This is a genomic window from Legionella yabuuchiae, from assembly GCF_900640115.1.
GTDB classification, from domain to species: domain Bacteria; phylum Pseudomonadota; class Gammaproteobacteria; order Legionellales; family Legionellaceae; genus Legionella_A; species Legionella_A yabuuchiae.
Genome location: NZ_CAAAIW010000025.1, coordinates 1 through 47,623 on the forward strand (window position 1 = coordinate 1; position 47,623 = coordinate 47,623).

Below are 47,623 nucleotides of genomic sequence, written 5' to 3' on the forward strand. Positions count from 1 at the left end.
CTAACAGGTGTTATTATTGGGTGACGCAAGAATTTGACCTCTTGCGTTGGGTATACCGGAAAGAGTAGAGAAATTTACAGAAGAAAAGTTGCTTTATCGTTTAAGAGATCATGTTGAATTTGTTTGTATCTTTTTTCCAATGTAATCTGAGTCATATCAATTGCGATACCAACGATTGCAAAAACCTGATTCAATTCATCTTTAACCTGATAGATTCTCGAAAATATATTTTTTACTGCACCATCTGGTCTCTTGATGCGGAATTCAGCAGAAGCCTTTTCCTTTCCTTGCTGCATTCCTACAAAAAAAGCTTCGTAGGCCATTTTCTTATCTTCAGGAATAATGGCATCAAACCAATCGTTTGGATTTTTATATAGTGATTCGCTAGTTTTCCCCCAAATTTTCTCATAGGCTGGGCTGACATAGAGCACTTTGTTTAAATCAGGTGTATTTGTATAAAAGACAATTTCTATGTTCTCTGCAAATTGGTGAAATATTAATTCATTTTGTATGATTTCAGATTGAGCTGTTTTAAGTTCTTTTTCTTTACGATTAAGAATTATTGCGATTAGAGCAACCATAATTCCAATTATTGCAAAAAGTGTTGTGTGCCTCAGAACCCGCATACCAACTGGATCAATTAATCTGCTATTTTCTAAGAGAAATCCTATTTGAATTAATAAGGCTGGAATAACAATTGAGATTGGTATTACCCAGAGCATTAATAAAAAAGTCCTATTTCTCCTAAGTATGGTGCCAACGATGCCTGACTTTATATTTGTTAGTAAAATACTGATGCTGATTAATATAAATAAAAACATGCTTTGCATAGACATTGTTGTATATCGAGCAAAAGCAGATGCAGGATCTGCGCCATATAGATAATTAAATGCAGAAATAAGGGTTATTAATATAATGAACCAGGTAAAAATCTGGATCAGCCAAATTGATTTTGATTTTTTTAATATCAATACAAATGAAGCCCCGACAAGCAAGAAAGCAATTGCAACAGTCAATGCCATTTGTCCCGCGTTGAATGGGTTTTGGTTAAATAAACCAATAACTTTTAACATTAATGGATTACTCAAGCCGCTTATTAGCAATATGAAAATTGTCAGGGTATAGGAGATAACATCAGTAATAAATCCACGGTTTTTACTAGCTATAAACAACAGTACGAGTCCAGAAAAAACAAAACAAACGGCTGAACTTATACTTATATTGAACCAGAAGGATGGAAAATTGGTTAGCAAGTTGAAATTAAATAATGAATTAATAAACGATGACAGTGCTACCAAAATGGTAACAATTGCAGATGCTGTAATTATAAAACAACTGTTTTTTTGGAGCGTAATACTATTGCTTTCCATGCATCATAGTCCTTTTCTTTATTATAAATAATAGCATTAATGGTTGATTTTTGCTCAGTTAGCATATTGGCCAGCGAATTGGTATTTTTGTATTTTTTTATTACACAAGGAATGCAGGATGCCATTGCAACAGGTATCAGATATCACGACCGAAGTTATTGATCATCATGGCTTGGTAGCAGCGGTTAGTCGAGATTTAGGTATTGCTGAAAAGATTAACCGCTGCTACCAAGCCATGATGATTGTTTGAACTACACCATTAACGCTGGACTTTAAAAAGTCAAAAAATCCTGCCTTTTTCTTCTCCATTTCAACATCTCTTTAAATCAGCGATATTTAAACGTTTTTCTGTTAGTGATCTCTGTACATGACAAAAAACCTGTCATGCCCGCGCAGGCGGGCAACCATTTCTGGTTTGGCACAGAAGTAACTTAAGATAACTCGCTGCCATAGAATGAAAATCATATAATCTCGATCGTCAACAGGAGGTTATATACCCGTAATCTTTCAAAATGCGTGTTTTTAGGCGCCTTTATTTTTTGTCCTGCCGCATTTTAAAAAGCGAGTAATGGCTCATTCCCTTGCGAGTTTTTTAAAATGCGGCAGGGCGAAAAAGAAAAAGCATAAATCACGCATTTTGAAAGATTACGGGTATATAGAGTGTATCAGCGAGTTGAAGGATCGTTTAAATATGTATTTTGGCTGGAACAAGGCGAGAATGACATGTTTTGTAACTATGTTGCTTGCATTGCTTGCTTCGCGTACAGTTAATTTAAACCAATTGGCTTGTGTTGTATTCAGTGACGCCCTTCAAGCGTCAAGGCACCGTAGAATACAACGATTTTTTTCCGAATTTCCTTTGGATTACCATCAAATAGCAGGATTTATTTTTAAATTGTTTTTTGTGAGTGGCTGGTAGCAGCGGATTATCTTATGGAAAAATAACGATGATCCGGCAGGAAGTAATTTTTTTTAGCAACCAACCAGGATGGACAATGGAAGAACAGCAATATTAGGTTTACCTATTATCCAGTAAAAAATATGGAACTCTATATACCGGCATAACAAGTAACCTTGTGCAACGCATTTGGCAACACAAGGAAGGCTTGGCTGAAGGATTCACTAAAAAGTACAACGTTCATCATTTGGTTTATTATGAAATTCATTCTGATGTCTACGAAGCAATAACCAGAGAAAAACGCATCAAGAAGTGGAACCGACAATGGAAAATAAACCTTATCGAGCAAAACAACCCCCAGTGGCTTGATTTGGGCATCGGATTATTTTGATGGATGGTTGCCCGCCTGCGCGGGCATGACAGGTTTTTTGTCATGTACAGAAGTTAGTGATACGTTTTCCTTGTTTTGTCATGCTTGTACCTTTTATAATGGTTCGATTTTTATATTTGCATGGAGTTATTGTGAGTCTTAATGAAACTCAAGCATCTTTCTCAGCGTCAACTGCTATGCAAGATGGACGTTTGCGGAAAGCTCAGCTTAAGATGATTACGATGCTTCAAGCAATAGATTCTATTTGCGGCAAACATGGTTTTGATTATTGGTTGGAAGGCGGCACACTGTTGGGCGCCATACGCCACCAAGGTTTTATTCCCTGGGATGATGACTTGGATATATCCATGCCACGGGAAAGTTATGAAGCTTTTTTAAATATTGCCCCCCAAGAGCTGCCAAATCATATGTGGCTGCAAACAGCCCAAAGCGATCCCGGTTATTTTAATTTATCTGTACCTTTAAAAATTCGTGATTGCAATAGCCTTTTTATCGAAATGCACGAAACTGGCAATGAGCCCTATCAGAAAGGTATTTTCATCGATGTATTTGTTTATGATAAAATGTCAAATGATCAAAAAATAAGAACGTCCAAAAAATTTTTAGCCAAAAAATTACTTCGTTTATTGCAGCACAAATACAGTAGGAAGAGTTGCGGGCATTATGCAAGTTTGTATCGTTTTTTGTCTCGTTTTTTTTCCAAGTCACAGCTTGAAAAAAAATTAAATGCAATTATTACTGAAGCTCAATCTCTAGAAACTCCATATCTGGGCTATGGTTATGATTGTGTTAACACGAATCTGGTTTGTTATGAAGATATATATCCTTTAAAACGAGCCAATTTTGAAGATAATCAATTTAATATTCCAAATCGTTCTGAAGTCATTTTACAGCAGCTTTATGGGGATTATATGAGTTTACCTCCTCAAGCTTCACGGGTTATGAAACATTGCCGAACGTTAATTCCTGACTTAGGAGTTGAGTTATGAATATTAAACTTGTAATCTTTGATTTAGATGGCGTATTGGTTGACACCCGTGAGCATCACTATGTGGCTTTAAATCGAGCATTAGCGGAAGTTGACGAACGTTTTGTCATATCACCAAAAGCTCATTTACAATTATTTGATGGCTTAAGCACCAAACGCAAGCTTAGTTTATTAAGTGAGACTCTAGGACTAGACCCTAAGCTTCATGCCGACATCTGGGAAAAAAAACAACAGTTAACTTTTCAGGTAATTGATGAACTCATCGCGCCTGATGCAGAAATTAGCAGAGTTTTTAAACAGTTAAAACAGGATAATTTTAAGATTTATGTTTGTTCTAACTCTATTCGTGAGACGGTTAAGCAAATTTTGCTTAAAATGGAATTAATGCAGTATGTAGATTTCTTTATTTCCAATCAGGACGTCAATTCTCCTAAGCCCCATCCTGAAATGTATTGGTTAGCCATGATTAAAGAAAAAGTCTTACCCAAAGAAACCTTAATTGTTGAAGATTCTTATGTTGGCCGCACTGCTGCCATTTCTTCAGGCGCAAATTTATGCGCGGTAAAAAGTCCTGCCGACGTTTCTATTGCCAGAATATATGAGCATATGCAAAAAGAAGTGATTTCGGCAAAATGGACGGATGAAGCGATGAATGTGTTAATTCCCATGGCAGGAGCTGGAAGTCGTTTTATTAATTCAGGCTTTACATTCCCTAAACCTTTAATCTGTATTGGCGAGAAACCAATGATCCAATTGGTGGTAGAAAATTTAAATGTTTCTGCCAATTTTATTTTTGTTGTCCGTCGCGATCATTATAAAACCTATAATCTTGAGTCTATGCTTAAAATCATAGCTCCTGGCTGCAAAATAATCCTCACCGATGGCGTCACAGAAGGAGCCTGTTGCAGTACGCTTCTAGCAGAACAGTATATTGACAATGACTCGCCACTGTTGATTGCAAATTCAGATCAATACATTGAATGGGAAAGCGGTGCTTTTTTTCACGCTATGAACGCCCCTCACATTGACGGTGGCATTCTAACATTTGAAAGTAAGCACCCTAAGTGGAGTTACATTCGACTTGATGAGTATGGTAATGTCTCATTATTACGTGAGAAAGAGGTGATTTCTAATCAAGCAACGGCAGGAATTTATTACTGGACGAGAGGGTGTGATTATGTTCGTTATGCCAAAGAGATGATAGCTAAAAATATACGTGTGAACAATGAATTTTATGTGGCACCGGTCTATAACGAAGCTATTGCTAATGGTTTAAAATTTAAAAGTTATGCTGTTGATAAAATGTGGGGGCTAGGAACCCCTGAGGATTTACAGCATTTTCTAAATTATCACAATATTCAATCTCAACAACCCAATAGAATTTGTCAAACAACATCACCAGTTGAAGTATAAAAATAATTGAAGCCTATTATAAATAGACTTCATGGCTAACGTTTATTAACAAATATCCTATAGATGAGGTTTGGGGAACATTGATGGAATATTTATCTAATATTAATTGGCTAGGCGTGTTTTATGCCTTGGCGTTATTCATCATAGGCTTAATCGTTGCAAAACAAGTAAGTTCAATGGTAGAACGAGCCGTTACTAAGCGTTTCTCACGTCACCAAGCCTTAATCACTAGACGACTAATTTTTTACGCACTACTGTTTTTATTTGTCTTCTCAGCCTTACAGCAATTAGGATTTAAGCTCACGGTGTTATTGGGTGCGGCTGGGGTATTTACGGTTGCATTGAGTTTTGCGTCGCAAACGGCTGCCTCGAATTTAGTCAGTGGTATTTTTTTAATTTTTGAGTGTCCTTTTAAAGTAGGAGATACCATTAAAATTAAAGATCTTCTTGGTACCGTTGATTCCATTGACTTACTTTCCACAAAGATTCAAACGCCAGATAATATGCGAATACGTATACCTAATGAAACGATTGTGAAATCTGAAATTATTAATATGAGTTATTTTAAAACGAGAAGAATTGATATTTTGATTGGTGTTTCTTATAACAGTGATATAGAACATATAAAAAAAGTGCTGCTGCAATTGGCTCATGATAACCCAGAGGTCTTGGAGAATCCTATGCCGCAAGCAGTGATCAATAATTTTGCCGACTCAGCTATTGAAATTAAGTTCATGGCCTGGGCAGACACTAAAAAGTTCGTGAATGTAAGAAACCAATTAAATGATCAAATCAAACAACGATTTGATGAGGAACATATCGAAATACCTTATCCTCAGATTACCCTTCACCGGGCTGAATAATGGATCCCATTACGCAGGGAGCGCTTGGAGCGGCTTGTTCAGAAGCCATATTACACCCTTATGATAAAAAAAATGCCTGGATTGTCGGGGCCGTTGCAGGCATGGCGGCCGATTTGGATTTGTTGATCCGATCGTCTAATGATCCCATGCTCTTTTTAATTTATCACCGCCATTTTACGCACTCCTTGTTGTTTATACCTATAGGAGCCTTAATCGTTGGATTATTTTTTTTGTTGTTTTCTCGTTTTAGAGTGCATTGGCGACTAACGTTTTTGGCATCCTTCATTGGTTACGCAACTCACGCTATTTTGGATGCTTGCACCAGTTATGGAACGTTGTTATTTTGGCCATTTTCTACCCATCGTTACGCTTGGGATTTTATTTCCATTATAGATCCGTTCTTTACGTTTCCTTTAGTATTGGGTGTGGTTTGGACTCATGTTTTTAATGATCGCAAAGGCGTTTTATATGGTTTAGGACTAGCGTTGTTGTTTATACTGTTATCCATATTACAACATCATCGAGCGATAATAGCCTTGGAATCTTATGGCGAAACCCATCATCTCAATATGACAAAAGCGCGTGTCTTTCCGGCGTTAGCCAGTTCAACACACTGGAGAGGAGCGGGGTTTGTTCAGGATAAAATTTTATTGGCGGAAGTAATCACCCCGATTTTTTCAGAGAGTTTAGTGCGATCTGTAAGGCTTTATCCCGCGTTTAAGCGATCGGAGCTTTCGCAAACGATTTATCAATCAGGCCATCAGGCTAGAGATTTTAAAATCTTTGATTGGTTTACAGAGGGGTATTTAATAAAAGCTTATGATGAGCCGCTGGTCGTTGTCGATGCACGTTATATTTACGGGGTGCCTGTGCGCGCTTTATGGGGAATTCGATTTACTCCTGGTGCGCTTCATGTAGAAAGTGTACGTGATATTCAGCTTATGAATGGAGAACAGTTACCATGAGCATTGCGATTCTAGCGACTGGAGATGAACTTATCACAGGTGATACCTTAAACACCAATAGCCATGCTCTAGCTCATCGTCTTGCTACAGATGGTTTAACCCCAGGATTACAACTGACGTGTGGAGATGAAGAGCATGAAATCATGGCATGTCTTGGTTTTTTAACCCAGAGCGCCGATACAGTGATTCTAATAGGGGGGCTAGGACCGACATCGGATGATCGAACGCGTTTTGCGCTGGCTCGCTTTTTACAGCAGGATTTGGTAGAACACGAACAGGCTCTGCAACATATACAAGGTATTCTTTCTCGGGCTAATTTGACGATGAATTCGGGAAACCGTCAGCAAGCTCTTTTCCCGAGCGAAATGAACTTGTTACCAAATCCTTTTGGCACGGCTATGGGGGGAAAGCTCGCAACGCCTCATAAATGCTTTGTTCTTCTCCCCGGCCCTCCTCGAGAGTGCCTGCCAATGTTTGAGCAGTTTGTGTTGCCAGATCTGTTAAAAAACAAGCATAAAGCCAAAACATTACTAAAATGGCGGTTGTTTGGTGTCGCTGAGAGTGAAATTGCTGAACAGCTTGAAAAAGCTATCGCAGGGATTGATTGCGACGTAGGATATCGCTTAGATGTTCCTTATGTTGAATTTAAAATCCGTTGCCACCAAGAGCAGGTAAAAGCAGTCAAGGCGCTCATTGATCCGATGGTTACAGACTATATTATCGCTCCGCCCGAATATCGGGCTTCAGAGCTATTAAGACAACGCATTGTTGAGCTTGGAGATACGATTGAAATTCTAGACGATGCTACCGGTGGATCCCTGCAAATAGCACTTCAGCGTCCTGACAATTATCAAACGTTAACCTTTCACGAACGGGCCTCAAAATTACATTTTTATATTACGGGTTTACAGGAGTATTGGGAGGGGGTATCGACTCCAATCACGCAAGTAACGATTAAGTATCAAAATGATGGCCAGCAGGGCAGTGAAACGCATGAAATCCCTTACCGAAGTCCTTTAGTCTTAGAGTATGCGACAGAATGGTTATGCTTCCGATTGCTTCATCTCATCAATCAGCTGCATTAAGGCGTAACATAACGCTTCTGTACCAGCTTTGGTAACAGCAGAGATAGGAAACACTTTTCCTTGCCAATTTAAGCCAGCGCATATGGAATCGATACGGTTTTTAAGTTCTTCTTTATCGGTGATTGTGTCGATTTTATTTAATACCAACCAGCGGGGCTTGTTTAACAACGCAGGATCAAATGCTTTTAGCTCCGATAAAATGATATTTGCAGATTCTACGGGATCACTTCCGTCTACGGGAGAAACATCAATTACGTGTAATAACACACAGGTTCGAGATAAATGGCGCAAAAACTGATGTCCTAAGCCTGCGCCTTCTGCTGCTCCTTCAATCAGTCCTGGGATATCCGCCATCACAAAACTTTTAAGCGGAGAAACGCGGACAACGCCGAGATTAGGGTGAAGGGTGGTAAAAGGATAATCAGCTACTTTGGGTTTGGCGCTTGACACAGCGCGGATTAGGGTTGATTTGCCAGCATTTGGTAATCCAAGGAGGCCAACATCGGCTAATACCCGTAACTCGAGCCTAAGTTGTCTGAGTTCGCCAGGCGTGCCAGGAGAAGTCTGCCTAGGTGCTCGATTGACACTGCTTTTATACCGAGTATTACCCAGACCATGAAAACCACCTTGAGCGACTAAAATGCGCTCGCCAGGGTGTTTGATATCACCTAAAAGTTCGTCGGATTCCACATCAAAGATCATGGTGCCAACAGGAACTTGAATAATGAGATCGTTGCCTTTTTTACCAGTACAGTTTCCACCCATACCGTTTTCACCATTTTCAGCCTTGTATTGGCGCTGATAACGAAAATCAACCAGGGTATTTAAATCGCGGTTTCCTTCTAAGTAAACGCTACCTCCATCACCGCCATCGCCACCATCGGGCCCGCCGCGAGGAACGTATTTTTCACGTCTAAAACTCAGGCAGCCATTACCGCCCTTGCCGGCTTCAACTTTAATGGTTGCTTCATCTACGAATCGCATGGTTTAGGCTCTTAGACAGGTTATCTTATAGGAGGTTGCATTGCCATAATTCGACAATCGTCAATCTTCGCGCGATCATGTGCTGTTTATAGCCAAGCATATTATGACCGTGCGAAGCGAAGTATAGAATAATTGGTTAGATGCGATTAGCCTTCGTTGGCTTCACCAGCAACAGGGTCAATCATAACGAACTTGCGGTTTTGTGCGCCTTTGGTAGTGAATCGAACCAGACCAGATACTAATGCGAACAGGGTATGATCACGACCTAGCCCTACGCCTTCTCCAGCATGGAATTTCGTTCCTCTTTGACGAACAAGGATTTCGCCTGCATTCACCATTTGACCACCAAAGCGTTTAACCCCAAGATACTTTGGATTCGAGTCGCGGCCGTTACGCGTACTACCGCCTGCTTTTTTATGTGCCATTTCAATGTCCTCTTAAACGGGCAAACCAAAAATTAATAAAATTCGGGCTGCGCTTACTTCTTAATACCAGTTATTTTAACTTGAGTATAGTACTGTCTGTGACCCATTTGTTTCATGTGGTGCTTACGACGACGAAATTTAATAATTTTAACCTTTTTATGGCGGCCATGCTCCATGACTTCAGCTTGAACCTCAGCCTTGTCAACCAAAGGAGTTCCGCAAGTGACTTTATCACCATCGGTTAACATTAACACTTCATTAAATTGTACATTACTTCCAACATCAGCGGTGAGTTGTTCAATTTTTAGTACATCGCCTTCTTTAACGCGATATTGTTTACCGCCTGTTTTAATTACCGCATACATAATTCATTCTCCAACTCGCCAGATTGGCGTTTATGGGTTCAATAAAGGAGCACATTCTATAAAAATACCGTGACGACTTCAAGTTGTATTTAAAATATTGTATACTCCGCGCACTGTTATTTGAGGATTTCCTCAATTAATAGTCTGTAAAGCTCGGGCTTAGCAGAATCTACCCCTTTAGGGGCGTATTCTTTTATTAAAACGTTCGCGTTGAGAAGTGAATAGAGAACACGCCTAACCTGGTCGCAAGGTGTTTTGGGGATATGTTTTTTTTACGGAGACTTATATAATGTCAACAATTATTTTAGAAGCAGAAACCAGAAACGACATAGGGAAAGGTGCGAGCCGCCGCCTACGTCGTGAAGAAAATAAAGTGCCTGCTATCATCTATGGCGGTGATAAAGAGCCACAATCAATTCATTTGTTGCACAATAAAGTGCTTAAGGCCCTTGAAACCGAAAGCATTTTTTCTAGTGTGTTTGAATTAAAAATAGATGGCAAAAAAGAAAAAGTGATTTTAAAAGATTTGCAACGCCATCCTTATAAGCCAATTATTCAGCACATGGATTTACAACGCGTCAGCGCAAAAGACGTACTTGTTAAAATGGTTCCTATCCATTTTATAAACGAAGACAAAGCCAAAGGCGTTAAAGCTGGCGGTTTGGTTTCTCATACGATGAATCAGGTTGAAGTTCGATGCCAAGCAAAAGATCTTCCCGAGTACATTGAAGTTGATTTGGCTGATATGGAAATGGACGATGTAATCCACTTGTCTAACTTAAAACTGCCAAAAGCGGTTCAATTATCGATTGATCCAACCGAGGGTGGGCATGATCATGCTGTGGTTAGTATTCACGAACCACGTGTTGAGAGAGAACCTTCTCCAGAAGAAGAGACTCAAGAAGCTGAAGCAGCTCCTGAGTCTGAGTCTGATGAAGTTCAACCAGCTGGTGAAGAAAGTGAAGCATCAGGCGAAGAAAAACCTGAGTAATGTTCATTGGGTTGAGCGTTGTCGCTCAACCCAAATGTTTATTTAAAAAAATCACAAGTCACTAATTCATGGCCATCAAGCTCATTGTCGGTTTACAAAATCCAGGGGCCTCTTACGCTCAAACCCGCCATAACGCAGGCGGCTGGTTTGCCGAACAATTAGCGAGCGACTATAATCTTACCTTCAAACTTGAAAAAAAATTACATAGTCAATTAGCTCAGCTCGAACTGAATAATAACACCTGTAAAATTCTATTGCCCTTAACATTTATGAATCATAGCGGGTTGCCTATACGAGCCGTTGCACAGTTTTATCGCATCAAACCCGAAGAAATTTTAGTGGCGCATGATGAGTTGGATCTGCCAGCGGGTCGCCTTAAATTAAAAACAGGGGGCGGGCATGGCGGTCATAATGGATTGCGCGATACGATTCAACAATTAGGCAGCAACCATTTTCATCGTTTAAGGGTCGGAATCGGTCATCCTGGCCATAAAGAGCTTGTATTGAACTACGTGTTAGGCAAGCCAAGTTCGAACGAGCGCGAGGCGATTTTCAAAGCAATTGAACGGGCCATTGATGAAATACCAACTCTTTTAACTGGTAATATAGCTAAAGCGATGAATCATCTCAATGTAGGTGATTAAATGCGCGAATTCATTTTTTATAGAGGTTTTTATGGGATTTAAATGCGGTATTGTAGGGCTACCCAATGTTGGTAAATCAACACTGTTTAATGCGCTAACCCAAGCCGGAATTGAGGCGTCTAATTATCCTTTTTGTACAATTGAACCGAATGTGGGTATGGTTACCGTCCCTGATCCTCGTTTAAATGCATTAAGTGAAATCGTAACTCCCCAAAAAACTGTACCTGCGGTGATGCAATTTGTGGATATTGCGGGGCTTGTAAAAGGGGCTTCTAGCGGCGAAGGGCTAGGCAATCAGTTCTTAGCTAATATCCGCGAAACCGATGCCATTGCGCATGTGGTCCGTTGTTTTGATAATTCAGATGTGGTTCATGTTGAAGGGAAAGTGGATCCGATTGATGATATTGAAGTCATCAATACAGAGCTTGCCTTAGCCGATATGGAAACCGTGGAAAAAGCGCTGAATAAGGCTTTAAAGTTAAGTAAAAGTGGCAATAAAGAAGCGCAATTTGAAAAGACAACCTTAGAAAAAATAAAAGCCCATCTTGATGAAGGTTATCCTGTAAGAACATTAGAATTAATGCCCGACGAGGTTAGTGTTTGCCGAAGATTATTTTTATTAACTGCAAAACCCGTACTTTATATCGCAAACGTAGATGATAATGGCTATGAACATAATCCTCATTTAAATCGTGTGAAGGAATTAGCATTGGAAGAGCAGGCCGAAGTGGTGGCTTTGTGCGCCGCCACGGAAGCTGAACTTATCGAACTTGATGAAGAAGAACGCCTCGAATTCATGCACGATCTCGGGTTAAGTGAACCTGGTTTGCATCGAGTGATTCGTGCAGGCTATAAGCTCCTTGGATTACAAACGTATTTCACTGCTGGAGTTAAAGAAGTCAGGGCTTGGACCATCAAACAAGGCGCGACAGCCCCCGAAGCCGCCGGTGTGATTCACACCGATTTTGAAAAAGGATTCATACGTGCTGAAGTCATTGCTTACGATGATTTTATTGCATGTCGAGGCGAACAAGGGGCTAAAGAAGCTGGGAAGCTACGCTTGGAAGGTAAAGAGTACATCGTGAAAGACGGCGATGTTATGCATTTTCGGTTTAATGTTTAACTCACCGAATGTTCGCTTTTCTTCTTTGATAGTTTTAAACGGCTTGCGTTGTTCATAACCTTCTCTCTAAGTGGCCCGATTTATTCGGGCCATCTAGCAAAAAAATCAACCCTTGGGAAACAAAGTATGCATTGAATCATCCTTTGTCCCTTGCTAAAGTGTACTCATTCTTTTTGACCCCTCTAAATCAATGGACCATGCTGCTGAGATAAAACGATTAAGCGTTGGGTTTAAAACCAAGAAAAAAACCATCGTTGCAGTTGAAGACGTGGGGTTTGAGCTTTATCCTGGTGAAACACTCGCATTGCTTGGCGAGTCAGGATGCGGGAAGTCACTGACCTCACTGGCCTTAATGCGTCTTTTACCACTTTATGGTGTTTACGGTAAGCATAGTGAAGTTAATTGCGATGGGGTTAATTTACTAAATCTTCCGGAACAACGCATACGTTCGTTTCGCGGTCGAAAGCTCGCAATGATTTTTCAAGAGCCGATGACCGCGCTCAATCCAGTGCTAACCATCGGTCAGCAATTAACGGAAGCCTTAAGACAGCATCAGTCCTTAAGTAAATCCGAGCTACAAAAACGTGCGGTTGAGTTATTAACAGAAGTTGAAATGCCACTTCCTAAGCAAAGGCTCAAACAATATCCTCATCAACTATCGGGCGGTCAAAAGCAGCGGATTGTCATTGCGATGGCATTAGCGTGTAATCCTGAAATATTAATTGCCGATGAACCAACAACGGCCCTTGATGTAACCATTCAAGCGCAAATTCTTTCCTTATTAAAAAAATTACAAAAACGTCATCAAATGAGTTTGCTGCTCATCACCCATGATTTAACGGTGGTGAAGGCCACCGCCGATCGCGTGTGCGTGATGTATGCAGGTCAAATTGTTGAAACAGCGACGGTAAACGAATTTTTTAAACAGCCGCTGCACCCTTATTCACAAGAATTATTGGTATCCGTGCCTTCCATTGCAAAGCGCGGACAGCGATTGCATACCATTAAAGGATCCGTACCATCTTTAGATGCGATGCCTACGGGCTGTCGTTTTCATCCTCGTTGTGTCCATGTGTTTGAGCCTTGCGCGGATATTGAACCAGCGTTACAACCGATTGAGAAACGATCGGTGCGCTGTCATCTTTATCCAGAACGCACTAGTCCACCAGATTTGCCTGAAAAAAAAGAAACTTGGTCAGAACATAAGAATCATGATGAAACCATTCTTGAAGTTAACAATATGGTCGTTGAATTTGTTTCAGGCAGTGTTTTAAAAGGAAATCGAGTTTTATTTAAAGCAGTTGACGGGGTTTCATTTCAAATCAAAAAGGGCAAAACATTAGCTTTAGTCGGTGAATCGGGCTGTGGAAAAACGACGATTGCTCGAACGATTATGCAGTTGCAGCCTATTACCTCTGGAGAAGTTATTTTTCAGAATCAAAACGCCACGCATCTAAAAGGCCATTTATTGCGTCAGTTTCGTAAAAAAGTACAGATTATTTTTCAAGATCCCTATTCTTCCATGAACCCGAGATGGACTATTGATGAAATCTTAGCGGAAGGCATGCGTGCACAAGGTCTTAGACAACGAGAGATTAAGAAAAAACAGTTAACCTTACTAGAGCAAGTTAATCTTCCTTCCAACTGCTTGTCGCGATACCCTCACCAATTTTCTGGCGGCCAACGACAGCGAATCTGCATCGCAAGAGCTCTGGCAACGGAACCTGAGCTTCTCATTTGCGATGAACCCACCAGCGCGCTTGATATCTCTGTACAAGCTCAAATTATCAATCTTTTGAAGGACTTACAGCATGCGCAAGGATTGTCTTATTTATTTATTACCCACAATATGGCGATTGTTGCTTATCTTGCTGATGACGTGTTTGTGATGAAAGCAGGTAAAAAAGTTGAAGAAGGCCCTTCCCATGAAGTATTTCAAAACCCTAAAGAACCTTATACTCGTAAATTATTGGATAGCGTGTTACCCAATTAGGAATGTCCTAATTTAACCTAGCACAAAAAATGTACAAATGTATTTCATATTTCGTTAAGAATCCCTCTGTATACTTATTAATATGTGTAACAATATCATTTTATGAGCAATTTCCATGGTTACGAAATTAAAAAAGTACCAAATTACGTACGATCAGGTTCCTAAAACATTTGGTCTACCAGAAACTCTTTATCTGAATCCTGCGGTTGATGCTTTACCAGAGAATGAAGCGCTATATTCAGAAGAGCAAAGAACGATGCTTAATAATTTTTTAAGCGTCATAAAAAAAGATTTACCTAGAACCAGTTACGTTGATTTTGGTGGTAAAACCGTGGAGGATCTAAAATCATTCTGGGTGGCAACATCTCCCTATGGATCTAAATTAGCGCCTGGTGTGTACCCTGGTTATACCCAAGGTAATTTCACGGGGGGCATAGTGGGTGAAGTGATTTACAAATATTATCTGAGTATGCCATTAATCAATAATAATCCTGATCTAATTAATGAGTTAAACAAAGTACAAGTAATCTTAAGTTTTTCTTATATCAATGCCGATGGCAAACCGGCTGGATTTTCACTGGTGGCCTTACTTAATGATCTAACGCCGGATAAAAAAGAAAAAGGCTGGATTATTACAACCTTGCAAAATGCAACAGCGGCACCTGAGGATCGCGCAGTCCAGGTCTTTGCAACTGATAATTTTGTGCCGGGCAAGGGGCAATCTGAAATAGTTGTGGATGGGTTTGATTCGTTTTCAAGTGGGCTTCGGCAAGCCATTAATAATGATAAGATATTTCATCTAATTTCAGTCATATTCAATCCTGATGGCTCGATTAATGCAGAAGCGTTACGTGCATTAGAACAGCGAATTCCTACAGGAAAAAATATTGATAATCGTGACTATAAACAAGCTGAGTTAAGATTGCTGTTGGGTTTGGCTGATGAAGATAAACGCGAAACATTATCCGCAAGAATAAACCAAGCGATCGAGAAAGATATTCATTTTTTCAAAGATGAACGGTATGAACGTTATTTAAATACGCTTTTGGAAGCATTAACGACGGATTTACAATCGTCGCCAGTACAACTCCGACAAGCCATGAAAGCGTTTATTAAAGAAACGGCAACGAAAGCCACGAAGGTAGAACTGTTCGCAATGGAAAAACATGTGAGTCTGCAATCAGTTCCTTCATATAAGCAGTTGACCACTCAAATTCCTGACCAAATTAACAAGCTACGTGAGCACTTAAAAGCAATTGAATCACCAACCATCAGCAAGCAAACCTTTTTACGCCGAAACCTAAGTGCTTTAGGTAAAGGGCTATTGGTTGGTCTTTTGGTAGGCATTGGCGTCGCGTTATCACTAACGGGAGTTCTTGCGCCTATAGGTATTGCTATTGCTGCTGCAGCTACAGCGCTTGTTGTTGGCGGCGTTTCTTCTGGAATAATGATCAATCAAAATGAACAACGTTTTGCAGCAGAGAATCGCCGGTATCAAAAGACGATTACGGCTATTAAAGAGAGGGCCCTCTCTCAGCAAGATAACTTGATTCAGAACTGTATTTATGAAATAGAGCAACCATCACAGATGGCCGATGAAGGCGTTGCGAGCACTTTAGGATCAGTAAGTGATTGTACAGAACTCTCTATCGAAGAATTGCCTGGCCTACACACATCTGCTTCAGGCAGTTTTTCATCCACACATTCCAATGAAGTTTTCACTGAATCAACGCCAACTTCTATCGCTTCAAGCTCCCAAGGCTCTGCCTTATCACCTGAAACTTCTCAAATGCCAAGTTTTTTAAAAGGAATTCGGTCTAAAAAACTTAATCCCCAAACTGTAGCTCATGCTCTGTGGCGAAAAGATGAAGACGCTGAAGCGACAAAAAAATCGTTGCAGACATTTTCCCTATGGGCTCAAGAGAAAAAGCTTCCATTTGGTGAGAAAGAAGTCAAAGAAGTGCTAGCTAAGACTTATCAATGAAACTCAAATCAACTGCGCTCGAAACCCTCACTCCTTCACCTTCTCCATTCTAGGATGAAGAAGGATCAGTTGAGGAGGCCCGTTTTAACGAAGCTTATTTAAAAACGACTCAACCTCATTAAGTGGGATAGTACTACTCGTTTCATCTTGACGTGCTTTATATTCAATGACTCCCGCCTCTAACTGTTTATCGCTCACCACTATGCGGTGCGGGATACCCATTAAATCATTATCGGCAAATAAAACTCCCGCTCGTTCATTACGATCATCAAGCATTACATCAATGCCCTTATCCAAACAATCTTGATATAACGCTTCTGCTTTTTCTTTAACGACAAGTGAACGATGATGATTTATCGGGATGATGACTAGCTGAAATGGGGCAATAGAAGTAGGCCAACGGATGCCGCGATCATCGTGATGCTGTTCAATGGCGGCCGCCACCACGCGAGAAATTCCTAAGCCATAACACCCCATTAACATGGTTTGCAATTGTCCTTCTTCATTGACTACAGACGCTTTCATTGCCTTGGCATATTTATCCCCTAATTGAAACACATGGCCTACTTCAATTCCTCGGCATGCAAGCAGTGTACCTTGGCCGTCGGGACTATGATCACCGACTTTAACGTTTCTTAAGTCATAGATATCGGTAGGTTGGACATCACGGTCCCAAGAAGCATGACGATAATGATATCCTGATTCATTCGCTCCACAGACAAATTCTTCTAACGCCATGGCATGATGATCGACGATAACTGGAATCGATAACTTAACTGGACCAATGGATCCTACCGGTGCCTTAAGAGTATTTAAAATGTCTTTTTCATCTGCAAAGGTTAAAGGCGACTGAACAAGAGGATGTTTAGCGGCTTTTACTTCATTTAATTCATCATTGCCCTTCAACACTAAAGCAACCAAGGGGTGCTCTTTGCCATGAACGACCAATGTCTTAACCGTTTGCCCAACGGGAATATCTAACAATTCGGCAACCTCACGATTGGTTTTCTGATGAGGTGTGGCTACTTTTTCTATAGGACTCGAGGAAACTTGAGTGGCTTTAGGAGGAGTGAGGCTTGTTGCTTGTTCAATGTTCGCAGCATAATCGCTGTGATCACTGTAAAAAATTAAATCTTCTCCTGATTCTGCCAGAACTTGAAATTCATGCGAAGCTGATCCGCCAATAGCTCCAGTATCGGCTTCTACGGCTCGGTATTTTAGGCCCAATCGATCAAAAATTCGGCAATAAGCATCATACATTGCCTCATAAGTGTTTTGCAGCGAGTCTTGATCCAGGTGAAAGGAGTAAGCGTCTTTCATGAGAAATTCGCGCGCGCGCATTACTCCGAATCGAGGCCGGATTTCATCACGAAATTTGGTTTGAATTTGATAAAAGTTAACGGGAAGTTGTTTATAAGAGCGCAATTCATTCCGCATGATGTCCGTAATCACTTCCTCATGAGTGGGACCAAAGCAATAATCACGCCCACTGCTGTCTTTCATGGTCAATAATTGTCCGCCGAAGGTTTCCCAGCGCCCGGTTTCTTGCCAAAGTTCCGCAGGTTGAACGGCGGGCATCAGCATTTCCATAGCCCCAGTACGATTCATCTCTTCACGGACAATTTGTTCTACCTTTTGTAAGACTTTCAAACCCGTTGGCATCCAGGTATAAAGGCCAGATCCGAGTTTGCGAATCATGCCTGAGCGTATCATCAATTGATGGGAAACGATTTCAGCGTCAGTGGGGGTTTCTTTGACGGTGGCGTGTAACCATTGCGACGCTCGCATATATTCTCCTGAATTATTTTTATAATTTACGTGAATTCGCCCTAATTTAATGCCTCTGCTTCTAATGTTTTAGGCTCGTTTCGTTTTGCATCTTTTTTAGCGTATTCGATAATTTGTTGCAAATGGGGTGCTAGAGGTTCGCCCTGTTTTTTATTAAGAAGCAATACCTCTCTAGAGAAATCCTTAAAGTGAACGACGCCACTGCTTACATCATAGAGCGCTCCGACCATACCAATTGCCTTTTGATCAAGAAGGTTCCTTAAAATGCTACTCGTTTTATAGATTTGATTAAGGGTGTTGGCAATATTTAGCTCGGTAACGTTATGAAGAAAATCTATATTGTTACTCGTACGATTATAAGTAGAGACTTGTTCAGCTTGAATGGCCGGTTCAATCTTAGCGAGCAACTGAGTAATGTGGCCTTCCTGAATGTGATCACATGCCGCTTGAATTGTTCCGCAGCGAGTATGGCCCAGTACAACAATTAATTTAGCTCCAGCAATATGGCAGGCGTACTCCATAGAAGCCAACACATCCGGGTTAATAACATTCCCTCCGACGCGTATACAGAATAGATCACCAAAACTCATGTCAAAAATAGTTTCAACTGGTACGCGGGAATCGATACAGCCCAGCACGACCGCGATAGGATGTTGGGTGGATGCGGTGTCTTTAACATCCACTTTGACGCTGCGATGAATACAAGTATCATTTAAGAAGCGCTGATTACCTTCTTTTAAAATGTTTAACACTCGTTGTGGTGTTAGCATCGATTGGACGTCATAAGTCGTTACATTAATAAAATCAACGTAATTGTGAATATCGTAGTGATCTTTAAAGCCGATAAGATTTAAAGCAATTTGTTTATGAGGCGCTTGTTCGGATTTAAAGTCATTTATAAATTCAATAATTTCCTTATCAATATAATCGGAATAGCGTGCGTCGATAATCAACTGTGAGTTTCTTGGAATAGAATCTAATTCAGCCACCAACGAAGCTTTATTAAGAAAGGTGGTTTGTTGCGGCAATATCAAGCGGTTGATAACTCCATTCGGATAACGTTCTTTAATAATGTCAATACGAACTTGGCTGTTTGATTTCAATATATAAAACAAACTGACGCACAGTCCAATTAAGATGCCTGCGAGTAAATTAAAGACGACAATGCAAATTAACGTGGTGATAAAAGGAATAAATCGATCCCAGCCTTGTCGGTAAATATTTAAGTAAATTCTTGGATTGGTTAATTTATAACCCGTATAAATAAGAATTGCCGCTAAGGATGAAAGAGGGATTTTGTTTAGCATCTGCGGTATCAACATCACCGCAAACAGAATAAAAAATCCATGCAAAATGGATGAGATTTTTGTTTTCGCTCCCGCTTGGATGTTAACTGATGTGCGAACAATGACGGAAGTAATAGGAATACCACCGATAAGACCGGAGACAAGATTACCGCAACCTTGAGCCACGAGTTCTCGATCTTTAGAGCAATAACGACGTTTTTTGTCCAATCGCTCACCGGCTTTAATATTTAGTAAGCTTTCTAAGGAGGCAACGGTAGCTAAAACAAAAGCGTACAAATAAACTTTTGGGTTTGTGAATGCCGCCCAGTTTGGCGAACTGAGTTGTGAAAAGAAATCGGCAATGCCGTCATTTTCAGGGATATTCACTAGCTGCGGACTATTTTGAGCCAAATAGGAGTCGGTTAACACAAACAATTCATTTAAGATGATACCCATAATGACGACGACGATGGGTCCTGGAATAACCTTTAGAAATCTAATTTTGGTTTTGCTGAAATAAATCAGTAAGGCCAATGAGGTCAAAGAAATGATTAAAGCGCCGCTGTTTATATGATAAGACAACTCATATAAAGGGTGGATGCTGATTCCTTCGGTGGTTTCCAGTAAGTTCTGCTTCAGTTCTGCAAGGCTAGAGGATAGGGTAAATGCTAAAGGTAATTGTTTAATGATAAGCAGAATTCCAATGGCGCACAGCAGGCCTTGTATTACGTTTGATGGAATATAATCTGCGATAAACCCTGCGCGTAAGCTCCCGACGATGATTTGTAAGGCACCAGCCAAAGTTAGTGCTAACAAAAACGTGTTAAAATCTCCAAGTTGGGAAAGGGCAGCCAGCACAACGGCCGCCATTCCTGCTGCCGGGCCACTCACGCTAACATGAGAACCGCTGAGCATTCCCACAATGATTCCACCCACGATTCCACTAATAATTCCAGAGAAAAGCGGAGCGCCAGAAGCAAGCGCGATTCCTAAACATAAAGGAATTGCAACTAAAAAAACCACAATGGCTGCAATGAAATCAAATTTTAAATTTCTTCTCTTGTAAATTCGGAATTTACGATACTGATTGTTTAGCATATAGTTCATTGAGTGGCTAGCTTGTAAATTATAGATTCAGTATTCTATACTAAGTAACGGTAATTGTTAACACAAAGCCTCTTCTTCTGAAAATTCGTTAATTTCCTCTGAGTTAGAATGACCTTCAAGTTCTTGTTCTAAATGTCTGAAATCCCAATAGGACTGGTCCATCAATTGACTCGGTTTTAAGCTTTGAAGTGCGTGAAGAATATTGCTTGGAACCTTAGGATTTTCTTCTGCTAGCATATCGATGAATCGCCCAACCCGCTTTCTAGCTAAATTTTCCTGCGAGCCGCATAAATTACACGGAATAATGGGGAAATTTTGTTCTTTAGCGTATTGAATGATGTCCTGTTCTTGCGCATAACAAAGCGGTCTTATGACAATGTGCTTTTTATTGTCGCTCAGGAGCTTAGGCGGCATGGATCGGATGTCTCCGTTGTAGAGGATGGACATCATCAAGGTCCGAATTAGATCATCGCGGTGATGACCGAGCGCGATTTTATTAAAGCCATGTTCTTCGGCATAACGGTAAATAATGCCTCGTCTTAAACGTGAGCATAATGAACAGTACGTTTTACCTTCGGGGATTTTTTCTTTAACGATGCTGTAAGTATCGCGCGTTAGAATTTCGTGAGGAATGGAGCGCTCAGCAAGCCAGGTGCGCAATTCATGATCATCCCAGCCTGGCTGGGCTTGATCTAATGTAAAGGCAAACAATTCAAATTTGAAATTGGAACGAATTCGTAGTCTATGAAGCAAGGTGAGCAGTGTAAACGAGTCTTTGCCACCCGATAAGCATACCATTACACGGTCATTTCGCTGTATCATATTAAAGTCAGCGATCGCTTTGCCCGTGTAATGTAATAATTTTTTTTCAATTGCTGAAATAAAAGAGGTCATAATCTAGATTCTAATTTGTTATAAATTCGCGCAATATTAACATAATGCTGGCGAATAGCCAGGTATACTGGATCTACGCATGAAAAGGTTATTCCGGACTCAAAAAGAAAAATAACTCGTCTTTGCAAGCGTTTGCAAGGCAATCCAGGTCGATACTTCGTTAAAATCCCGGACCGGATTGCTTCACTTCATTCGCAAAGACGACGATATTGTTTCAGACGTAGGCCCTGAAGATACTTCAAAATACGATATTTTATGCGATATGATTTTTTGTTCAAACGTTAAGAAAAAAGTTTGTACCATCTAAGAGTTTTTATGGGTTTTGACGGCACACGTTTTATTCAGTAATTGACGTTCAGGAGGAAGGCTGTTAATTCGGGTGGTGTTAAGCCAAGAATTTACTTCAGCCAGATCTTCTACATTCAAGGTTCCGGCCAAATATTTTAAGTTAAGAATGGCTTTGATAAAGCCATACTGATCTCGAGCTAATTGCTCCTGGGCTTCAAAAAGTCGTTGTTGGGCGGTGACTACATCCACCATTGTTCGAGTTCCTACTTCAAATTGCGCTTCTGTGCTGTCTAAGGAGTTTTTTTGAGAAACAATGGTTTGTCGGTCAGCTCTTACCTTGCTAATTCCATCAATAATAGTATTAAAAGCGATTTGGCTATTAACAGCTACATCGCGATAAGTTCTTTCAAGCTGTTCGCTTGCGGTTTGAAAGTCGTACTGAGCTTGACGGGTTTGAGACTGTACCAACCCTCCTTGATAAAAAGGGAGGTTTAAGGCCAGGCCTACCGAAGACGCTTGTTGTGATGCCGGTACGAAAAAGTTACTCGAGGCTCCGCTGTTGTAGGTTCTGCTGCTATTTCCCTGTAGCGATAACGTTGGCCAGTTTCCTGCATTTAATGCTTTGACGTGTTCACGGGCTGCTTGTAATGAATACTTGGAGGCAAGTAAATTATAATTTTGCTTTAAACCAGTAGCGATCCACTCATTGACATCTTTGGGTTCGGGAGAAATAAGAGGCACACGACTGTTTCGAAGCGGGGCTAATTCTTCGTAGACATAATTGGTTAACTTACGTAGGTTTTCGCTCTGATTGACCTGATTATTTTTTGCTGAGATGACCTCGGCAATAGACTGATCATATGCGGCTTTGGCTTCATAAACCGACGTAATCGCATCTAATCCTACATTAAAACGTTGTTGAGCTTGTTCGAGTTGTCGCTTATTTGCTCTTAACTTGGCTTCGGCAAAATTCAGGGTGTCTCTTGCGAATAATACATCGAAATAAGCTGTAGCTGTGCGAAGGATTAAATCTTGTGCGGCATTGTTAAACGTTGCGTGAGCTGCTTTAACTGAAGCTTTGGCTTGTTGCACTTGAGCCCAGGATTGGTAATTATAAATGGCCTGCGTGGCGGTGAGTTGCCAGGTGTTGCTGTTGTAGGTTTGCTCCACGCTGAAGTTTCCAGCTCGAACATTAATGTCATTTCGATTGATTTGACCGGAAGCTGATAATTGAGGCAAAAGCGCGGCTCGAGCCTGTGGCAATAGCTCTGTGTTTGACATGAATGTACTGTAGGCTGCTTTGAAGGTTGGGTCATTTTCTAATGCTTGGTGGTAAACATCCATTAAATCAGCAGCAAATACATTAGATAACAACCCTGAACTGAGCAACAAACACAAAAGCTTTTTTTTCATTCACCTAAGTCCTAGAACACAAATTCTTTGGATTTTAATTTATCAATTAAGGGTGGTGTACACGTTTCGAAAATCAATTCTGCTTCCCAATTGCCATCATGATCTAAGCGATGTAATTGCCCCTGCATAGCGGGTACAGTTCCAACAATAACAAACATTTTGCCTCCTGGTAAGATCTGCAGCCGTTGAGTTTCTGTTATTTGTTCAATAGCGCCAGTGAACACCATGACATCATAAGGGGCTTTGTCCAACCATCCTCGACAGGCATCGCCTGTGATTAATTCCACATTCTGACATTGATGGTCTTTTAACTGTTTTCGAGCATGGACTGTAAAATCAGAAAAATAGTCAACGCTAATTACTTGTTTACTTAAGCGACTTAATAGCGCCGTGAGAAAACCCGTGCCTGTTCCAACCTCAAGCACCACCTCAGTACCATTCAATCTAAGGGCTTGTAATAAGCTGGCTTCTTCAAGGGGGGTCATCATTTGTTGATTATGAGGAAGTGTTAGACGCATATCGGAGTATGCAAAGTGTTTATATTCCTCGGGAACAAAATCGATTCTTGGAATGGTTCTGTATAAATCTAAAATCGTCTCATCAAGTACGTCGCCAGTACGTAATTGTTGTTTTATCATATTGATGCATTCTTTATGGGTACTCATTGACTTCACCAAAGATCTAATACTTAAATTAAAATATTGGACTGATTTTAGCAAGATTTCCCGAAAGGTGCGACAGAACAGATGCGAAAAAAGCTCTGTACAGAGGAATCTGAGGCAAAATCCATAGAGTAATTGTGTAAAATTTGATATTATCGCTAAATTTATAGAACTCTAAGGAGAATAACGTGCAGGACCGTTTTACGGATTTCTTATTAGCCGAACTGGATACTTTAAAAAAAGAAGGATTATATAAGTCAGAGCGTGTTATAACGGGTCAGCAGCAAGCCGAAGTAGAGGTAAATCATGAAGACGTGATTAACCTTTGTGCAAACAACTATTTAGGATTAGCCAATCATCCTAAACTTATCGCAGAAGGTCAAAATGCCTTAGAAGAATATGGATATGGCATGGCCTCGGTAAGATTTATTTGTGGCACACAAGTACCGCACAAGGAACTTGAATACAAAATTAGTCAATTTCTTGGTAAAGAAGATGCAATTCTCTATTCTTCCTGTTTTGATGCCAACACGGGTTTATTTGAAACCTTGTTAGGACCGGAGGATGCTATCATTAGTGATGAGCTTAATCATGCGAGCATTATTGACGGAGTGCGCTTATGCAAAGCGTCTCGCTATCGTTACGCGAACAACAACATGAGAGATTTGGAAGCAAAACTCATGGAAGCAAAATCAGCACGATTTAGACTCATTGCCACGGATGGTGTTTTTTCAATGGATGGGATATTAGCGAATTTACCCGATATTTGCGAACTGGCTAAAAAACATGATGCCATGGTGATGGTAGACGATTCTCATGCGGTAGGGTTTATTGGAGAAACGGGTCGAGGGACTCCTGAGCATTTTGGAGTATCTGATCAGGTTGATATTTTAACTGGAACATTAGGAAAAGCATTAGGTGGAGCGTCGGGTGGTTACACCTCATCTACAAAAGTTGTGGTTGAATGGTTAAGACAACGTTCACGCCCTTATTTATTTTCCAATACTCTTGCCCCAGTAATTGCAAACACTTCAATTGCGGTGATTGATCTCCTAGAAAACAGCACCGAACTGATGACCAAGCTGAAATTAAATAGCCAGTATTTCCGTGATGGCCTGACCAAAATGGGATTTAACTTAGTCCCTGGAGAACATCCTATCATTCCTGTGATGCTAGGCGATGCTGTTTTAGCCAATCTAATGGCTGATCAACTATTGCTTGAAGGGATTTATGTGATTGGGTTTTCTTTCCCCGTTGTACCCAAAGGTAAAGCACGCATTCGCACACAAATGTCCGCAGCTTTAGAAAAACACCACTTAGATAAGGCCTTGAGCGCTTTTGAAAAAGTAGGTAAGAGACTCGATGTGATCTAAATTAACAATTCAAGAGGCTGGTATGAAATCATTAGTTAAGTCTAAGCAAGAACCCGGTATTTGGATGGAAGATGTTTCTGTTCCTGAATTTGGTGTAAACGATGTTCTGATTAAAATTAAAAAAACCGCCATTTGCGGCACGGATATCCATATATATTCTTGGGATGATTGGGCGCAAGCCACAATACCAGTTCCCATGACCGTTGGACATGAGTTTTATGGTGAAATTGTCGAGTTGGGAAAAGAAGTCCGAGGGTTGCAAGTTGGACAGCGTGTTTCTGGGGAAGGGCATATTACTTGTGGCATGTGTAGAAATTGTCGTGCAGGTAAACGTCATTTATGCCGCAATACCTTAGGTGTTGGCGTCAATCGACCTGGTTGCTTTGGCGAGTATCTTGCCTTACCTGCCAGCAATGTGTTGGTGTTGCCGGACAATATTTCGGATGACCAAGCCGCAGTGATGGATCCATTAGGCAACGCGACGCATTGTGCGTTGGCCTTTAGCGTCGTTGGCGAAGATGTGTTAATTACAGGCGCAGGACCTATTGGCATTATGGCTGCAGCGATTGTTCGGCACATTGGCGCTCGTCACGTGGTCATTACCGATATTAATGATTATCGGTTGGATTTAGCTCGGAAAATGGGCGTAAGTAAAGCCGTTAATGTTAAATACGAATCGCTTCGCGATGTCATGCATGAACTCGGCATGACCGAGGGATTTGATGTCGGTTTGGAAATGTCAGGAAACCCTATGGCATTTAATGATATGATAAAAGCCATGAATCATGGGGGAAATATTGCTTTACTAGGCATTCCACCACAAGAAACGTTTATTGACTGGAATGATGTGATTTTCAAAGGATTAGTCATCAAAGGGATTTATGGTCGTGAAATGTTTGAAACCTGGTATAAAATGATATCCATGTTGCAAAGTGGCTTAGATATTACCCCAGTGATTACCCATCAATATCCGGTTTCAGAGTATCAGGCTGCTTTTCAGATTATGGCATCAGGCCATTCTGGAAAAGTAATTTTAGATTGGAGTTAATATTTTAGCGCGTTAACTAAGAGGTTGTAATGGCATCGCAATACATTTATACGATGAATCGAGTAAGCAAAGTTGTGGAGAATCAACGGTTTATCTTAAAAGATATTTCATTAAGTTTTTATCCTGGGGCTAAAATTGGTGTGTTAGGACTTAATGGTTCTGGAAAATCCACATTGCTTCGAATCATGGCAGGAGTTGATGCTCAATTTGATGGTGAAGCCAGACCTCAGCCAGGCATTAAAATTGGATACTTGGCCCAAGAACCAGAAGTCGATTTAACCAAAACAGTGCGGGAAGTGGTAGAGGAAGCCGTTGCTGATATGAAAGATCTTTTGGCGAAATTTGATGAAATCAGTATGAAATTTGCTGAGCCAATGAGCGATGATGAGATGAACGCCTTACTCGAAGAGCAGGGTGAGTTGCAACATAAAATTGAAGCTGGCGGTGGCTGGGATCTGGATCATAAGCTTGAAATCGCAGCGGATGCTTTAAGGCTACCGGATTGGGATACTCCCATTAATGTTTTATCGGGTGGAGAACGTCGACGTGTGGCCTTATGCCGCTTGTTGCTATCCAACCCCGATATGTTATTGCTTGATGAGCCAACCAACCATTTAGATGCGGAGAGCGTAGCGTGGTTAGAGCGCTATTTAGAAGAATTTGAAGGTACGGTTGTTGCAGTAACCCACGATCGTTATTTTCTGGATAATGCAGCGGAATGGATTCTGGAACTGGATCGCGGTGAAGGGATCCCCTACAAAGGAAATTACACCTCCTGGCTTGAACAAAAAAACGCTCGACTGGAATCTGAACAAAAGCAACAAGCCTCTCACAAACGTGCTATTCAAGCTGAACTTGAGTGGGTCAGAACCTCACCTAAAGGTCGTCACGCGAAAAATAAAGCAAGACTTGCTCGTTTTGAAGAATTAAATTCGAAGGAATTTCAAAAGCGAAATGAAACCAATGAGTTGTATATTCCGCCAGGCGACCGGCTTGGTGATTTGGTGATCGAGGGGGAGGATGTTTGTAAAGGATTTGGCGAGCGATTGTTGATCGATAATTTTAGTTTTAAATTGCCTAAAGGCGGTGTTTTAGGGATTATTGGGCCAAATGGCGCTGGTAAATCTACCTTTTTAAAAATGCTTACCCAACAAGATACGCCAGACTCAGGTGAACTTCGAATTGGCGAAACCGTTAATCTGTCTTACGTTGATCAAATGCGTGATGAATTAAATGATCATAAAACCGTCTGGGAAGAGATAACGGATAGCCAAGATGTTATTCAAGTGGGCTCGTTTCAAATGCCTTCCCGTGCTTACGTGAGTCGTTTTAATTTCAAAGGAAATGATCAACAGAAAAAAATGAGCCAACTATCAGGTGGGGAGCGAAACCGTGTTCATTTGGCAAAATTGTTAAAACGAGGCGGGAATGTATTATTGCTTGATGAGCCCAGCAATGATTTAGACGTCGAAACCCTACGTGCGCTTGAAGATGCTATTCTTAATTTTCCTGGTTGTGTCGTTGTGATTTCACATGATCGATGGTTTTTAGATCGTATCTGCACTCACTTAATGGCTTTTGAAGGCGATTCAGAAGTTGTTTTTATTGAAGGCAACTATCGTGATTATGAAGAAGATCGCAAGCGAAGACTTGGGGATGAAGCGAATCGCCCTCATCGGATTAAATATCGTCGCTTAAAACAGTAACTAAATCATTAAATACTTTTGGGGATTGCATAAATGAACAAGGCATATCGTATTGTTTTGTTATTACCCTTCGCGTTAACCGCGTGCGTGGAGTTTGATGAATCCACATACATTACTGATGATAATGGAATGGTGCATCACACTAAACACTATCTGAGAGACACTCGTGGGAGAAGTTATTTTCCAAAAGAGATTAAATCAATCGGAAAAAAGCAATTTTACTTTGATCCCAAAGTAGCTGCTTGGGCCGCCTATGATAAAGATGGAAAACGGGTGATGACCGGTAGCGCTTCTGGAGGTAAAGACTTTTGCGAAGATATTAACAAACCTTGCCGAACCGTAACAGGAACGTTCAAAGTTTATAATAAACGCGGAATCGACTGTAAGTCTGGTGAGTATCCTATTCAAACTGATGGCGGGGCCAAAATGCCTTACTGCATGTATTTTTATCGTGGCTTTACGATTCATGCAGCGTATGAAGTACCTCCAACGAACTCCAGTCATGGTTGCGTTCGAGTTCTTCCAAGTGCTGCCAAATGGTTAAATGAGGAATTCATTGATATTGGCACACAAGTCACCGTTTTATCTTATCCAGATGAAGATGGCGATAAAGACTTTGTTTTATAGCATGCTACTTTATACCCGTGATCGTTCAAAATGCGTGATGTATGCTTTTTCTTTTTTGCCCTACCGCAGTTTAAAAAACTCGCAAGGGAATGAGCCATTACTCGCTTTTTAAAATGCTGCAGGACAAAAAATAAAGGCGCCTAAAAACTCGCTTTTTGAACAATCATGGGTATATCTGTAATTTAATTTTCAAATCCACAGTGTGAGCATAAATACGAACTTTTCCTGTTGGCAACGAAGTTGATGTGCTCCAATAGTGAGCTGGTTGTTAATTGTCGTATTTGAAAAAAGGTTTATTAAAACGCCGATTCAAACGTGAAGTGCAACAAAGTTGCTAAAGCGGAAAGTGATGAGCGTGAAAATTGATTCCAAGGTTAATTTTCAAAGTATAAGCATTTATTTTTTGTGTTTGTAAGCATGAGAATCAAAATGTATCGCACCAAAATAATAATGCCCCCCAAATATTCAATTTTAAACCGAAGCAATAAAAAAACAAGCAATTAAGCATTCCTTAATCTTTCTTCCCCCTGCTTATGTTAAAATGGTCACTATTTAATCAAATCTACTAACAACTGCATTAGCTTAACCAAAAGAAAGAAGAAGTTTATGCCGATTTTGAATTCTGATAAATGCTACACACAGCAACCGAAGCGCTTAGCAATCGCAGTGCCAACAACCATCCCTGATGGTTGGCGCACCGAATTTTATGCGCTTTTGAGCGCGCAATTGAAACTCAATGATGATAAGGCACAAGCACAAGAAGACTTTGACCACCAAACCAATACATGGGTTCCGTTGACAAAAAAAGAGTTGTTTTTTAAAGCATTAGAGCGACATCTAGGTTCACAATCAACCTACTCTTTAAAACCTCAACTACTTGACTGCTTTCGTACGTTGTACGTTCTCTTTACGCATCCTACAATAAGCGGTGATAAAAGATACCTGATTGCTTCAAGGATAGCGGACAATGTGGAGCAATGCACACCAGGGTTTTACAACCAAGTAAGTTACCTCATTAGCCTCTTCAACATGCCACAAAACCAGGATGAATTAATTGCCCAGGTACGTTTTAAATTGGTGGATAGAATAGCGAGAATTATTGCAGCAAAGAATACGCAAGGGATTCATGTGCACAACCGGGTGATTGAAGTGGCCAGAAACGCAGGCTTTGGCGTTTGGTCTATCAATACGAAGGATTTTTATTCTCACGTGGGAAGTAGCGACCTTTCTGATGATGACATTATAGAGCGACTAAACGCTGGGTTTGCCAATCACTTTCAGTTATTCGCTCTAGTGAATGCACTGCGTGATGAACTAGAAACCTTGATAGCAGTACATGGATACCAAGGCAAACGTGACTTGGAACATGACTATAAAATGGAGGAGTATGAAAAATTTTGTGAATGCCTCAACCCCGTTATTCCCATCGAAAAGGCAGAATTATTAGAAACAGACACTATGACGGGCAACGTAATCAACATCAATTGGCAAATTGTTAAATCGGCGCTCCTGAAAAAATTAAGAGATGAACATTATGTCGAGCTTTCTCACAAAGAGGCCGATTTATTAGATGGCTTGTTGTTCGATGAAAGTAGATTATTGGACTCAAAAACCTTGAGCACGCTGATTTCCCATGGTTATGAATTAGTTCAGTGTTTGGAGTTTTTCAGTGAATGGAGCATGGAACAAAAAGTGGGCTTAGTGAGCGCTTATCTACATAGTAAATCACCAAGTGCTCAAAAAGAGGTATTAGTGATTCTTCATAATGAAGCGCCTCAATTAACGACCCAACTGAAAAAAGAGCCGAATTTGCAAACTATTTATTTTGCTATTGCCATTGCCGAAAAAGATGCGGCTTCGGTGAGGACTCATATAGAGGCGGGCGCAGACATCAATGAAGCACTGTTACTATTGTTTAGCCCAGCGCATAAAAGCGATACCCTCTACTGGTTACATGAGCATCCGCAACTCTTGCAAAAGGTGACTGTGGCAGGCATGAATACTGCCATTGAAGAGGGCAAATACCAGGGAAAAACGATTGCAGAAACATTGGTGAGCACTAAGAAAGGACGTCAGTTGGTATTGGAGAACGATACATTACGAAAACTACTCGCTGAAACCACCATAGCCACTAAATTTTCTGATGCTTTGCAGCAGGCAGAAATTGAAAGAAGAACCGTGAGCAACCCAGTAGGATTCTTTAAAAAATCTAATCCCCTAGCCATTCAATTAGTGCAATATATCGTTTATGGAAATCTCACAGAATCAGAAAAATTGCTGGAAGAAAACTCATCCTTAGTAGAGAGGCTGCTCACAGAAAAAGTCACGGTCATTGATTATTCAAGACGGAAGGTCAAACAAAAGACTGCGTTTCAGGCCTCCCTTTGCGCGATGGATGATGAACTCTGTGCGATGTTGGCCAAATACATGCCAAAAGAGGAAATGGCCCGTCAGTATCAAGAAATTTTTCCACAAGGGCATGAAGCGTATTATGAAGCACAAACCCCGTTTGACTTCAGTCAAATTGTGGCGGTAATTAGTCAAAGCAGTGATGAAGAGGTACAAAAATCACTCGACCTTGAATTACCTAACCAGACCGTACTCTGGGAAAAGCTTGAGCAATTTAGGGCGGATTTCACTCAACGCTCATCCCAAGAAGTCGTGTTTAACCCACAACATCTCATCACAGCACTTGAGCTTATTGGTAGCCAATTTGATACGTGGAGTGGGAATCAACGAGATTTATTTTGTCGGCAGGTCGTAGGTTTTATACAGCGGTTTTTGCCCGCCAACATCGCGATGATTTTTGCTCAGGGGGTTTACCCTGGGCTATCAAATCAAGAAAAATCGGCGCGGTCTTTCAAGTTTAAGTATGGTGGTGATTCGATTTTCCCTCCTGTATTTGACTCTTTTTCTGGGCTGGGTTATGAGTACGCGGTGCGGGGATGGTGCGGGTCGGAATGGAGGAGGCTTCGGTTTCCGGAGGTCGCCGCATATGACTTTTCAAAATTTATGTCGAGCAAAAACAGCAGTCTTGGGAGAATTATACAGCCAGCGGTTGCCAGCAGTCGCTGTCTAATTCTGTAATATAGTGAGAGAGCACATTTCGAGCGCTGGTGTAATTCTCTGGCCGTGTCAGAGAATAGTGTATTCCCAAAAAATGAAATGAATCTGTAATCGTCCCCATACGCGATTTCTTGCGTGACAATTTTAATTGTCTTTCGCCCAATACTTCCATCATACGACTGCGGCAGCGATTTAATTGGCGCTTCGATTTGCATAGCGCCAGGATGTCGTCTTGAAATCTTACGTAGACGATATCCATTCGAGATAGCGCATCATCCAGCGGTTTAAGATAGAGCGCACTAAAAAATTGAGACAGTGGGGCGCGCAATGCAATACCATGAGAAGGATTTCTGCACCCTCTTGGTGTATCAATGGGGTTAAAGGGTATAAAATTAGGTTTCATTGCCGAGGCTGGAGCTTAGCCTAGTCGGGGCTAGTGTTAGAATTCACCCAGCTTTGAACCCCACGGCAGCACCCAACTCACCAGCAGCGCCTACCGCATCCCCCATCCCATTTAATTTTAATTTATCGGGTCTCCCCCCACACATTGTATAAAAAATCCGCTGCAACCGCCATCGACGAAAACACTTATTCCATTATAAGACCCTATACTAAGCTTTCCTTGCAAATCTTTCATGCTGAATGACCACCCATTTGTAGTGGCTACTGGGTTAGTTAATTCGACCGGGATGGCCTGTGCAATCCCATTTTCATTGGTTTTCAAAGCGGCATGGACAATGGCGGCATTGGGTGGATTGGCTTGAAAGCTATCGTGACCTTTTGCCCAATCACTCATGAACCGTGTCATGGTGATAAAACCCGCTTTTCTCACAGGACGGTCGCTAAAATACAATACCTTATCATCCATACCTTGTAGGGTAAGTGTATAACCCCCATCAGACGCAGCAATGACACCGGTATCGGCACGCAACACAAACAAAAATGAGGCTTTTTGTTTGGCGTCTGTTGTGACCTTCGTGTGCGTATCTGCACCCGCTGTAGCCATTGCCGTGATAGGTAATGAGCAACTAAGCCCCACCAGTGATAATGAGACAGCTAGTCTTGTTAAGGTATTCATTGAAACTCCCCTTTAAATGCAGTCATCATTCCTCTACCATTTCAGTAAGTATAGACGATTAATTTAATAAGCAAGTTCCACACGTCCCTTCTGTTTGTGTACTGTATACGGGCTCACCCTTACCTTGTTACTTGCGATGCTTTTGAATAAGTCCGAAGCCACCAATATCCCGATGGGTAACAACAGCAAATAATATATACCCGTGATCGTTCAAAATGCGAGTTTTTAGGCGCTGTTATTTTTCGCCCTGCCGTATTTAAAAAACTCGCAAGGGAATGAGCCATTACTCGCTTTTTAAAATGCGGCAGGACAAAAAATAAAGGCGCCTAAAAACATGCATTTTGAAAGATTACGGGTATAGTAATTGCCGGGTTGCAGTTAAAAATCTCTGTACATGACAAAAAACCTGTCATGTACAGAGGTTAAAAATAAAAAAATGTGGCCGTAACCCAGGATTATCAGAACCATGACTAAAGTCCTGGTTTGAGTAAAAATGGCAGATTAATGCGAAGGGATTTCTAGCATTATTCTTGTTGTGTGGCCTCTTGTGCTTTGGTTTCCGTAGGCGTTTTAGAAACATCAATTTCAGCGGCTGGAGCAGTTTTTGCTTCTCCTGCAACTCGTGGAATAGCAATCATTTGCATGATGCCAAGATCCCCTGTGACTGTTCGTCCGATCAAAACGTCCACTGATAATAGTTGAGTAAGTCTTTGTTGCTGATTTTGATAAACGACTTCCAAAGGAATGGTTACTTTCCACTGGTTTTCTTTAGCAGGATTAACGACGGTTTTGCCATCGACCTGACTGCTTACGATTAAATTCTGCGACCGAATGGCTTGTAGATTACCTGACTTTTCCAACGCAGTTTGAAATCCCGCCCACCCTTGTTTAGTAAAACACTTCTCTAATACCGCCATTTGCTGATCTAAGGTTGGTGCATCGAGTTCAAAAGCTTTTACCGTTGCAAATTCTGCCCAGGACTTGATCAATGAGTCACTGATATCTGTTTTTTCTGGGGGAATTTTGTACTCGCAACTCATGGGTTGGGGGCGAACGTCGGCTTGTGGTTGTGGAGTAGTCGATGCTGGTTGCAATTCAGGATTTGGCAAGCCTTCTTGTTTAACACCAGGTTTAACCACTTCTGGCTGAGGAGGATTAGATTGGGCAATTGTTTCATCGGCGTATAGAGGGGAGGACAAGAGGCCCATTATAGCCAAATATAGAATCGTTTTTTTCATGCGTTATCTTCCTTCATTCGTTAAATTAAGTATCTCCGCTAACAATATCGCCGCAAGTCTGGCTGTTTTATGTCGTTCGTCTAAAGGGGGGGACAATTCGGCAATATCAAGACTTATCACTTTGCCAGTTTGTTTGATATATTTCAATAAAGATAATGCTTGCCAAGGATTGAGTCCCATCACTTGGGGAGCACTGACTCCTGGAGCATAACATTCTTCAAATACATCTAAGCAAATCGAAACATAAAGATAGTCATTACGAATAATAAAATCATCCAGAAACGCCATTTGCCAAGCTAAGCTTTCTTGGTTGAGTTGTTCGGCAGTTAAATAAGAGACGCCCCATTCATGCGCACGCTCAAATAAACTGTTCGTATTGGCTGTGCGTTGGATGCCCAAGCAACAATATTCAAAGGGTCGTTCTTGCTGATCACAATAGGTTTTGATTTCTGTAAATGGCGTACCAGAGGAACTTTGTTCATTGATAAGCGCTCTAATATCGAAATGAGCATCAAAATTGATGATACCAAGTTTAGGGAAATGTTCTGCTAGTCCGCGGTAGTGAGGCCAAGCAATTTCATGACCTCCTCCTAGAGCGATAGTAAACTTTCCCTGCTGCTGGCAGTATGAAATTAACTTGGTAAATTGGGCCTGGGCGGATTCAAGATCGCCATGCTCACAAACGATATTGCCGACATCAATTAGGGTGTGGTCGTGATGACAGGCGAGTTTGGCAAGCTGTGTACGAATCGCATCAGGTCCTGACTTTGCGCCGACACGACCTAAATTCCTCCGAACCCCTTCATCGCTGCAAAACCCTAGAAGGACCGTTTGATAATCCTTTGGTAACTCTTGTGATTGTACATTTACCCATTCAACGTGCTGGAAATAACGCTCCCCAGGCAGGCTATCTGTTCGTCCTTGCCAAAGAGATTGATTGGCTGGGAGATAGTGTTTGAGTTCTGTAAGCAAATCCAGCTCCATCTGAAAGATCACGAGTATATCATAGCAGGGTTAATAAATTTATCTATACCCGTAATCTTTCAAAATGCGTGTTTTTAGGCGCCTTTATTTTTTGTCCTGCCGCATTTTAAAAAGCGAGTAATGGCTCATTCCCTTGCGAGTTTTTTAAAATGCGGCAGGGCGAAAAAGAAAAAGCATAAATCACGCATTTTGAAAGATTACGGGTATATACCCGTGATACTAAGTTGAGTGGTTTAAAAATAGTAGTCCTCAAAAGGTGGGTCTGATATTATACTTGGCGCGGCTAAAATCTAGAGGCATTGTCTGCACGAAGTATCTTGGGCATATTTATCAAAATCAATCAAGAGGTCATAGTAGAGGTGTATATTATAACCGGCGGGGGAAGTGGTATTGGTCGTGCACTGGCTTTAAATTTAGCTAAGCGGGAGCAATCGGTATTAATTATAGGCCGCCGCGAAAAACCTTTAGCCGAGACGGCTGCCATGCATTCAAACTTATCCTTTCTTTGTGCGGATGTAGCCAGTAGAGAAGGTCGGCAACGGATAAACCAGCATCTAAAGTCGCAACAGGTTTTAAAAGGATTGATCCACAATGCCGGCACGATTGAACCGATAGCGCCCATTACCGATATTAAAGAATTAGAATGGCGCATAAACATGGCTACTAACGTTGAAGCTCCTTTGTTTCTGACTCAATTGTTAAGAGAGCCTTTGAAAAATGGAAGAATATTAAACATCGGCTCTGGAGCGGCATACTTTGCGGTCAAGGGCTGGGCTGCTTATTGCGTTTCAAAAGCAGCTCTTGCAATGTTAACGAAATGTTGGCAGTTGGAAGTTAATGATATTGTGTTTGCGAGTGTTATGCCGGGGATTATTGATACCGATATGCAAGCCCTTATAAGAAACGCGAATTCTATGGATCATGAAAAACTTGAGTTTTTTAAGACCCTGAAACAGGATAATAAGCTACTTTCCCCTGAAACCGTCGCGCTGTTTTTATGCTGGCTCTTGATGGATATTGACGAGAAAAGATTCCAATCACAGGAGTGGGATATATATGATACGACCCATCATTCTGACTGGCTTATTACTCCTCATATTGTGCCATCCTGGGAATGATATCAATGCCGTTTTGTAACCTAATTCTCACTCATGCTACGATTATTGATGAGCAGGGATTGCAATGTACTGACTATGCAATTGCTATTCAAGACGAAACGATTACTTGGTGTGGGCCTAATAAGGCCTTACCGCAAGCGTTTTATAACGATGCTGTTGTTGTTGAAGATTGCAAAGGTCGGTTAATTACACCGGGATTTATTGATTGTCATACCCATCTCGTATATGCCGGAAATCGGGCAGATGAATTTAGAAAACGTCTAGAAGGGGTGAGCTATGCGGAAATTGCTAAGGCTGGTGGAGGAATTTTAAATACGGTTGAACAAACTCGTAACGCGTCTGAAGACGCTTTGATTGAACAGTCTTTACCACGACTGTTAGCTTTAAAATCAGAGGGTGTTTTAACGGTTGAAATTAAATCAGGTTATGGACTTGATTTAGAAACTGAACTTAAAATGCTGCGTGTGGCAAGAAAACTAGGTAAAATCGCAGGGGTTAGAGTCAAAACAACTTTCTTAGGGGCTCATGCTATTTCTCCAGACTTTAAGGGGGATAGCCAAGCCTATATAGATTATCTTTGTGCGGATGTTCTTCCTCTAGTTGCAGAAGAAAAGCTTGCTGATGCCGTGGATGTATTTTGTGAGTCTATAGGCTTTTCACTTACCGAAGCCGAGCAAGTGTTTCAAGCCGCTAGTGACTTAAGCTTGCCAGTCAAATGTCACGCCGAACAATTGTCGAATTTAGGTGCATCCTCCCTCGCGGCCTCCTATGGAGCACTCTCCAGCGATCATTTAGAATATCTTGATGAAACAGGCATTCAGGCCATGAGGATAGCTGGAACAGTCGCTGTGTTGCTGCCTGGAGCATATTACACTTTAAAAGAAACAAAAAAGCCGCCTGTTGAGTTGCTTCGGCAAGCAGGAGTGGGAATGGCAATTGCTACGGATTGCAATCCTGGCTCCTCGCCAATAACTTCAATATTGCTGGTCATGAATATGGCCTGCCAATTATTTTCATTGACGGTTCCTGAGGCACTTAGTGGCGTCACTTATCAAGCTGCTCGCGCATTGGGACTTGCTGAACAGGTTGGGGCGCTTAAGCAAGGAATGAATGCAGAGCTTTTACGGTGGCCTGTAAAAGAAGCTTCAGAGTTGTGTTATCAGCTTGGCTTTCCTTACCATCCAGAGTTGCTCGTAAAGGGCAAGTGGATAATTCATGATAAATAAGACATGCGACAAAACATCCAGCTATTTTTGCGTTCTCGCAAGCAAAATTTTGAGCTCACGCTTGCGCTGTCCCTAAGGGGAACTACTGGAGAATAACGAATGAGTCAAACGCTTTCTTCTTTTAAAACCCAAGAGCAAAAGATAGCGGAACTTACGGTTCGAAGTGTATGCTTAGCAATATTTTTAACCTTAATCCTCGCTATGTCCAATGCTTATTTGGCTTTAAAGCTTGGTATTTTAACCTCCGCATCAATTCCTGCTGCGATTATCTCGATGGGCATTTTAAGGTTTTTTAAAGACGCAACCATTCTTGAGAATAATGCTGTACAAACAGCCGCTTCAGCAGGAGAAGCCGTAGCTGGTGGTATCGTTTATACCATTCCTGCCTTGGTCATTATCGGGTATTGGCATCATTTTGATTATTTTACGAATTTTTTTATTGCGGCTAGTGGAGGCATTTTAGGCGTATTGTTTTCCATCCCTTTAAGACGAATCTTAGTTCATGATGAGCAGTTGAAATTTCCAGAGGGGAAAGCGATTGCTGAGGTATTAAAAACGTCGACAGAGAACGTTGGAATCAAGGATCTTTTGTTTGGGGGAATTGTAGGCGGCACGCTAGAGTTACTCCAGATAGGATTTAAAGTCTTAGCGAATAGCTGGAGCTATTGGTTCGTTGTCAAGCGTTCAATGTTTGGGTTTGGGGCTGGTTTTTCTGCAACCATGATTGGGGCAGGTTATTTAGTTGGTCATGATATGGCCATCAGTATCTTTTTAGGGGCTTTCATTTCTTGGCTGATAGCCATGCCAATTGTGAGCCAATTTTATCCTGAATATTTGGCTGAATATCCTGCTCATAAGGCGGCAATGTATTTGTGGAATAGTGAAATGCGCTATTTAGGGATTGGGGCTATGTTATTTGCTGGTATATGGACGTTTGCAAAACTAGCTAAACCTTTAGCTCGTAACATGAAAAGCTCTTTGCAATTATTTTTATCCAGCCGTAGTCGAGGCGAGCAAGTGCTAAGAACCGATCGCGATATTCCCATGCCTTACATTTTAATTGCGATATTTACTTTAGCGGCAATGTTGTTTTTATTTTTTCAATTTTTATTTCCCCTGGAACAGGCAGGTTTAGATGGCGGCTATTCACCAACGTTGGTGTTTGCATTGGTCATGTATGTGTTAATCGTGGGATTTTTATTTTCAGTCATTACTGCCTATTTTTCAGGTATGGTTGGTGTAACTGCTAGTCCCGGGAGTTCAATTGTAATTGCCGGAATATTATTCGCAGCCTGGATTTTACTCGGAGTTTTAAATCGGGTCGTCCCATTGCCTTTAAGTGAGCAGCAATTATTAGCCGCAGAAGCTATTACCATTATTATTGGTTCAGTTGTGACTGGAATCGCTGCAATTGCAAATGATAATACTCAAGATTTGAAAGTTGGACAGTTGGTTGGAGCAACGCCGTGGAAACAGCAATTGATGCTTTTGCTTGGGGTGATTGTTTCCGCATTAATTATTCCTCCTGTTATGCAATTGCTTTTTAATGTGTACGGTATTGCAGGGGTTATGCCTACTCCTGGTATGGATGTAGGCCAGTCACTACCTGCACCAACGGCTGCTCTTTTAGCCGCTGTGACGCATGCCGTATTTAAAAATACGCTGCCTTGGCCCATGATGTTTGTAGGTGGGGCAATTATTCTATTCATCATTGTTCTAGATAAGATACTGAATCTTAAACGGTTTATTCAACTATCTATTTTGGGGGTGGCGATTGGTATGTATTTACCCATTGCTTCTTCTTTTCCTTTATTCATTGGCGGATTAATTGCTTTATTTGTGGACTGGCATTTACAACGTCGAGCAGTCACTAAAGCAGCCTTGCAACGACATAAGCAAATTGGCACTTTGATTGCTTGTGGTTTGGTTGCCGGCTCAGCGCTAATAGACGTCTTGTTAGCCATTCCTTTCTCAATATTGCACTCACCAGACGCATTACGGATTACTAGTGACGCTTGGCATGCTTATGGAGTGTTCCTAAGTGTTCTTGCCACGGTTTTACTGGCGGCATGGATTGATCGGCGCGTTCTAAGACGTGAGATTTCAGAGGATTAACGAACCTAGAAAAAGCAATTGAGCTCTACTAAGCAAGCTAATAGCACTGAATCTGTTCGATTTTTTTTAATATTTTTCGCTCACCGTAGTGGTGACTACGCGTTCACAAAAAATATTAAAACAATCCAACATATTCAGCACTCTTAACTTGCTCGCTACGAGCTCAATCGCTTTTTCTAGGTTAATCCGTGTTCAAATTTTTACAACGATTCAATTGTTTGTTGATGTGTTTGCAGCTTTTCTTTAGCCGCTTTAGCGAGAGCGAGCTTTTCCTGCTCTTTTTCAATGATTTCTGCTGGCGCTCGATCGGTAAAGTTTGGATTATTAAGCTTTCCTTCTGCGACTGAAATGTCCTTATTCAGTTTAGCAATCTCTTTTTCTAAACGGCTGAGCTCTGCTTCTTTGTCAATTAAACCCGCCATTGGAATAAGCAATTCCATTTCTCCAACAACTGAACTCGCTGAAGCAGGTACGGTTTCGCTTTTATTCAGAACTTTAATTTTTGAAAGTTTGCCAAGCGAATTTAGAGTTGGTAAATACTTTTTCACTAACGCGCCATTCTCATCGCTGACATTACGCAAAATTAAAGGAATTTGTTTAGCGGGGCTAATCGACATTTCACTTCGGATTGTGCGAATGGATTGGATAATCTTTTTAAGCCATTCCACTTCTTCTTCAACGGGTTTGTCGATGAGATGCGCTTCAACTTCAGGAAACTTACTGAGCATAATACTTTCTGCGTTATCGCTCGTAAACTTTGTGATACGCAGCCAAATTTCTTCTGTAATAAATGGCATAATAGGGTGTAATAATTTTAAAACTTGATCTAATACATGAATCAACGTTCTACGCGTACCACGTTTTTTTGCGGCTAAGGCTTCTTCATCGTATAAAACTGGCTTTGAGAGCTCGAGATACCAATCACAATATTCATGCCAAACAAACTCATATAAAGTATTGGCTAAGAGATCGAACCGGTAGGTCTCAAAGTAGTGATGACAAGACGCTTTAACGGTTTGTAATTTAGATAAAATCCAGCTGTCTGCGGGACTGTACTGAAACGCATTATCACCAAAATCAGATAAATCTTCATCGGTATTCATTAAAACATAACGCGAAGCATTCCAGAGTTTGTTGCAAAAATTGCGATAGCCCTCAACGCGACCCATATCAAATCGAACCACGCGAGCATTGGAGGCGATGGAGCAAAAGGTGAAGCGTAAAGCGTCGGCACCATAAGCATCTATGCCTTCAGGAAATTGTTTGCGTGTGGCTTTGGTCACTTTATCTTTCACGGATTGCAGCATGAGATTGGATGTTCGTTTTTCAACTAATTGCGTCAGATCAATTCCGTCAATAATGTCGATAGGATCAAGTACGTTACCCTTGGATTTGGACATTTTTTTGCCTTCACTATCGCAAACCAAGCCGGTAATGATGACTTCTTTGAATGGGATTTTTCCAGTAAATTTTAATCCCATCATGATCATTCTGGCGACCCAGAAGAAAATAATATCAAACCCAGTGAAAAGAACTTGTGTTGGATAAAACTGTTCTAAATCACTGGTGCGTTCAGGCCATCCTAGACTGGAAAATGGCCAAAGTGCAGATGAAAACCAAGTGTCTAACACGTCTTCATCTTGCTTTAGGGAGACAGATGGATCGAGGCTATATTTAAAGCGGACATCTTTTTCACTGTAACCGACGTAAACTTTACCTTGATTATCATACCAGGCCGGAATTCGATGGCCCCACCATAATTGACGGCTAATGCACCAATCTTCGATGTTTTCCATCCATTGGTAATAGGTTTTTGTCCAGTTCTCGGGAATAAAACGAATGTCTCCTTTTTTAACCACTTCAATGGCAGGTTCTGCTAGTGGTTTTGTTTTGACATACCATTGATCTGTTAGCAACGGTTCAATGATGACGTTTGATTTTTCTCCACGAGGAACTTTGAGCTTATGAGGTTCGACTTTAACTAAAAACCCTTGCTCTTGCAGATCTTCAATAATTTGATCGCGCGCAACAAAACGATCCATACCTTGATATGGTATTGGAGCATTTTTGTTAATGGATGCTTTCTTAGTAAAGATGTTAATTAATGGGAGGTTATGGCGTTTTCCTATTTCATGATCGTTAAAGTCGTGAGCTGGGGTAATTTTTACACACCCACTGCCAAAGTCTTTTTCAACATATTCATCGGCGATGATGGGTATGGTTCTACCGCATAACGGCAATTGAATTTCTTGGCCAATTAAATGCTGATAGCGTTCGTCTTCGGGATGTACTGCAACGGCTGTATCGCCTAAGAGTGTCTCAGGGCGTGTGGTTGCAATAACAATAGACTCTTCAGAATTGACCAGCGGATATCGTATATGCCATAGGCTGCCTTCTTCCTCTTCAGACAGGACTTCTAAGTCGGATATGGCGGTTCCTAGTTTTGGATCCCAGTTTACTAATCGTGAACCTCGATAAATAAGGCCATCATCATAGAGTTGAACAAATACTTTTTGTACCGCTGCGGACAAGCCAGCATCCATGGTAAAGCGCTGTCGCGTCCAGTCAACAGAACTTCCTATACGTCTCATTTGACGGGTAATGGTGTCACCCGATTCTTCTTTCCATTTCCAAACGCGCTCAAGGAATTGTTCTCGGGTCAGATCTTTTCGTGATAAACCTTCTCGGGCAAGTTGTCCTTCAACGATTAATTGAGTCGAAATGCCTGCATGATCCGTTCCTGGCTGCCATAAGGTTTTTTTGCCCATCATGCGCTTATAGCGAATGAGTGCATCGATTAAAGTATGTTGAAAGCCATGTCCCATATGTAAGCTTCCAGTGACATTTGGTGGAGGTAACATAATGCAAAATGATTCGCCTTCCCCACGGGGTTGGAAGTAATGGTGGCTTTCCCATCGTGTGTAACATGCTTTTTCAATCGCTTGTGGGGAATATGTCTTATCCATTGCTTAACCTGTCTATTTAAAAATTCGCGAATATTATCACATAATCTCAAAGATTAGGACTGACTTTTACGGGGATGCACATTCTATCCTGAAACAGGAGAAGAGTTTCCTTCTGGTTCCTTATGGGGACGATGATCGGCAGCAATATAAGTATAGATAGCAGGCACAACAAACAAAGTGAAGCAAGTACCAACTAACATGCCTAAAGAAATCACAAGACCAATATCAAAACGACTCTCTGCACCCGCACCGGTTGCAATTAAAAGTGGTATTACACCAAATACCATGGCAGCGGTCGTCATTAAAATTGGACGTAATCTTATTCCGGCGGCCTTTTCAACGGCTTCTCGACGGCTTAGATTTTTTTCCCGCTGTAAATGGTTTGCAAAATCCACAATTAAAATCCCGTGTTTACTGATTAACCCAATCAAAGTAATGAGTCCCACTTGGGTGTAAATATTAATCGTTGCGGCGCCTAAGTTTAAAGGAATTAAAGCGCCACAAATAGACATCGGGACGCTGATTAAAATAATTAACGGGTCACGATAACTTTCATATTGGGCAGCGAGTACTAGGAAAATAACTAATACGGCCATGAAAAATACAATAATCAAAGTAGTACCTTCTTGAATAAATTGTCGTGATTGACCGCCATAATCGTATTCAAAGCCCTGTGGTAATATATTTTCAGCTTGTTCCTCCAAGTAGTTTAAGGCTTGTCCTAGGCTTACTCCTGGCATCATAACCCCTTGGATGGTGGCTGAATTCAGTTGCTGGAAGTGCGAGAGGGCATTAGGTTGTGTTTTAAACGTTGGTTTTACCACCGTGGATAACGGAACCATTGTATTATTAGAGGCTCTTAAATAAATCTGGCCCAATTGTTCAGGGGTCAAACGATAAAGCCTGTCCAATTGCGGGATAACTTGATAGCTTCGCCCCATAAGGTCAAAAAAATTGACGTAACCACCTGACAGTGCGCTGGTTAAGCTGCTTCCAATTGATTGCATATCTAATCCTAAATCAGAAGCTTTGGAGCGGTTGATGTCCAAAACGATTTCAGGCTGATTGAATCGCAAGCTGTTATCAAGAAAAATAAATAAGCCACTATTCTTTGCTTTGTCTAGCAATTTATTTGAAATTTCAAGTAAGCTTTGGAAATCGTTTGTGGTTTTAATCACAAATTGAATTGGAGCACCACCACCTCCACCAGGCAACGGGGGTGGAATGACCGCAAAGGTTTTAAGACCAGTGATTTGATCCAGCTTCTTCTGCAAGGGTTGCTTCATGCTAAACTGACTTTCACGTTGCGCCCAGGGTTTTAATACGAGTCCTGATACAGGTGAAGCAGAATTGATGGTAAAGTAATGTGCGGTTTCAGGGAAACTGTTATAGATTTTTTGAAAAGGTTTCGTAAAGGTTTCGACATAATTTAAGGTCGCATATTGTGGTGCAGACCCGATTACAAAAAAGAAGCCTTGATCTTCTTCTGGTGCCGTTTCCTGAGCGGTCTTGTTATACAGATAAGGCAACATCAGTAAAACGACTACGGCAAATAATACAACAATGATCCGGGTTTCAAGTAAGCTATGAAGTGTTCTCTGATAACGCTGTTTTAAGCGATTAAAAAAATCATCCAACCACATGACGAATGTATTGCTGCCTTTTTCTGAAGCTAATATTTTTGAACACATCATCGGTGAAAGTGTCAAAGCAACAATACCGGAGATAATAACGGCACTGGCTAATGTGAAGGCAAACTCTTTAAATAACGCCCCAGTTAAGCCCTGCATAAATCCAATTGGCGCGTATACCGCTGCTAGTGTAATAGTCATGGCTACCACTGGTGTGGCAATCTCGCGCGCGCCAATAATGGCCGCTTCATAGGGGGATTTTCCTTCTTCGATGTAGCGATGAATATTCTCAACAACGACAATGGCGTCATCAACGACTAGCCCAATGGCTAACACAAACGCGAGCAGGGTTAGTAGGTTTATGGAATACCCTAAAAATAACATGAACGTACATACCCCTATAAGAGAGAGAGGTATCGTTACCATAGGAATTAAAACGGAACGAACAGAGCCTAAAAATAAAAATATGACGATTACCACAATGATTGCCGCTTCAATAATCGTAGATATGACCTCATCAATCGATTCGCGAATAAATTCCGTAGCATCATAGACAATCGTCCCTTTGAGTGAAGGTGGAAATTGTTTCGTGATGCTTGGAAATATTTCACGGACATTTTTTATAACGGTAAGGGGGTTCGCAGAAGGGGTGGGGCTAATGCCAATAAAGACAGCTTTTTTGCCATCAAAAGTTACGGAGCTATCATAATCTTGTGAACCAAGAATCACTTTGGCAATATCTTTTAACCGGATAATTGAGCTGCCATCGGTTCGAACGATTAGATTCTTGAATTCTTCGGTCGTACTTAAATTGGTATTGGCTTTAATATTAATGGCAACGTATTCCCCCTTAGTATTACCGGCAGCGGTTAAGAAGTTGTTACTGGATAAGACTTGAAAGACGTCATTGGGTGTAACGGTTAAAGCGGACATTTTAATGGGATCAAGAAAAATTCGCATGGCATAGGTTTGTCCACCTAAGATTTCAGCTTGTGCAACACCTTCTACCGTTTGAATTTTGGGTTGAACCACTCGAGTTGCATAGTCTGTAATTTGTTGAGGTGTCATTTCCTCGCTATCCAGACTAAGGTATAACAATTTCGTAGATGCATCAGAGGATTTAACAATTACCGGCTGTTGCGATTGAGGCGGTAAAATGTTAAGCGTTTGTTGCACTTTACTCATGATATCGGTAAAAGCAACTTGCGGATCAAAGTTTAATTTAACATTAATGGTAATGGCACTCACCCCTTGGGTGCTTGATGAGGTCATGTAATCGATGCCCTCAGCGCTGGCTATCGCTGCTTCAAGCGGGGTGGTGATAAATCCCGCGATTAAGTTTGCATCAGCACCCGGATAAGCTGTGGTCACCGTGATGACGGTATTGTCCATCCGAGGAAATTGCCTCACTTGCATCTTCAAAATAGCATTCAGCCCGAACAGGAGAATTAGCAAGCTAATAACGCTCGCAAGAACGGGTCGTTTGATAAAAATATCAGTAAATTTCATAGTCAATCCAGCTTGCTAGAGCAAATCAAGAAGATCATTCACCCAATGTTTTGGGATCTGCCGTGTCGGTCAGTTGTATATCATTATTTATGATCACTCGCGTACCATCATCTAATTTAAGATCGCCCGAGCCTACGACTTTTTGACCTGCGTTAACCCCTTTTTCAATAACGGTATAGTTTCCTTGTTGATCACCCGTAGTAATAAAAACACGTTTCACATGGAGAATGTCTTTGCCATCCTTGTCTTTTTTTCCTTCTTTGTCCTGTTCAATCACATAAACGGCATCGCCATATAAGCTGTAAGAAATAGAAGTTGTAGGTAACACAACGACGTCTTTTAAAGCAGGTTGATTCACCTCAATAGCAGCAAACATACCAGGAATAAAATTAAATTTATCTATTTTATTTTTTTTATTAACCTCAGGAGAGCAAATAACAATGAGCTTTTGATTAAATTCAGATTTTATAATTTTAACCAAGGGGGATTTCTCCGGATTTTTTAATGCATCTGCCGGACAGTTAGGAACCGTTGCTTGAACCAAAACGTTGTGTGTGTTTACGTCCACTTTAGCGTTGATGGCGGTGATTTTTCCTTTAAATAGTAAATTAGGATTTTCTTCTACTGAAAACGTAATCTCTTGATTAACATGCAATTTCTTTAATAATTGCTCTGGCAAGTAAAATTCAAGATATAAGGGATCCATGGATTGTAGTGTGACGGTTTTGGTTTCTCCGGGCGAAATAAATTGACCCAAATTAATTTGGCGAATTCCTAATTGCCCTGCAAAAGGAGCGGTAATATGCTTTTGGCGGATAATGGCTTCTGTTTTTTCGACATCGGCTTCTGCTTGCAAGAGCTTAGCTTTCGCCGCATCAACGTTTGAGACTGGTGTTGCGCCGCGCTTAAACAAATCAACTTGGCGTTGATAATTAATTTTTTGTAAAGCAAGTTCAGATTGATTAAATTTTAATGTAGCCTGATCAACGGAATCATCTATATCGATAAGTGGCGCATCCTTTTGAACGTATTCACCGGACTCAAAATGAATCGCCACAACTTTGCCGGCGGCCTCGGAGTTCACATCCACACCATTTACAGCTACAAAGTTGCCTACGGCAGAGATGGTTGGCTTCCAGTTTTCTTGTTTTGCTACCACGGAAGAAACGGTTACTGCTGGGGCTTCATAAGTCGCAAAATAACGCTTCATCATATAGCTTTTAAATAGGTTGTAGCCAATGATGCCTCCAAAGACAATGACTAAAGCGATAATCATTATCGTTAGGCGCTTTTTTAACTTAGTATTTTTCATGGATTAAATAGACCCTGCGAATCATTAAGAAACTAATCTTAATAGATTATACCCAATCAACTTCAAAATGCGACTTTTATGCTACTCATTTTTTCGCCCTACCACATTTTAAAAAACTCGCAATGGGATGAGCCATTACTCGCTTTTCAAAATGCGGCAGATCAAAAAATAAAGGCGCCAAAAAACACGCATTTTGAACGATCACGGGTATAGATCTCCTGCTGCGTTCTAATGACATACATAATGCATTATTTGCTCAAATCATGATTTTTTCTGGATACCATTTTAAGTTTGTTTGTAACCAGGAACTGAGAAAGCGGCGATGTTCATAGCTGTCTATTATAAAAACCTATTGACTAAAATAATTACTTTGCTACCATTTGGCTTCACGAATATATAGGGCTCTTTACAATGAAGCGAATATCGTTATTTTTATTTGGTTTTATCTTATGTGCTACTCAAGTCTATGCTGAGAACCAGCATGCGCATTCTCAAAAAGCCAATAATCTTGTTAAAAAAACGGCTAAGAGCGTAAACTGGCCAGGTCGTTGTGAAATCATGATCATCAACAAGAGTTATGAGCCAGTACAAGTGTACGGTATATACCCATCGGAAATCAAAATCCGAAAAAAAATATTGAAATCATGGATCTAGTATGATCAAATGCGCACATGAAGAGAAAATTAGAAGCAACTGAGCGCGAAAA

36 protein-coding genes and 1 pseudogene are annotated in these 47,623 nt (G+C 41.0%); 21 read left to right on the plus strand and 16 right to left on the minus strand.

The genetic code is table 11. The features are described 5' to 3' along the window. Positions 1 to 74 precede the first annotated feature (74 nt). Entirely contained in the window at positions 75 to 1,370 is a 1,296-nt protein-coding gene (locus E1O47_RS09520) for a PAS domain-containing protein (protein ID WP_133131028.1), read from the minus strand. Positions 1,371 to 1,488: 118 nt separating this feature from the next. Here E1O47_RS09520 and E1O47_RS12540 point away from each other — a divergent pair, with 118 nt between their 5' ends. From E1O47_RS12540 to E1O47_RS09550, 7 genes and pseudogenes are all read left to right on the plus strand, one after another. Then, entirely contained in the window at positions 1,489 to 1,620 is a 132-nt protein-coding gene (locus E1O47_RS12540) for a DUF4277 domain-containing protein (protein WP_165475095.1), read from the plus strand. 745 nt (positions 1,621 to 2,365) lie between these two features. After that, a pseudogene (locus E1O47_RS09525) lies at positions 2,366 to 2,659 on the plus strand (GIY-YIG nuclease family protein). 131 nt (positions 2,660 to 2,790) lie between these two features. Then, on the plus strand, positions 2,791 to 3,648 hold the full coding sequence (locus E1O47_RS09530) for a LicD family protein (RefSeq protein ID WP_242602093.1): 858 nt from the start codon (positions 2,791 to 2,793) through the stop codon (positions 3,646 to 3,648). After that, positions 3,645 to 5,060, plus strand: a complete 1,416-nt coding sequence (locus E1O47_RS09535) for an HAD-IA family hydrolase (RefSeq protein WP_133131029.1) — start codon at positions 3,645 to 3,647, stop codon at positions 5,058 to 5,060. The genes E1O47_RS09530 and E1O47_RS09535 overlap by 4 nt, the downstream gene beginning before the upstream one ends. An 83-nt stretch (positions 5,061 to 5,143) precedes the next feature. Further along, positions 5,144 to 5,923, plus strand: coding sequence for a mechanosensitive ion channel family protein (locus tag E1O47_RS09540; RefSeq protein WP_133131030.1), 780 nt, complete (start codon positions 5,144 to 5,146; stop codon positions 5,921 to 5,923). Beyond that, on the plus strand, positions 5,923 to 6,888 hold the full coding sequence (locus E1O47_RS09545; protein WP_133131031.1) for a metal-dependent hydrolase: 966 nt from the start codon (positions 5,923 to 5,925) through the stop codon (positions 6,886 to 6,888). Before E1O47_RS09540 ends, E1O47_RS09545 begins: the two co-directional genes overlap by 1 nt. After that, on the plus strand, positions 6,885 to 7,973 hold the full coding sequence (locus E1O47_RS09550) for a competence/damage-inducible protein A (protein ID WP_133131032.1): 1,089 nt from the start codon (positions 6,885 to 6,887) through the stop codon (positions 7,971 to 7,973). The genes E1O47_RS09545 and E1O47_RS09550 overlap by 4 nt, the downstream gene beginning before the upstream one ends. Here the strand turns inward: E1O47_RS09550 and cgtA are convergent. From cgtA to rplU, 3 genes are all read right to left on the minus strand, one after another. Continuing rightward, the gene (cgtA, locus tag E1O47_RS09555; RefSeq protein ID WP_133131033.1) at positions 7,932 to 8,957 is read right to left on the minus strand and encodes an Obg family GTPase CgtA; all 1,026 of its coding nucleotides are present in this window, start codon (positions 8,955 to 8,957) and stop codon (positions 7,932 to 7,934) included. The two genes, E1O47_RS09550 and cgtA, sit on opposite strands and share 42 nt — an antisense overlap. A 146-nt stretch (positions 8,958 to 9,103) precedes the next feature. Then, on the minus strand, positions 9,104 to 9,382 hold the full coding sequence (gene rpmA / locus E1O47_RS09560; RefSeq protein WP_133131034.1) for a 50S ribosomal protein L27: 279 nt from the start codon (positions 9,380 to 9,382) through the stop codon (positions 9,104 to 9,106). Between the two features lie 53 nt (positions 9,383 to 9,435). Further along, complete coding sequence (gene rplU, locus E1O47_RS09565; RefSeq protein WP_133131035.1) at positions 9,436 to 9,747, minus strand: 50S ribosomal protein L21; 312 nt, start codon at positions 9,745 to 9,747, stop codon at positions 9,436 to 9,438. Between the two features lie 289 nt (positions 9,748 to 10,036). Here rplU and E1O47_RS09570 point away from each other — a divergent pair, with 289 nt between their 5' ends. The 5 genes from E1O47_RS09570 to E1O47_RS09590 all read left to right on the plus strand — a co-directional run bounded on the left by E1O47_RS09570 (position 10,037) and on the right by E1O47_RS09590 (position 16,482). After that, positions 10,037 to 10,738 (plus strand): 50S ribosomal protein L25/general stress protein Ctc, encoded by a 702-nt coding sequence (locus E1O47_RS09570; RefSeq protein ID WP_133131036.1) that lies wholly within the window; start codon positions 10,037 to 10,039, stop codon positions 10,736 to 10,738. A 68-nt stretch (positions 10,739 to 10,806) separates the two neighbouring features. Then, complete coding sequence (pth, locus tag E1O47_RS09575; protein ID WP_133131037.1) at positions 10,807 to 11,382, plus strand: aminoacyl-tRNA hydrolase; 576 nt, start codon at positions 10,807 to 10,809, stop codon at positions 11,380 to 11,382. A 31-nt stretch (positions 11,383 to 11,413) separates the two neighbouring features. After that, entirely contained in the window at positions 11,414 to 12,505 is a 1,092-nt protein-coding gene (ychF, locus tag E1O47_RS09580; protein WP_133131038.1) for a redox-regulated ATPase YchF, read from the plus strand. A 190-nt stretch (positions 12,506 to 12,695) separates the two neighbouring features. Then, positions 12,696 to 14,498: an ABC transporter ATP-binding protein gene (locus tag E1O47_RS09585; RefSeq protein WP_133131039.1), complete on the plus strand. Its 1,803-nt coding sequence runs from the start codon at positions 12,696 to 12,698 to the stop codon at positions 14,496 to 14,498. A gap of 115 nt (positions 14,499 to 14,613) precedes the next feature. Next, positions 14,614 to 16,482, plus strand: a complete 1,869-nt coding sequence (locus E1O47_RS09590) for a hypothetical protein (RefSeq protein WP_133131040.1) — start codon at positions 14,614 to 14,616, stop codon at positions 16,480 to 16,482. A gap of 84 nt (positions 16,483 to 16,566) precedes the next feature. Here the strand turns inward: E1O47_RS09590 and E1O47_RS09595 are convergent, their stop codons facing one another. From E1O47_RS09595 to E1O47_RS09615, 5 genes are all read right to left on the minus strand, one after another. After that, positions 16,567 to 18,270, minus strand: coding sequence for a proline--tRNA ligase (locus E1O47_RS09595; protein WP_133131041.1), 1,704 nt, complete (start codon positions 18,268 to 18,270; stop codon positions 16,567 to 16,569). Positions 18,271 to 18,311: 41 nt separating this feature from the next. Next, on the minus strand, positions 18,312 to 20,654 hold the full coding sequence (locus tag E1O47_RS09600) for a bifunctional SulP family inorganic anion transporter/carbonic anhydrase (protein WP_479724352.1): 2,343 nt from the start codon (positions 20,652 to 20,654) through the stop codon (positions 18,312 to 18,314). 66 nt (positions 20,655 to 20,720) lie between these two features. Beyond that, a complete protein-coding gene (gene ttcA / locus E1O47_RS09605) occupies positions 20,721 to 21,557 on the minus strand; it encodes a tRNA 2-thiocytidine(32) synthetase TtcA (protein WP_133131043.1) in 837 nt (278 codons plus the stop codon). A gap of 303 nt (positions 21,558 to 21,860) precedes the next feature. Further along, entirely contained in the window at positions 21,861 to 23,258 is a 1,398-nt protein-coding gene (locus E1O47_RS09610; protein ID WP_133131044.1) for a TolC family outer membrane protein, read from the minus strand. Between the two features lie 11 nt (positions 23,259 to 23,269). Further along, positions 23,270 to 23,923: a protein-L-isoaspartate O-methyltransferase family protein gene (locus E1O47_RS09615; RefSeq protein WP_242602095.1), complete on the minus strand. Its 654-nt coding sequence runs from the start codon at positions 23,921 to 23,923 to the stop codon at positions 23,270 to 23,272. Between the two features lie 185 nt (positions 23,924 to 24,108). On the opposite strand from E1O47_RS09615, the gene E1O47_RS09620 reads away from it, so the two are divergent. The 5 genes from E1O47_RS09620 to E1O47_RS09640 all read left to right on the plus strand — a co-directional run bounded on the left by E1O47_RS09620 (position 24,109) and on the right by E1O47_RS09640 (position 31,761). Beyond that, a complete protein-coding gene (locus tag E1O47_RS09620; protein ID WP_133131045.1) occupies positions 24,109 to 25,293 on the plus strand; it encodes a glycine C-acetyltransferase in 1,185 nt (394 codons plus the stop codon). Between the two features lie 22 nt (positions 25,294 to 25,315). Next, entirely contained in the window at positions 25,316 to 26,341 is a 1,026-nt protein-coding gene (tdh, locus tag E1O47_RS09625) for an L-threonine 3-dehydrogenase (protein ID WP_133131046.1), read from the plus strand. Between the two features lie 29 nt (positions 26,342 to 26,370). Then, positions 26,371 to 28,047 carry an energy-dependent translational throttle protein EttA gene (gene ettA / locus E1O47_RS09630; protein WP_133131047.1) on the plus strand — a complete coding sequence of 559 codons (1,677 nt, stop codon included), beginning with the start codon at positions 26,371 to 26,373 and terminating at the stop codon, positions 28,045 to 28,047. Between the two features lie 33 nt (positions 28,048 to 28,080). Next, positions 28,081 to 28,674: a L,D-transpeptidase gene (locus E1O47_RS09635; protein WP_133131048.1), complete on the plus strand. Its 594-nt coding sequence runs from the start codon at positions 28,081 to 28,083 to the stop codon at positions 28,672 to 28,674. A 606-nt stretch (positions 28,675 to 29,280) separates the two neighbouring features. Then, positions 29,281 to 31,761 carry a hypothetical protein gene (locus E1O47_RS09640; RefSeq protein ID WP_133131049.1) on the plus strand — a complete coding sequence of 827 codons (2,481 nt, stop codon included), beginning with the start codon at positions 29,281 to 29,283 and terminating at the stop codon, positions 31,759 to 31,761. Here E1O47_RS09640 and E1O47_RS09645 read toward each other — a convergent pair. The 4 genes from E1O47_RS09645 to hutG form a co-directional block, all read right to left on the minus strand. Continuing rightward, positions 31,718 to 32,143, minus strand: coding sequence for a reverse transcriptase domain-containing protein (locus E1O47_RS09645; protein ID WP_133131050.1), 426 nt, complete (start codon positions 32,141 to 32,143; stop codon positions 31,718 to 31,720). The genes E1O47_RS09640 and E1O47_RS09645 overlap by 44 nt on opposite strands. Before the next feature lie 117 nt (positions 32,144 to 32,260). Continuing rightward, positions 32,261 to 32,818 (minus strand): hypothetical protein, encoded by a 558-nt coding sequence (locus E1O47_RS09650; RefSeq protein ID WP_133131051.1) that lies wholly within the window; start codon positions 32,816 to 32,818, stop codon positions 32,261 to 32,263. A 524-nt stretch (positions 32,819 to 33,342) separates the two neighbouring features. Next, a complete protein-coding gene (locus tag E1O47_RS09655; RefSeq protein WP_133131052.1) occupies positions 33,343 to 34,056 on the minus strand; it encodes a DotI/IcmL family type IV secretion protein in 714 nt (237 codons plus the stop codon). Positions 34,057 to 34,059: 3 nt separating this feature from the next. Continuing rightward, a complete protein-coding gene (gene hutG / locus E1O47_RS09660; RefSeq protein WP_133131053.1) occupies positions 34,060 to 35,028 on the minus strand; it encodes a formimidoylglutamase in 969 nt (322 codons plus the stop codon). Between the two features lie 371 nt (positions 35,029 to 35,399). On the opposite strand from hutG, the gene E1O47_RS09665 reads away from it, so the two are divergent. The 3 genes from E1O47_RS09665 (at position 35,400) to E1O47_RS09675 (ending at position 39,499) form a co-directional block, all read left to right on the plus strand. Next, entirely contained in the window at positions 35,400 to 36,158 is a 759-nt protein-coding gene (locus E1O47_RS09665) for an SDR family NAD(P)-dependent oxidoreductase (protein WP_133131062.1), read from the plus strand. A 5-nt stretch (positions 36,159 to 36,163) separates the two neighbouring features. Then, positions 36,164 to 37,384, plus strand: coding sequence for an imidazolonepropionase (gene hutI, locus E1O47_RS09670; protein ID WP_133131054.1), 1,221 nt, complete (start codon positions 36,164 to 36,166; stop codon positions 37,382 to 37,384). A gap of 99 nt (positions 37,385 to 37,483) precedes the next feature. Next, entirely contained in the window at positions 37,484 to 39,499 is a 2,016-nt protein-coding gene (locus tag E1O47_RS09675) for an OPT family oligopeptide transporter (protein WP_133131055.1), read from the plus strand. A 200-nt stretch (positions 39,500 to 39,699) separates the two neighbouring features. On the opposite strand, the gene E1O47_RS09680 is transcribed toward E1O47_RS09675, so the two are convergent. From E1O47_RS09680 to E1O47_RS09690, 3 genes are all read right to left on the minus strand, one after another. Next, positions 39,700 to 42,465, minus strand: coding sequence for a valine--tRNA ligase (locus E1O47_RS09680; protein ID WP_133131056.1), 2,766 nt, complete (start codon positions 42,463 to 42,465; stop codon positions 39,700 to 39,702). 83 nt (positions 42,466 to 42,548) lie between these two features. Further along, complete coding sequence (locus tag E1O47_RS09685) at positions 42,549 to 45,605, minus strand: efflux RND transporter permease subunit (protein WP_133131057.1); 3,057 nt, start codon at positions 45,603 to 45,605, stop codon at positions 42,549 to 42,551. 34 nt (positions 45,606 to 45,639) lie between these two features. Then, positions 45,640 to 46,917 (minus strand): efflux RND transporter periplasmic adaptor subunit, encoded by a 1,278-nt coding sequence (locus E1O47_RS09690; RefSeq protein ID WP_133131058.1) that lies wholly within the window; start codon positions 46,915 to 46,917, stop codon positions 45,640 to 45,642. A gap of 411 nt (positions 46,918 to 47,328) precedes the next feature. Here E1O47_RS09690 and E1O47_RS09695 point away from each other — a divergent pair, with 411 nt between their 5' ends. Next, entirely contained in the window at positions 47,329 to 47,571 is a 243-nt protein-coding gene (locus E1O47_RS09695) for a hypothetical protein (RefSeq protein WP_133131059.1), read from the plus strand. The last annotated feature ends 52 nt before the right edge of the window (positions 47,572 to 47,623 follow it).

Bases quoted from the DNA above. Each gene is read 5' to 3' on its own strand.
- E1O47_RS09645 (WP_133131050.1), bottom strand. From the start codon at position 32,143: ATGAAACCTAATTTTATACCCTTTAACCCCATTGATACACCAAGAGGG.
- E1O47_RS09680 (WP_133131056.1), bottom strand. From the start codon at position 42,465: ATGGATAAGACATATTCCCCACAAGCGATTGAAAAAGCATGTTACACA.
- hutI (WP_133131054.1), top strand. From the start codon at position 36,164: ATGCCGTTTTGTAACCTAATTCTCACTCATGCTACGATTATTGATGAG.
- E1O47_RS09590 (WP_133131040.1), top strand. From the start codon at position 14,614: ATGGTTACGAAATTAAAAAAGTACCAAATTACGTACGATCAGGTTCCT.
- E1O47_RS09635 (WP_133131048.1), top strand. From the start codon at position 28,081: ATGAACAAGGCATATCGTATTGTTTTGTTATTACCCTTCGCGTTAACC.
- pth (WP_133131037.1), top strand. From the start codon at position 10,807: ATGGCCATCAAGCTCATTGTCGGTTTACAAAATCCAGGGGCCTCTTAC.
- E1O47_RS09685 (WP_133131057.1), bottom strand. From the start codon at position 45,605: ATGAAATTTACTGATATTTTTATCAAACGACCCGTTCTTGCGAGCGTT.
- E1O47_RS09520 (WP_133131028.1), bottom strand. From the start codon at position 1,370: ATGGAAAGCAATAGTATTACGCTCCAAAAAAACAGTTGTTTTATAATT.
- E1O47_RS09695 (WP_133131059.1), top strand. From the start codon at position 47,329: ATGAAGCGAATATCGTTATTTTTATTTGGTTTTATCTTATGTGCTACT.
- E1O47_RS12540 (WP_165475095.1), top strand. From the start codon at position 1,489: ATGCCATTGCAACAGGTATCAGATATCACGACCGAAGTTATTGATCAT.
- E1O47_RS09570 (WP_133131036.1), top strand. From the start codon at position 10,037: ATGTCAACAATTATTTTAGAAGCAGAAACCAGAAACGACATAGGGAAA.
- E1O47_RS09675 (WP_133131055.1), top strand. From the start codon at position 37,484: ATGAGTCAAACGCTTTCTTCTTTTAAAACCCAAGAGCAAAAGATAGCG.
- E1O47_RS09545 (WP_133131031.1), top strand. From the start codon at position 5,923: ATGGATCCCATTACGCAGGGAGCGCTTGGAGCGGCTTGTTCAGAAGCC.
- rplU (WP_133131035.1), bottom strand. From the start codon at position 9,747: ATGTATGCGGTAATTAAAACAGGCGGTAAACAATATCGCGTTAAAGAA.
- E1O47_RS09550 (WP_133131032.1), top strand. From the start codon at position 6,885: ATGAGCATTGCGATTCTAGCGACTGGAGATGAACTTATCACAGGTGAT.
- E1O47_RS09540 (WP_133131030.1), top strand. From the start codon at position 5,144: ATGGAATATTTATCTAATATTAATTGGCTAGGCGTGTTTTATGCCTTG.
- E1O47_RS09585 (WP_133131039.1), top strand. From the start codon at position 12,696: ATGGACCATGCTGCTGAGATAAAACGATTAAGCGTTGGGTTTAAAACC.
- E1O47_RS09655 (WP_133131052.1), bottom strand. From the start codon at position 34,056: ATGAAAAAAACGATTCTATATTTGGCTATAATGGGCCTCTTGTCCTCC.
- E1O47_RS09615 (WP_242602095.1), bottom strand. From the start codon at position 23,923: ATGAGTACCCATAAAGAATGCATCAATATGATAAAACAACAATTACGT.
- E1O47_RS09600 (WP_479724352.1), bottom strand. From the start codon at position 20,654: ATGCTAAACAATCAGTATCGTAAATTCCGAATTTACAAGAGAAGAAAT.
- E1O47_RS09535 (WP_133131029.1), top strand. From the start codon at position 3,645: ATGAATATTAAACTTGTAATCTTTGATTTAGATGGCGTATTGGTTGAC.
- cgtA (WP_133131033.1), bottom strand. From the start codon at position 8,957: ATGCGATTCGTAGATGAAGCAACCATTAAAGTTGAAGCCGGCAAGGGC.
- ettA (WP_133131047.1), top strand. From the start codon at position 26,371: ATGGCATCGCAATACATTTATACGATGAATCGAGTAAGCAAAGTTGTG.
- E1O47_RS09640 (WP_133131049.1), top strand. From the start codon at position 29,281: ATGCCGATTTTGAATTCTGATAAATGCTACACACAGCAACCGAAGCGC.
- ttcA (WP_133131043.1), bottom strand. From the start codon at position 21,557: ATGACCTCTTTTATTTCAGCAATTGAAAAAAAATTATTACATTACACG.
- E1O47_RS09610 (WP_133131044.1), bottom strand. From the start codon at position 23,258: ATGAAAAAAAAGCTTTTGTGTTTGTTGCTCAGTTCAGGGTTGTTATCT.
- E1O47_RS09650 (WP_133131051.1), bottom strand. From the start codon at position 32,818: ATGAATACCTTAACAAGACTAGCTGTCTCATTATCACTGGTGGGGCTT.
- rpmA (WP_133131034.1), bottom strand. From the start codon at position 9,382: ATGGCACATAAAAAAGCAGGCGGTAGTACGCGTAACGGCCGCGACTCG.
- E1O47_RS09595 (WP_133131041.1), bottom strand. From the start codon at position 18,270: ATGCGAGCGTCGCAATGGTTACACGCCACCGTCAAAGAAACCCCCACT.
- tdh (WP_133131046.1), top strand. From the start codon at position 25,316: ATGAAATCATTAGTTAAGTCTAAGCAAGAACCCGGTATTTGGATGGAA.
- E1O47_RS09690 (WP_133131058.1), bottom strand. From the start codon at position 46,917: ATGAAAAATACTAAGTTAAAAAAGCGCCTAACGATAATGATTATCGCT.
- ychF (WP_133131038.1), top strand. From the start codon at position 11,414: ATGGGATTTAAATGCGGTATTGTAGGGCTACCCAATGTTGGTAAATCA.